This window comes from Microbacterium altimontanum (assembly GCF_058349865.2).
Map to the genome: position 1 here is coordinate 57,202 of NZ_JBYRJB020000006.1, position 56,358 is coordinate 113,559.

53 protein-coding genes, 1 tRNA gene and 1 other RNA gene (2 of these 55 cut by a window edge) are annotated in these 56,358 nt (G+C 70.9%); 25 read left to right on the forward strand and 30 right to left on the reverse strand.

Annotated elements, in window-relative coordinates; translation table 11 throughout:
* From AC3RX1_RS11820 to AC3RX1_RS11830, 3 genes are all read right to left on the reverse strand, one after another.
* A protein-coding gene (locus tag AC3RX1_RS11820; RefSeq protein ID WP_491501441.1) for an acetate/propionate family kinase crosses the window boundary here: on the reverse strand, window positions 1-116 show its 5' portion. The gene continues 1,117 nt to the left of window position 1, outside the view; only the first 116 of its 1,233 coding nucleotides appear in the window; the start codon lies at window positions 114-116; its stop codon lies off the left edge, out of view.
* On the reverse strand, window positions 113-2,266 hold the full coding sequence (gene pta / locus AC3RX1_RS11825) for a phosphate acetyltransferase (protein ID WP_491501442.1): 2,154 nt from the start codon (window positions 2,264-2,266) through the stop codon (window positions 113-115). The genes AC3RX1_RS11820 and pta overlap by 4 nt, the downstream gene beginning before the upstream one ends.
* A 310-nt stretch (window positions 2,267-2,576) precedes the next feature.
* Window positions 2,577-3,767, reverse strand: coding sequence for a RimK family alpha-L-glutamate ligase (locus AC3RX1_RS11830; protein WP_491501443.1), 1,191 nt, complete (start codon window positions 3,765-3,767; stop codon window positions 2,577-2,579).
* Window positions 3,768-3,793: 26 nt separating this feature from the next.
* Here AC3RX1_RS11830 and AC3RX1_RS11835 point away from each other — a divergent pair, with 26 nt between their 5' ends.
* Window positions 3,794-4,333, forward strand: a complete 540-nt coding sequence (locus tag AC3RX1_RS11835) for an ATP-dependent zinc protease family protein (protein WP_491501444.1) — start codon at window positions 3,794-3,796, stop codon at window positions 4,331-4,333.
* On the opposite strand, the gene ffs is transcribed toward AC3RX1_RS11835, so the two are convergent.
* Window positions 4,326-4,425: signal recognition particle sRNA small type (gene ffs, locus AC3RX1_RS11840), an RNA gene on the reverse strand. The two genes, AC3RX1_RS11835 and ffs, sit on opposite strands and share 8 nt — an antisense overlap.
* Window positions 4,426-4,591: 166 nt before the next feature.
* Here ffs and AC3RX1_RS11845 point away from each other — a divergent pair.
* The 4 genes from AC3RX1_RS11845 (at window position 4,592) to AC3RX1_RS11860 (ending at window position 9,193) form a co-directional block, all read left to right on the forward strand.
* Window positions 4,592-5,557 (forward strand): AAA family ATPase, encoded by a 966-nt coding sequence (locus tag AC3RX1_RS11845; protein WP_491501708.1) that lies wholly within the window; start codon window positions 4,592-4,594, stop codon window positions 5,555-5,557.
* A 6-nt stretch (window positions 5,558-5,563) separates the two neighbouring features.
* On the forward strand, window positions 5,564-6,820 hold the full coding sequence (locus tag AC3RX1_RS11850) for a DUF58 domain-containing protein (RefSeq protein WP_491501445.1): 1,257 nt from the start codon (window positions 5,564-5,566) through the stop codon (window positions 6,818-6,820).
* On the forward strand, window positions 6,807-9,080 hold the full coding sequence (locus AC3RX1_RS11855; RefSeq protein WP_491501446.1) for a transglutaminase TgpA family protein: 2,274 nt from the start codon (window positions 6,807-6,809) through the stop codon (window positions 9,078-9,080). Before AC3RX1_RS11850 ends, AC3RX1_RS11855 begins: the two co-directional genes overlap by 14 nt.
* A 28-nt stretch (window positions 9,081-9,108) precedes the next feature.
* Window positions 9,109-9,193, forward strand: a tRNA-Ser gene (locus AC3RX1_RS11860).
* Between the two features lie 88 nt (window positions 9,194-9,281).
* Here the strand turns inward: AC3RX1_RS11860 and AC3RX1_RS11865 are convergent.
* Entirely contained in the window at window positions 9,282-10,361 is a 1,080-nt protein-coding gene (locus tag AC3RX1_RS11865; RefSeq protein WP_491501447.1) for a DNA polymerase IV, read from the reverse strand.
* Between the two features lie 40 nt (window positions 10,362-10,401).
* Entirely contained in the window at window positions 10,402-10,581 is a 180-nt protein-coding gene (locus AC3RX1_RS11870; RefSeq protein ID WP_491501448.1) for a hypothetical protein, read from the reverse strand.
* Window positions 10,582-10,654: 73 nt separating this feature from the next.
* Here AC3RX1_RS11870 and AC3RX1_RS11875 point away from each other — a divergent pair, with 73 nt between their 5' ends.
* Window positions 10,655-11,020 carry a DUF4440 domain-containing protein gene (locus tag AC3RX1_RS11875; RefSeq protein ID WP_491501449.1) on the forward strand — a complete coding sequence of 122 codons (366 nt, stop codon included), beginning with the start codon at window positions 10,655-10,657 and terminating at the stop codon, window positions 11,018-11,020.
* Here AC3RX1_RS11875 and AC3RX1_RS11880 read toward each other — a convergent pair.
* From AC3RX1_RS11880 to AC3RX1_RS11910, 7 genes are all read right to left on the reverse strand, one after another.
* The gene (locus AC3RX1_RS11880; RefSeq protein WP_491501450.1) at window positions 11,017-11,727 is read right to left on the reverse strand and encodes an NUDIX hydrolase; all 711 of its coding nucleotides are present in this window, start codon (window positions 11,725-11,727) and stop codon (window positions 11,017-11,019) included. The genes AC3RX1_RS11875 and AC3RX1_RS11880 overlap by 4 nt on opposite strands.
* Before the next feature lie 97 nt (window positions 11,728-11,824).
* Window positions 11,825-12,469: an NAD(P)H-binding protein gene (locus AC3RX1_RS11885; protein ID WP_491501451.1), complete on the reverse strand. Its 645-nt coding sequence runs from the start codon at window positions 12,467-12,469 to the stop codon at window positions 11,825-11,827.
* Between the two features lie 40 nt (window positions 12,470-12,509).
* Window positions 12,510-13,568: a phosphogluconate dehydrogenase (NAD(+)-dependent, decarboxylating) gene (gene gnd / locus AC3RX1_RS11890; RefSeq protein WP_491501452.1), complete on the reverse strand. Its 1,059-nt coding sequence runs from the start codon at window positions 13,566-13,568 to the stop codon at window positions 12,510-12,512.
* A gap of 43 nt (window positions 13,569-13,611) precedes the next feature.
* Window positions 13,612-15,792 (reverse strand): heavy metal translocating P-type ATPase, encoded by a 2,181-nt coding sequence (locus tag AC3RX1_RS11895; protein WP_491501453.1) that lies wholly within the window; start codon window positions 15,790-15,792, stop codon window positions 13,612-13,614.
* Window positions 15,793-15,799: 7 nt separating this feature from the next.
* Window positions 15,800-16,882, reverse strand: coding sequence for a DNA glycosylase AlkZ-like family protein (locus AC3RX1_RS11900; protein ID WP_491501454.1), 1,083 nt, complete (start codon window positions 16,880-16,882; stop codon window positions 15,800-15,802).
* A 50-nt stretch (window positions 16,883-16,932) separates the two neighbouring features.
* Entirely contained in the window at window positions 16,933-17,451 is a 519-nt protein-coding gene (locus AC3RX1_RS11905; RefSeq protein ID WP_491501455.1) for a GNAT family N-acetyltransferase, read from the reverse strand.
* A 234-nt stretch (window positions 17,452-17,685) separates the two neighbouring features.
* Window positions 17,686-19,176: a glyceraldehyde-3-phosphate dehydrogenase gene (locus AC3RX1_RS11910; RefSeq protein ID WP_491501456.1), complete on the reverse strand. Its 1,491-nt coding sequence runs from the start codon at window positions 19,174-19,176 to the stop codon at window positions 17,686-17,688.
* A 202-nt stretch (window positions 19,177-19,378) separates the two neighbouring features.
* Between AC3RX1_RS11910 and AC3RX1_RS11915 the strand changes: the two genes are divergently transcribed.
* From AC3RX1_RS11915 to AC3RX1_RS11925, 3 genes are all read left to right on the forward strand, one after another.
* Window positions 19,379-20,410 carry an LLM class flavin-dependent oxidoreductase gene (locus tag AC3RX1_RS11915; RefSeq protein WP_491501457.1) on the forward strand — a complete coding sequence of 344 codons (1,032 nt, stop codon included), beginning with the start codon at window positions 19,379-19,381 and terminating at the stop codon, window positions 20,408-20,410.
* A gap of 70 nt (window positions 20,411-20,480) precedes the next feature.
* Entirely contained in the window at window positions 20,481-21,062 is a 582-nt protein-coding gene (locus AC3RX1_RS11920) for a P-loop NTPase family protein (protein ID WP_491501458.1), read from the forward strand.
* Between the two features lie 19 nt (window positions 21,063-21,081).
* Window positions 21,082-21,474, forward strand: a complete 393-nt coding sequence (locus AC3RX1_RS11925) for a DUF3054 domain-containing protein (RefSeq protein ID WP_491501459.1) — start codon at window positions 21,082-21,084, stop codon at window positions 21,472-21,474.
* Between the two features lie 9 nt (window positions 21,475-21,483).
* On the opposite strand, the gene AC3RX1_RS11930 is transcribed toward AC3RX1_RS11925, so the two are convergent.
* The gene (locus tag AC3RX1_RS11930) at window positions 21,484-22,272 is read right to left on the reverse strand and encodes a sulfite exporter TauE/SafE family protein (RefSeq protein ID WP_491501460.1); all 789 of its coding nucleotides are present in this window, start codon (window positions 22,270-22,272) and stop codon (window positions 21,484-21,486) included.
* Between the two features lie 2 nt (window positions 22,273-22,274).
* A complete protein-coding gene (gene pepN, locus AC3RX1_RS11935; RefSeq protein ID WP_491501461.1) occupies window positions 22,275-24,899 on the reverse strand; it encodes an aminopeptidase N in 2,625 nt (874 codons plus the stop codon).
* Between the two features lie 132 nt (window positions 24,900-25,031).
* On the opposite strand from pepN, the gene AC3RX1_RS11940 reads away from it, so the two are divergent.
* A complete protein-coding gene (locus AC3RX1_RS11940; protein ID WP_491501462.1) occupies window positions 25,032-26,678 on the forward strand; it encodes an HAD family acid phosphatase in 1,647 nt (548 codons plus the stop codon).
* Between the two features lie 335 nt (window positions 26,679-27,013).
* Here AC3RX1_RS11940 and AC3RX1_RS11945 read toward each other — a convergent pair whose 3' ends face one another.
* Both AC3RX1_RS11945 and AC3RX1_RS11950 read right to left on the reverse strand, forming a co-directional pair.
* Window positions 27,014-28,492: an amidase gene (locus AC3RX1_RS11945; RefSeq protein WP_491501463.1), complete on the reverse strand. Its 1,479-nt coding sequence runs from the start codon at window positions 28,490-28,492 to the stop codon at window positions 27,014-27,016.
* Between the two features lie 37 nt (window positions 28,493-28,529).
* The gene (locus AC3RX1_RS11950; protein ID WP_491501464.1) at window positions 28,530-29,543 is read right to left on the reverse strand and encodes an SDR family NAD(P)-dependent oxidoreductase; all 1,014 of its coding nucleotides are present in this window, start codon (window positions 29,541-29,543) and stop codon (window positions 28,530-28,532) included.
* 132 nt (window positions 29,544-29,675) lie between these two features.
* Between AC3RX1_RS11950 and AC3RX1_RS11955 the strand changes: the two genes are divergently transcribed.
* Genes AC3RX1_RS11955 through AC3RX1_RS11970 form a run of 4 tightly spaced genes read left to right on the forward strand, consistent with a single transcriptional unit; the run spans window position 29,676 to window position 31,831 of the window.
* Window positions 29,676-30,335: a TetR family transcriptional regulator gene (locus AC3RX1_RS11955; protein WP_491501465.1), complete on the forward strand. Its 660-nt coding sequence runs from the start codon at window positions 29,676-29,678 to the stop codon at window positions 30,333-30,335.
* Between the two features lie 38 nt (window positions 30,336-30,373).
* A complete protein-coding gene (locus AC3RX1_RS11960; protein WP_491501466.1) occupies window positions 30,374-30,979 on the forward strand; it encodes a helix-turn-helix transcriptional regulator in 606 nt (201 codons plus the stop codon).
* Window positions 30,952-31,260: a transposase gene (locus AC3RX1_RS11965; protein WP_491501467.1), complete on the forward strand. Its 309-nt coding sequence runs from the start codon at window positions 30,952-30,954 to the stop codon at window positions 31,258-31,260. The genes AC3RX1_RS11960 and AC3RX1_RS11965 overlap by 28 nt, the downstream gene beginning before the upstream one ends.
* 19 nt (window positions 31,261-31,279) lie before the next feature.
* A complete protein-coding gene (locus AC3RX1_RS11970) occupies window positions 31,280-31,831 on the forward strand; it encodes a GNAT family N-acetyltransferase (RefSeq protein WP_491501468.1) in 552 nt (183 codons plus the stop codon).
* Window positions 31,832-32,008: 177 nt separating this feature from the next.
* Here AC3RX1_RS11970 and AC3RX1_RS11975 read toward each other — a convergent pair whose 3' ends face one another.
* Entirely contained in the window at window positions 32,009-32,608 is a 600-nt protein-coding gene (locus tag AC3RX1_RS11975) for a GNAT family N-acetyltransferase (protein WP_491501469.1), read from the reverse strand.
* 136 nt (window positions 32,609-32,744) lie between these two features.
* On the opposite strand from AC3RX1_RS11975, the gene AC3RX1_RS11980 reads away from it, so the two are divergent.
* Window positions 32,745-34,235: an HNH endonuclease signature motif containing protein gene (locus AC3RX1_RS11980; RefSeq protein WP_491501470.1), complete on the forward strand. Its 1,491-nt coding sequence runs from the start codon at window positions 32,745-32,747 to the stop codon at window positions 34,233-34,235.
* 97 nt (window positions 34,236-34,332) lie between these two features.
* Here AC3RX1_RS11980 and moaA read toward each other — a convergent pair whose 3' ends face one another.
* Window positions 34,333-35,634: a GTP 3',8-cyclase MoaA gene (gene moaA, locus AC3RX1_RS11985; protein WP_491501471.1), complete on the reverse strand. Its 1,302-nt coding sequence runs from the start codon at window positions 35,632-35,634 to the stop codon at window positions 34,333-34,335.
* A gap of 40 nt (window positions 35,635-35,674) precedes the next feature.
* Window positions 35,675-36,889, reverse strand: a complete 1,215-nt coding sequence (locus AC3RX1_RS11990) for an MFS transporter (RefSeq protein WP_491501472.1) — start codon at window positions 36,887-36,889, stop codon at window positions 35,675-35,677.
* Window positions 36,890-37,070: 181 nt separating this feature from the next.
* Between AC3RX1_RS11990 and AC3RX1_RS11995 the strand changes: the two genes are divergently transcribed.
* The 4 genes from AC3RX1_RS11995 to narI are packed head-to-tail and all read left to right on the forward strand — an operon-like array spanning window position 37,071 to window position 43,909.
* Complete coding sequence (locus AC3RX1_RS11995; RefSeq protein WP_491501473.1) at window positions 37,071-40,808, forward strand: nitrate reductase subunit alpha; 3,738 nt, start codon at window positions 37,071-37,073, stop codon at window positions 40,806-40,808.
* A complete protein-coding gene (gene narH, locus AC3RX1_RS12000; RefSeq protein WP_491501474.1) occupies window positions 40,805-42,448 on the forward strand; it encodes a nitrate reductase subunit beta in 1,644 nt (547 codons plus the stop codon). Before AC3RX1_RS11995 ends, narH begins: the two co-directional genes overlap by 4 nt.
* A gap of 1 nt (window position 42,449) precedes the next feature.
* The gene (gene narJ, locus AC3RX1_RS12005) at window positions 42,450-43,151 is read left to right on the forward strand and encodes a nitrate reductase molybdenum cofactor assembly chaperone (RefSeq protein ID WP_491501475.1); all 702 of its coding nucleotides are present in this window, start codon (window positions 42,450-42,452) and stop codon (window positions 43,149-43,151) included.
* Window positions 43,148-43,909 carry a respiratory nitrate reductase subunit gamma gene (gene narI, locus AC3RX1_RS12010; protein ID WP_491501476.1) on the forward strand — a complete coding sequence of 254 codons (762 nt, stop codon included), beginning with the start codon at window positions 43,148-43,150 and terminating at the stop codon, window positions 43,907-43,909. The genes narJ and narI overlap by 4 nt, the downstream gene beginning before the upstream one ends.
* A gap of 144 nt (window positions 43,910-44,053) precedes the next feature.
* Here the strand turns inward: narI and AC3RX1_RS12015 are convergent, their stop codons facing one another.
* The 7 genes from AC3RX1_RS12015 to AC3RX1_RS12045 form a co-directional block, all read right to left on the reverse strand.
* Window positions 44,054-44,314: a hypothetical protein gene (locus tag AC3RX1_RS12015; RefSeq protein ID WP_491501477.1), complete on the reverse strand. Its 261-nt coding sequence runs from the start codon at window positions 44,312-44,314 to the stop codon at window positions 44,054-44,056.
* 146 nt (window positions 44,315-44,460) lie between these two features.
* Window positions 44,461-46,770 carry an FdhF/YdeP family oxidoreductase gene (locus AC3RX1_RS12020; RefSeq protein ID WP_491501478.1) on the reverse strand — a complete coding sequence of 770 codons (2,310 nt, stop codon included), beginning with the start codon at window positions 46,768-46,770 and terminating at the stop codon, window positions 44,461-44,463.
* 131 nt (window positions 46,771-46,901) lie between these two features.
* A complete protein-coding gene (gene fdhD, locus AC3RX1_RS12025) occupies window positions 46,902-47,852 on the reverse strand; it encodes a formate dehydrogenase accessory sulfurtransferase FdhD (protein ID WP_491501479.1) in 951 nt (316 codons plus the stop codon).
* 67 nt (window positions 47,853-47,919) lie between these two features.
* Complete coding sequence (locus AC3RX1_RS12030; RefSeq protein ID WP_491501480.1) at window positions 47,920-48,810, reverse strand: ABC transporter ATP-binding protein; 891 nt, start codon at window positions 48,808-48,810, stop codon at window positions 47,920-47,922.
* On the reverse strand, window positions 48,807-49,616 hold the full coding sequence (locus tag AC3RX1_RS12035; RefSeq protein ID WP_491501481.1) for an ABC transporter permease: 810 nt from the start codon (window positions 49,614-49,616) through the stop codon (window positions 48,807-48,809). Before AC3RX1_RS12035 ends, AC3RX1_RS12030 begins: the two co-directional genes overlap by 4 nt.
* Window positions 49,613-50,371, reverse strand: coding sequence for a molybdate ABC transporter substrate-binding protein (modA, locus tag AC3RX1_RS12040; protein ID WP_491501709.1), 759 nt, complete (start codon window positions 50,369-50,371; stop codon window positions 49,613-49,615). Before modA ends, AC3RX1_RS12035 begins: the two co-directional genes overlap by 4 nt.
* A gap of 61 nt (window positions 50,372-50,432) precedes the next feature.
* Window positions 50,433-50,828, reverse strand: coding sequence for a TOBE domain-containing protein (locus AC3RX1_RS12045; protein WP_491501482.1), 396 nt, complete (start codon window positions 50,826-50,828; stop codon window positions 50,433-50,435).
* Window positions 50,829-51,227: 399 nt separating this feature from the next.
* Between AC3RX1_RS12045 and AC3RX1_RS12050 the strand changes: the two genes are divergently transcribed.
* Genes AC3RX1_RS12050 through AC3RX1_RS12075 form a run of 6 tightly spaced genes read left to right on the forward strand, consistent with a single transcriptional unit; the run spans window position 51,228 to window position 55,293 of the window.
* Window positions 51,228-52,334, forward strand: coding sequence for a ThiF family adenylyltransferase (locus AC3RX1_RS12050; RefSeq protein ID WP_491501483.1), 1,107 nt, complete (start codon window positions 51,228-51,230; stop codon window positions 52,332-52,334).
* Window positions 52,331-53,527 (forward strand): molybdopterin molybdotransferase MoeA, encoded by a 1,197-nt coding sequence (locus AC3RX1_RS12055; RefSeq protein WP_491501484.1) that lies wholly within the window; start codon window positions 52,331-52,333, stop codon window positions 53,525-53,527. The genes AC3RX1_RS12050 and AC3RX1_RS12055 overlap by 4 nt, the downstream gene beginning before the upstream one ends.
* Window positions 53,524-54,027 carry a cyclic pyranopterin monophosphate synthase MoaC gene (gene moaC, locus AC3RX1_RS12060; protein ID WP_491501485.1) on the forward strand — a complete coding sequence of 168 codons (504 nt, stop codon included), beginning with the start codon at window positions 53,524-53,526 and terminating at the stop codon, window positions 54,025-54,027. The genes AC3RX1_RS12055 and moaC overlap by 4 nt, the downstream gene beginning before the upstream one ends.
* Complete coding sequence (mobA, locus tag AC3RX1_RS12065) at window positions 54,024-54,803, forward strand: molybdenum cofactor guanylyltransferase (RefSeq protein ID WP_491501486.1); 780 nt, start codon at window positions 54,024-54,026, stop codon at window positions 54,801-54,803. Before moaC ends, mobA begins: the two co-directional genes overlap by 4 nt.
* Window positions 54,800-55,060: a DUF6457 domain-containing protein gene (locus tag AC3RX1_RS12070; RefSeq protein WP_491501487.1), complete on the forward strand. Its 261-nt coding sequence runs from the start codon at window positions 54,800-54,802 to the stop codon at window positions 55,058-55,060. The genes mobA and AC3RX1_RS12070 overlap by 4 nt, the downstream gene beginning before the upstream one ends.
* Window positions 55,060-55,293: a MoaD/ThiS family protein gene (locus tag AC3RX1_RS12075; RefSeq protein ID WP_491501488.1), complete on the forward strand. Its 234-nt coding sequence runs from the start codon at window positions 55,060-55,062 to the stop codon at window positions 55,291-55,293. Before AC3RX1_RS12070 ends, AC3RX1_RS12075 begins: the two co-directional genes overlap by 1 nt.
* Before the next feature lie 99 nt (window positions 55,294-55,392).
* Here the strand turns inward: AC3RX1_RS12075 and AC3RX1_RS12080 are convergent, their stop codons facing one another.
* The 3 genes in view from AC3RX1_RS12080 to AC3RX1_RS12090 are tightly spaced (at most 30 nt apart) and all read right to left on the reverse strand, a layout consistent with a single transcriptional unit that may run on beyond the window.
* A complete protein-coding gene (locus AC3RX1_RS12080; protein ID WP_491501489.1) occupies window positions 55,393-55,818 on the reverse strand; it encodes a molybdenum cofactor biosynthesis protein MoaE in 426 nt (141 codons plus the stop codon).
* Window positions 55,815-56,294, reverse strand: coding sequence for a MogA/MoaB family molybdenum cofactor biosynthesis protein (locus AC3RX1_RS12085; protein ID WP_491501490.1), 480 nt, complete (start codon window positions 56,292-56,294; stop codon window positions 55,815-55,817). The genes AC3RX1_RS12080 and AC3RX1_RS12085 overlap by 4 nt, the downstream gene beginning before the upstream one ends.
* A 30-nt stretch (window positions 56,295-56,324) precedes the next feature.
* Window positions 56,325-56,358, reverse strand: the final stretch of a protein-coding gene (locus tag AC3RX1_RS12090; RefSeq protein WP_491501491.1) for an APC family permease. Its footprint extends 1,667 nt past the window's final position; 34 of the gene's 1,701 nt are visible here — the last part of the coding sequence; its start codon lies beyond the right edge, outside the window; its stop codon occupies window positions 56,325-56,327.

Sequence of the window (56,358 nt, forward strand, 5' to 3'; positions counted from 1 at the left end):
ATCGGCTGGCCGATGCGCTCCACGAGACCGCTCGCGAGCACCGTCTCGGCGTCCATGTCTAGCAGCTGGTACTTGAACGAGCTCGATCCGCTGTTGATGACGAGCACGACGCTCATGCCGGCGCCTGCCCCTGGGCCTGGATCGCGGTGATGGCGATGGTGTTCACGATGTCCTCCACGAGCGCGCCGCGCGACAGGTCGTTGATGGGCTTGTTCAGCCCCTGCAGCACCGGGCCGATCGCGACGGCACCGGCCGAGCGCTGCACGGCCTTGTAGGTGTTGTTGCCCGTGTTCAGGTCGGGGAAGATGAACACCGTCGCGCGACCGGCCACCTCCGATCCCGGCATCTTCGCCGCCGCGACGGCGGCATCGGCCGCGGCGTCGTACTGGAGCGGCCCCTCCACCAGGAGCTGCGGGGCGCGCTCGCGCACGAGCGCCGTCGCGGCACGCACCTTCTCGACGTCCTCGCCGGATCCGGACTCGCCGGTGGAGTACGACAGCATCGCGACGCGCGGCTCGATGCCGAACTGCTGAGCGGTCGCGGCCGACGAGATCGCGATGTCCGCGAGCTGCGCGCTCGTGGGATCGGGGATGACGGCGCAGTCGCCGTAGACGAGTACCCGGTCGGCGAGCGCCATGAGGAAGACGCTCGAGACGACCGAGACGCCGGGGGCGGTCTTGATGATCTCGAAGGCCGGCCGGATCGTGTGCGCCGTCGTGTGCGCGGCGCCCGACACCATTCCGTCGGCGAGCCCGAGGTGCACCATGAGCGTGCCGAAGTACGAGACATCCGTCACGGTGTCGGCGGCGCGCGCGTACGTCATGCCCTTGTGCGCCCGCAGCCGTTCGTATTCGCGGGCGAAGCGGTCGACGTGCTCGGGGTCGAACGGGCTCAGCAGCTGCGCGGGCGCGATGTCGATCCCGAGCTCGGTGGCCCGTCCGCGGATGTCGGCGGGGTCGCCGAGGATCGTGATGTCGGCGATGCCCCGGGCGAGGACCGTCGCCGCGGCGCGCAGCACGCGGTCGTCGGCGCCCTCGGGCAGCACGATGCGCCTGCGGTCGGCGCGCGCACGCTCGACGAGCTGGTAGCCGAACATCAGCGGGGTGACGACGCTCGAGCGGGCGAGGCCCAGGGCGCGCACGAGCTCGTCGACGTCGACGTGCTGCTCGAACATCGCGAGCGCGGTGTCGTACCGGCGCTGCGAGTCGGCGGCGAGGCGACCGCGTGCGTTCATGACACGCACCGCGGTGTCGTACGTCCCGAACTCGGTCGTGATGATCGGCAGCGACGAGCCGATGCCGTCGATGAGCCGGTCGATGGCGTCGGGCAGGGCGAACGGGCCGTTCAGGACGATGCCGGCGAGCGACGGGAACGTGCCCGACGTGTTCGCCAGGAGAGTGGCGAGCAGCACGTCGGTGCGGTCGGCGGCGACGACGATCACCGCGCCCTCCTTCAGGCGCGGCAGGACGTTGTCCATCGACATGCCGGCGATGACGACGTCGAGCACCTCGCGGGTGAGGAGCTCCTCGTCGCCCTTCAACAGGGTCGCATCGAGCGCCCGCGCCACGTCACGCATCGACGGCGCCACGAGGAAGCGGTCTTCGGGCAGAGCCCAGACCGGCACGCCCCCGGCACCCGCGGCTCCGTGATGGTGGACGGCGGATGCATCGGCCACGGCGCGGACGGCGGCGATCGTCTCGACCAGCAGCTCCGGGTCGCTGCGATTGGCCACGATCGCGAGCAGCTCCGCCCGCCCGTGCGCGAGCTCGGCGAGCGCGAGCGCGGTGATCTGGCCCATCTGCTCGGGGGTCCGCGCCTGCGTGGTGCCGAGGCTCTCACCCAGGCCCTGCTGCACGCGGCCGCCGAGCACGAGGAGGACGGGCGCGCCGAGGTTCGCCGCGATGCGGGCGTTGTATCCGAGCTCGGCGGGGCTGCCGACATCCGTGAAGTCGCTGCCGAGGACGACGACGGCGTCGCACCGCGCTTCGACGGCCTTGTATCGCTCGACGATGACCCCGAGTGCGGCTTCCGGATCGGCGCGCACGTCGTCGTAGGTCACGCCGATGCACATGTCGTAGTCGAGGTCGACGCCGTCGTGCTCGAGGAGCATCTCAAGCACGTAGTCGCGTTCATGGGTCGAGCGGGCGATCGAGCGGAAGACCCCGACGCGGGGCGTCGCGTGGCTGATCGCGTCGAGCACTCCTAGCGCGATCGTGGACTTGCCGGAATGGCCCTCCGCGGATGTGATGAAGATGCTCTGCGCCACGGCTCCAGCCTAGGCGCGGCGCCGTCGAGCCGTCAGGGCCCCGGCCGCGACTCTGCGTCAACGTCCGGACACGGCCTCCACGCCGACCGTCGGCCCGCTGCCAGAACAGACATGTTCTCCCACGCGCATTGAACTTCCGTCTCACACGCCCCTTGCCGCTGCGTGAACGGGAGGTTCAAGGTCGGCTGTGTGAGCGAGAGGTTCAATGCCGGCTGTGTGAGCGAGAGGTTCAATCCCGGCTGTGTGAACGGGAGGTTCAATGCCGTTTTCGGAAGTATGGCGATCCTGCGACCGTCACAGACGCGGAGACTCACGCTTCCGAGAGCGCCTCTTTCGGCAGCTTGCGCACGCGCTGCCGGCGACGACGGCGCTCGGGGATCATCGAGCGCATCTCCTCGAGCTTGCCGAAGCACAGCAGCCGGTCGCCGGCCTCGAGCGTGACGCTCTTGCGGGGATTCGGGATCACCGTCGTGCCGCGATGCAGGGTGAGCACCGAGATGTCGCGCTCCGACAGGCCCGACTCCCCCAGCGTCTTGCCGACCAGGCCGGCCGACGCGTAGACCACGAGCTCGGCGACGCCGTACCCCGTGGAGACGGTGAGGCGCTGGCGCACGTCGATCTCGGGGAACGCGACCTGGTTGGCGATGTAGTCGATGATCGCGCCGGCCACGTCGAGCTTCGTCGCCGCCTCGATGCCCTGCAGCCCCGGCGACGAGTTCACCTCCATGACGAGTGGCCCGTCCTCGCCCTCGAGCATGTCGACGCCCGCGACCCGCAGACCCATGATCTGCGCGCTGCGCACGGCAGCCGCTTCGAACGCCGGGTCGAGGTTCACCGCTTCGACGGTGCCGCCGCGGTGCACGTTCGAGCGGAACTCGTCGCCGTTCGCGACACGTCGCATCGCGGCGACGACCCGGTCGCCGACGACCAGGGCACGGATGTCGCGGCCGCGACTCTCGGCGATGAACTTCTGGATCAGCACATTCTGCTTCGTGGAGTGCAGCGTCTCGATGATCGCCTCGGCGACCTTCACCTGGGGTGCGAGGATGACGCCGATCCCCTGCGTGCCCTCGAGGAGCTTGATGACCACGGGAGCACCGCCGACGCGCTCGATCGCCGGGCGCACGTCGGCGCGGTTGCGCACGAACGCCGTGGCCGGCAGTGCGATGTTGTGGCGCGAGAGGATCTGGTTCGCGCGCAGCTTGTCACGGGCGTTCGAGATCCCGTTCGCGGTGTTCGGCGTGTACACGTCCATCTGCTCGAACTGACGCACCACGGCGGTGCCGAAGTACGTGATCGAGTTGCCGATCCGCGGAAGGATCGCGTCGTAGTCGCTGAGGGGGCGACCCCGGAACCAGAGGTCGGGTTCGTCGCTGGCCAGGTCGATGGCGAAGCGGAGCGTGTTGAGCACCTTGACCTGATGGCCGCGCTGCAGCGCGGCGGCGCGCAGCCGCTCGGTGGAGTACACGTGCGGCGCACGGGAGAGGATCGCGAGCTTCACAGCGGCAGCCCTGCCAAGATGAACGAATGACGCACAGCACCCATCCAAGCATCATCGCCGGCTGGCGAGAATGGGTGAGCCTGCCGGAGCTCGGCATCGACTGGATCAAGGCGAAGCTCGACACCGGCGCGCGTTCGTCATCCCTGCACGCGTTCGACATCGCGCTCGTGCCGGGCGACCCCGACCGGGTGCGCTTCAGCGTGCACCCGTGGCAGGACTCGGATGCCGACGCCGTCGTGTACGAGTGCGCGGTGCACGACCGCCGCAGCGTGCGCAGCTCGTCCGGCCACAGCGAGGAGCGGTACGTCGTGCTGCTGCAGATCACCCTCGTCGGACGGACGGTCACCGCGGAGGTGACGCTGTCGAACCGCGACGAGATGGGATTCCGGATGCTCGTCGGACGGGAGGCCCTGCGCCAGGGCTTCATCGTCGACGCGGCGCGCTCGTTCACCGGCGGCCGGGCCACGAAGGAGGTGCGGCGGCGCAACCGCGGCCACGGTGCCCCGCCGGAGGCTGCATCGCCTCGCGCAGCGGGCGCCGGAGCGCAGAACACGCGGGAAAAGTAAGACTCTCCGCGAACCCGGCAGAGCCTGGTTACCCTTGCTACGTTTCCGTCCTGGGGGAGTTGGCCTGGATGCCGCCTCGCGGAGAGCTTCCCCCAGTCTAGGGCATCGCCCGTGATGCCCGGCCCTCTCCCAGCGACGGGGCCCACAGCAGGGCGTTACGATCGGAGAATGCCGGGCGACGGCGCCCGCATCCGACCCGAAGGGCTGCCCATGGAGCAGACGACGACACCAGCGCCTGGGACGGACACCTCCGCCCCGATGAGCCCCTCCGCGTTCGCCGAGGTGACCACCGCGATCCTCACCGAGGTCTCCCGCGTCATCGACGGCAAGCCCGACGCCGTCCGCAGCGCGCTCGTGACGCTGCTGGCCGAAGGTCACCTGCTGATCGAGGACGTGCCCGGGGTCGGCAAGACGATGCTCGCCCGGGCCCTCGCTGCCACCGTCGACGCGACGGTGCGACGCATCCAGTTCACCCCCGATCTCCTCCCCGGCGACGTCACCGGCGTGAGCGTCTTCGACCCGGTGGCGCGGGAGTTCGAGTTCAAGCCCGGCGCCGTGTTCGCCAATATCGTGATCGCCGACGAGATCAACCGCTCCTCCCCCAAGACGCAGTCGGCGCTGCTCGAGGCGATGGAGGAGGGACAGGTGACCGTCGACGGGCGGACGCATCCGCTGCCCGACCCGTTCCTCGTCGTCGCGACGCAGAACCCCCTCGAGATGGAGGGCACGTATGCGCTGCCGGAGGCGCAGCGCGACAGGTTCATGATGCGCATCTCGATGGGCTACCCCGACCCGTCCGCGGAGGCGCAGATGCTGCGCGAGCGCGACACGTCGAACCCGCTCACCGCGATCCGTCCCGTCGCCGACGCGTCCCTCGTCCGCGAGCTGATCGGCTGGGCCCGTCGCGTGCACGTGTCGCCGCCGGTGGAGCAGTACGCCGTCGCGCTCTCGCAGGCCACGCGTGCGCACCCCGACCTGCGGCTGGGCGCGAGCCCGCGCGCGACGCTGCAGCTGGTGCGTGCGGCGAAGGTGCGGGCCGCGCTGGACGGACGTGCCTTCGTCATCCCCGACGATGTCTCGGGGCTTCTCATCGACGTGTTCGCGCACCGGCTGATCCCCACACGCGCGACGAGCGTGCGCGGGCGCGGTGCGCCGGATGCCGTCACTGCCATTCTGCAGCGGCTGATCGCGACGGTGCCGGTGCCCCTCTCCACAGGGTCGTGACGGCCGATGAGACAGGCATGGCCCCTCACCGCCCGCGGCACCGCCGCCGGCATCCTGGCTCTCGCCTGCTTCATCGCCGCGGCGCAGCTGGGGTCGGTGCAGCTGCTGGGGTTCGGGGTCTTCCTGCTGGCGCTCGTCGTGACGAGCCTCGTCGCCCTGCACATCACGCGGCGTGACGTCACCGTCGCTCGCACGACATCTCCCGCCGCCGTCCCCGTGGGGGCCCAGGCGCGGGTGACGGTGCATGTGAGCGTGCGCACGGCGCTGCCCACGACGCCCGGCACGTGGGAGGACCGCGTGCCGGAGGGTCTGGACGGTCGATCCGACGGGCGGTTCCCGGCCCTGGGATCGGGCCTGCGCGGCGGCGAGCGCGCCGTCGATCTCGTGTACGACCTCGACGCGGTGCGGCGCGGGGTGCACTGGATCGGCCCGCTCGAGCTGACGATCCGCGACCCGTTCGGGATCGCCCGCCGCTCGGCGGAGATCGGCGACAACACGCGGCTCCTGGTGACGCCGGAGTGCATCGACCTGCCGCCCCTGACCGCGTACGCCGGAGCCACCGGGGGGATGCTGCACGCCACGACGACGCGTCTCGGGCAGGGCGCCGACAACCTCGTCGCGCGCCCGTACGAGCCGGGCGACTCGATGCGCCGGATCCACTGGCGCGCGACCGCGCACCGCGACACGCTCATGGTGCGGCAGGAGGAGCAGGAGTCGACGCCGGAGGCGATCGTCGTGCTCGACCGAGCGAAGGCACGCTGGGCGACGGAGGCTGCGGGTGCGCCGGGGGCCGATCCCCTGTTCGAGGCGGCGGTCAACGCCTGCGTGTCGGCGGTGAACGCGCTCGTGCGCGACGGGTATTCCGTGCAGATCGTCGACGCCGAGGGCAACGAGCTGTCGGACGTGGTCCCCGGCGGCGACCACACGGCGGTCGCGGTTCTCATCGGACGGTTCGCGACCCTCACCGCCCATGGCAACGCCGATCTCGGAACGCTCGCGCGCATGTGGTCGGGTGCGGCGACCGGCCCGCTCGTCCTCATCACGGGAGCTCTCGGCCCCAGCGACGTCGAGGCGCTCGCGGCCCTGCCCGCGCACAGCGCTCACCCGGTTCTGCTCGCCGCGGCGCCCGCCGCCGACGCCCTGGAGCAGGCCGTCGCGACCGGGTGGTACGCCGCATCCGTCGCCCCGACCGACGACCTGCGCGACGCGTGGTCGCAGGTCTCACACGCCGATGTCGTGGGAGCGACCGATGTCCTCGGCTGAGCGGATGCAGCGCCGACGCGCCGGAGCCCAGCTCTCGCTCACCCTCGGCGCGTGGGCGGCGGTGCTGGCGGCGATGGTGCCGCTGCTGAACGTCATCGCGCCCGATCCGTGGATCGCCGGGGTGCTCGTCGTCACGGCAGGGGTGTTCGCCGCCGGGCTCGTGGGCCGGTGGTACCGGCTCCCGGCGATCACCGTCGCCCTCATCGAGGCGGCCATCTGGATCGGCGTGGTGACCGCCGTGTTCCTGCGCGAAGCCGCGATCGTGTTCGTCGTCCCCACCCTGCACGCGCTGCAGCTCGTGCCCGATCTCGTCGGCACGGCGCTGACCCAGGTGCGCGAGGGCATCGCGCCGCTGCATCCCACGCCGGGGCTCGCGTTCTGTCTCGTGGCGGCGGCGGGACTCGTGGCGATCATCGTCGATCATGTCGCCATCACGATGCGGATGCCGCTGGCCGCCGCTGTCGCGCTGGTCGCGATCTCGCTCATCCCGTCTCTGGCGGTGCCGGCGCCGTTCGATGTGATCGGCTTTGTGCTGCTGGCCGCGGCCATCCTGTTCCTCCTGAGGGCCGAGACGCGGACGCGCTACCGTCCACCGCAGGCGGTGCCGACCGCGCCGAGCAGCACCTCGGCGATCGCCGTGTCGATCGGCCTGGTCGCGATGCTCGTGGCCGTCGCGGCGACGCCCCTGCTGCCGGAGCCGGCGCCGCGATCCGTGTCGAGCATCGCCGGCACGAGCGTGAACGCGAGCCTGGACCTCGGCAGGGACCTGCGCCGGCCCGACCCGGTGACGGCGCTCACGCTGCGCACCACTGCGACGTCGGCGCCGTATCTACGTGTGGCGACGCTGTCGGTGCTCGAGGGCGCCGTGTGGAAGCCGGACGAGTTCGCGTCGATGCCGCTGCGCACCGAGAGCGGCTTCGGGTCGCTGCCGACCGATCCTGCGATCGCCGTGCAGAAGACGACCACGGCTGTGACGATCGACGCACTGCGCGCGCGGTATCTGCCCGTGCCGTATCCGGCGGTGAAGATCTCCGGTGTCGACGATGGCTGGTCGGTCATGTCGGCCAACCGCACGGTGGTCGGTGACGGTGCGTCGACGCATTCCGGCCAGGAGTACACGGTCGTCTCCGAGACGGCCGAGCCGACTCTCGAGCAGATCCGAGCCGCCGTCTCACGCGGAACCGATCCGCAGGACACCGAGATCGCGGGGCAGCCTCCCGGCGTGATCGTCGACGCAGCGCACGCGGTGACCGAAGGCACCGACACGGATTACGACGCCCTGATCGCGCTGCAGAACTGGTTCCGCGGTCCGGACTTCGAGTACTCGCTGACGGCTCCGGCCCAGTCGGGCTATGACGGGTCGGGGATGTCGTCGGTGGCGGATTTCCTCGTCGAGAAGAAGGGGTACTGCATCCACTCCGCGTCGGCGTTCGCGGTGATGGCGCGGGTGCTCGGGATGCCCTCCCGGATCGTCGTCGGCTATCTGCCGGGCACGACGAACACGGCCGACCTCACCGACGGCAAGCCGCTGGAGTACGCGGTGAGCAGCGCGCAGCTGCACGCCTGGCCGGAGGTGTACTTCGGCGGGATCGGGTGGGTGCCGTTCGAGCCGACGAAGAGCCTCGGCGATCCGACCTCGTTCATCCCGGAGGCCGGCTACGGATCCGACGGCAGGCCGACGCTGGCGCCGACGACGGGGCCGACGAGTGCGCCGAACCAGTCGAACCGGCCGGACCCCGAGGGCCTGCGCGCCGACGACGCGAATACCGGATCGGCGGCGGCGACGGGGGTGAACCTGCTGCCGTGGGGCGTGGGAGCGGCGGGAGTGATCGTGCTCCTGCTGCTGCCGGGGCTGATCGGAGAGCTGCGGCGGCGCCGGCGGGATGCCGCCGCGCGGTCGGGTGATCCGCTGGCGGCGTGGGCGTCGGTGCGTGAGACCGCGATCGATCTCGGTGTGTCGGTGCCGCTGACCGAGTCGCCGCGAGCGTTCGGCACGCGCCTGGTGCTGTCGCACGGGGCGCCGGATGCCGAGACGGCGGCGCTCGTGACGGCGGTGGAGGCGGCGGTGTTCGCTCCTCCGGGTTCCGCGGGCGGTCTCGATGGGCGTGGGCTGGCGGATGCGGCGGCTGCCGTGCGGACCGGGATGTATCTCGCCGTGCCGAACGGGCGGCGGGTGGGTGCGCTGCTGTTCCCGCGGTCGCTGCTGGTGCGGCCCGGAAGCGCGTACGCCGGGATGGGAGCATCGACGCCGACCCGGTAGGATGGTCTGCGGTCCTCCGGGACCGCCCGGAGGATTCGCCTAGTGGCCTATGGCGCACGCTTGGAAAGCGTGTTGGGTGCAAGCCCTCGGGGGTTCGAATCCCCCATCCTCCGCCGAACGAATCGAGCGCTGCCCCGTAGGGGTGGCGCTCGATTCGTTCCATCGGGAGAGCGGGTTCGAACCCTTCGGCGGGCGCCCGGCTCACCACCCGCTGCGGGTCGGGGTGTGGCCCTCGCGGGCGTCGTCCGGCATCGCCATCTCAGCGCGCACGCCGAGCAGCCGCAGCGGACGGCCGGGCTCGATCTTGGCGACGAGGTTCATGATCTCCGCGATGACGGTCTCACGGTCGGACGTCTCGGCGATCTTGTGCACGAGGGTCTTGGTCACGAACGGGGCGTAGCGGATCTTCAGACCGACCCCGACGACCGGACGCGCCTCCGATGCGACGTCCGCCAGTACCTGGGCTGCGAGGTCGCGGGCAGCCCGCTCGATCTCGACACGGTCGGCGAGGTCCTGCTGGAAGGTCGTCTCGCGCCCGTGCCCACGAGCGACCCACGGCGTGTCATCCACGACGGAGGAGCCGTCGCCGCGGCCGAGTTGGCGGTACCACCGCCCCATCTTGGGTCCGAACTCCGCGACGAGCTCCGCCTCGTCGGCGTTCGCGAGCTGCGCGACGGTCAGGATGTCGTGCGCGGCCAGCCGCTTCGAGATCTTCGATCCGACTCCCCACAGCGCGATCGTCGGCTTCTCCCCCATGACCTCCAGCCAGTTCGCCGCCGTGAGCCGGAACGTTCCCCGCGGCTTGCCGAAGTCCGTCGCGTTCTTCGCGCGCACGAGGGTGTCGCCGATTCCGACGCTGCAGTGCAGCCGCGTCCGCTCGAGCACCGCCGCCTGCACCTGCCGCGCGGAGGCCTCGGGGTCATCCGTGTGCACTCCGACGAACGCCTCATCCCAGCCGAGCACCTGCACCACCGCACCGGGCTGCGCGCGCAGTGTCGCCATCACCTCCTCCGACACCGCCGTGTACGTCGGAGCGTCGACGGGCAGGATGACGGCATCCGGTGCCTTGCGGGCAGCGATGCGCAACGGCATCCCGGAGCCGACACCGAACGCCCGCGCCTCGTATGAGGCGGTGGACACAACCGCGCGCTCCGTCGGATCGCCCCTGCCGCCCACGATCACGGGCTTGCCTGCGAGCTCCGGCCGGCGCAGCACCTCGACCGCGGCGATGAACTGGTCGAGGTCGACGTGCAGCACCCACGGCGACGCGGGATCGGTCATGGCTCCCAGTCTGGCGGGAGGCGACCGATGAGGGAACAGCCTATTGCCCCCGTTCGGACGGATGCGTCAGCCGCCACCATGCCGTCGGTTCGACGATGCCGCGACGACGCCGGCGTCGCTTCTCCGGGCCGACCGCCGAGCGGCCGGTGAACTCCTGCTCGTCGAGAAGGAGCTCTGCGAGGTCGGCGAACTCATCGGGCAGCGAGTGCTGCGACGTCATGCGGTCCCCCTCGTCCACCTCCCATGAGATGTCTATCATGACGCGTGCGGGTGCCGCCCCTACCCTGGTGGCCATGGATGCGGACGAGCTGCTGGAGCTGGAGCACGAGGGCTGGCGATCGCTGTGCCGGGGCACGGGAGCCGAATTCTACGGAGCGCTGATGACGGCGGAGGCACGCATGGTGCTCGCTCACGGCTTCGTCCTCGACCGCGACGCCGTGATCGCCTCGCTGAACGACGCTCCCGCATGGCGCGAGTACGAGATCACCGATGCCGCCCTCGTCGAGGTCGATGCGAACACCGCGATCCTCGTCTACACCGGACGCGCGTGGCGCGACGGGAGCGACTTCCAGGCGCTGATGTCGAGCGTGTACACGCGTCGTGACGGGCGCTGGCGTCTCGCGCTGTATCAGCAGACTCCCGTGCCGGCCGCGGTCTAAGACGGGTCGGAGAGCGGGAATTCGCGCTCGGCATCCCACGCCTCCGTCCAGCCGAGCTGGTCGAACAGCGCATCGAGCAGCATCGCGGTGAAGCCCCACACGAGGTGCGTCCCGCTCTCATGCCGCACCTGGAATGCCGGTCCGCGGAACACCTGGCCACCGCGGCGCAGCACCGTGACCCCGCGGTTCGCCGGATCGAGCAGGTCCGCCACCGGAGCGCGGAAGACGTCCGCCGACTCGGCCACATCGACCACGTGCACCGCCGACGGCGTGCGCCACCAGCCGAGCACGGGCGTGACGAGGTGCTGCGAGTACGCCAACGGCACGTCCGGCAGAGTGCCGAGCACGTCGACGCCGGACGGATCGAGCCCTGTCTCCTCCCAGGCCTCCCGCAGCGCGGCCTCGACGGGCCCGCCATCGCCCGGATCGAGGCGCCCTCCCGGAAAGGCCACCTGTCCCGGGTGGGAGCGCAGCGTGGACGCCCGCGCCAGCAGCAGCACGTCGAGATCGTGCGACACCGCCGCGGCCTGCGCGTCGTGGTCGCTCGGCAGGCGGTCGAGCACACCGAACAGGATCAACACCGCCGCCGGGCGCGATCGCGCCGCCGAGGGATACGCGCGGAGCCGATCGAACTCGCGGGCCTCGCCCGCTGCCGCCAGTTGTGCGAGCTGAGACCGGGCGCTGAGCGGCGTGGTTTCGGCAGGCACCGTGCCAGGCTACGCCGCCCCGCGACGTCGGCGGACAGGCGCCGCCGGAGAGTGGGGAGGATGCGTCGACCCGACGCCCGGAGCCGCGGTCAGGCGGTCAGCCGCGCACCGCGTCGGCGATAGGCGTCTGACCGGAGTTGAAGCTGATGGTGCGCCGGATCGTGCTGTCGTCCGCGATGACCGCTGCCACGACGGCCGCGACATCCGCTCGCGAGACCGAGCCCGATTCCTGTGCCCGAACGTCGATCAGACCCGTCGGCTCGTCCAGGGTCAGTGTGGACGGCGCGACGATCGTCCAGTCGAGGCCGCTCGCCCGCAGGTGCGCGTCGGCCGCTGCCTTCGCTTCGGCGTAGGGGAAGAACGAGCTGTCGGGCGGAACGCCGTGGTCGGTTCGCGCGCCGAAGTACGACACCATGACGTACCGCCGCACGTCAGCCGCGGCGGCCGCATCCATCGATCTGATGGCGGCATCGCGGTCGACGGCGGTCGTCCGCGAGGCATCGCCTCCCCCGGCCCCCGCGGACCACACCACGACGTCGTTGCCCGCCACGACGTTGGTGAGCTGCTCGGTGTCGAGCGCTTCGACATCGGCGACGAGCGGCTGCGCACCGGTGGCTTCGACGTCGGCTCCCTGAAGCCTGTCGCGGATCACTGCGGTGACCGTGTCGCCGCGGGCGACGAGCATCGGCTCGAGCAGTCGTGCGACCTTGCCGTGACCGCCGATGATGAGAATCCGGACCATCGTGACTCCCTCCGTCTGGACCCGAGCCTAACCGCGTCGCCTACTCCTGCGAGTCGGACTTGCGGCCGCCCGCTTCGAGCACATCGCCGGCGGGCAGCTCCTTGTGACCGCCGAACTGCAGGCGCATCGCCGACAGCAGCTGATTCGCGTACTGATCCTCGTCGCGCGACGCGAAGCGCTCGAAGAGGGATGCCGCGAGCACGGGAGCCGGGACGCCCACGTCGACCGCCGCCTTCACCGTCCAGCGCCCCTCGCCCGAGTCGGAGACGCGGCCGGCGAGGCCGGTCAGCTCGTGGTTGTCCTCGAGCGCCGCGGCCGTCAGATCCAGCAGCCACGACGAGATCACCGATCCGCGGCGCCACAGCTCGGCGACGCGCGGTGTGTCGATCGTGAACTTGTAGAACTCGGGGTCCTCCAGGGGCGCGATCTCGGCGGAGTGCTCCGCCTCGCGCGTTCCGGCATCCGCGTTCTTGAGGATGTTCAGCCCTTCGGCGAGAGCGGCCATGACGCCGTACTCGATGCCGTTGTGCACCATCTTCACGAAGTGGCCGGCGCCGGTGGGCCCGCAGTGCAGATATCCCTGCTCCTCGGAGGCGAACTCGCCCGAGCGACCCGGAGTGCGGGGGATGTCGCCCGGCCCGGGGGCGATCGTCTTGAAGATCGGATCGAGGCGCTCGACGGCCTCATCCGGCCCGCCGATCATGAGGCAGTAACCGCGCTCGAGGCCGAAGACGCCGCCCGACGTGCCGGCGTCGATGTAGTCGATGCCCCGCTTCTCGAAGGAGGCGGCGCGGCGGACGTCGTCGCGATAGTTGGAGTTGCCGCCGTCGATGATGGCGTCGCCGGGCTCGAACACGTCGGCGAGCTCGTCGACGACCTTGCCGGTGATGGATGCGGGGACCATGACCCACGCCGCCCGGGGGGTCTGCAGCTTCTCGGCGAGGTCGGCCAGGCTGTCGGCGCCGATCGCGCCCTCGCCGACGAGGCCCTTCACCGCCTCGGGGTTCGTGTCGAAGACGACGCATTCGTGGCCGTCGCGCATCAGGCGGCGCACGATGTTCGCGCCCATCCGTCCGAGACCGATCATTCCGAGCTGCATGGTGCTTCCTCCCTCTGCCGGGGCGCCCCGGCACGTCGGCAGTCTAGGCCCGTGCTGTGGAGGCGCCTATGGGCTTGCGCTCCAGCACCGCACGGGTACTGGCGCCGGGCCGCAGGTCGAGGCGGCGCAGCAGCTGGGCGTTCAGTGCGACCACGACCGTGGACGCCGACATCAGCAGCGCGCCGACGGCCATCGGCAAGACGAAGCCGATCGGAGCCAGCACGCCGGCGGCGAGCGGGACGGAGAGGAGGTTGTAGCCGGCCGCCCACCACAGGTTCTGCGTCATCTTCCGGTACGCGGCGCGGGAGAGCTCCATCACCGACAGCACGGAGCGCGGATCGGATCCGGCGAGGATGACTCCGGCCGTCGCGATCGCGACATCCGTTCCGGCGCCGATCGCGATGCCGACGTCGGCCTGCGCGAGCGCGGGTGCGTCGTTCACGCCGTCGCCGACCATCGCGACCCGGCGGCCCTCCGACTGCAGCTGCGCCACCTTGTCCGACTTGTCCTCAGGATGGACTCCCGCGAACACGCGGTCGATGCCCAGCTCGTCGGCGACCGACTGCGCCACCGCTTCGGCGTCGCCGGTGATCATGATGACCTGCACGCCGAGCGCGTGCAGCGCGTCGACCGCCTCGCGCGACTCCGGCCGCACCTCGTCGCTGATCTTCAGCCCGCCGATCACATCGCCGTCACGGACGACGTGGAGGATGATCGCCCCGTCGTCGCGCCAGCGGGCGGCTGCGGCGACCTCGGCCGCTCCGGCATCGCGCAGCATGCGGGGCCCGCCGACGCGGACCTCGTGTCCGCCGACGCGTGCCGTCACTCCCACGGCGGGCGACGAAGTGAAGCCGGATGCCGTCGCCACCGTGAGACCGCGCTCTCGTGCCGCGCGCACGATCGCCTTCGCCAGCGGGTGCTCGCTGTCGGCCTCGGCCGCCGCCGCGAGGGCGAGCACCTCGTCGGCCTCGAGATCTGCGGCGGGCTCCACCGCCGTCACGACGGGCTCGCCGCGGGTCAGGGTGCCGGTCTTGTCGAAAACGACCGCGTCCACGAGGCGCATCGTCTCGAGCGCGCGGCGATCCTTCACGAGCACTCCGCCTCGTGCGGCCCGTTCGGTCGCGATGGACACCACGAGCGGGATCGCGAGACCCAGGGCGTGGGGGCAGGCGATCACGAGCACCGTGATCGTGCGGATGACGGCCTCATCGGGGCTGCCCAGCAGCGTCCAGGCGAGCGCCGTCAGCACCGCGGCCCCGAGCGCGAACCAGAACAGGAGGGCGGCGGCCTTGTCGGCGAGAAGCTGCGCGCGCGACGAGGAGTTCTGCGCCTCGTCGACGAGGCGACGGATGCCGGCGAGCGCCGTGTCGTCTCCGGTCGCGGTGACCTCCACCCGCAGCCCGGAGTCGGTCGCGACCGTGCCGGCCGTCACGCTGTCGCCGACACCGCGCTCGACGGGGCGCGACTCCCCGGTGACCATCGATTCGTCGAGGCTCGCGGCGCCCTCGACGATGCGGCCGTCCGCGGGGACGCTGGCGCCGGGGCGGACGAGGACCACGTCGCCGACGCGCAGGTCGGCCGGCGACACGGTGACGACCTCGTCGCCCTCGACCCGCTCCGCTTCGTCGGGAAGCAGCGCCGCGAGGGAGTCGAGCGCAGACGTCGTCTGCGCGAGCGAGCGCATCTCGATCCAGTGCCCGAGCAGCATCACGACGATCAGCAGTGCGAGCTCCCACCAGAACTCGAGCTGGTGGTGCAGCACGTGCAGCGTCGCGCCCCACGACGCGAGGAACGCGACGGTGATCGCAAGGCCGATGAGGAGCATCATGCCCGGTGCCCGGCTCTTGAGCTCGTCGAGGGCGCCGGTGAGGAACGGCCAGCCGCCCCAGAAGTACATGATCGTGCCCACAGCCGGGGCGACCCAGAGCGCCCAGGCGGGAACGTCGTAGCCGAGCAGCATCCCGAATCCGGGAGACAGCGCGACGACCGGGACGGCGAGGAGGAGGTTCAGCCAGAAGAGCCGCCGGAACCGGGCGACGTGGCCGGCGTGACCGGCGTGGCTGGCGGCGTGGCCGATATGACCGGCCTGGCCCGCATGACCCGTGTGCTCGCCGCGGCCGGTGTGGCCGTCGAGGTGGCCCTCCTCGCGAGCATGCAGGGCCTTCGCCTGCTCGGCCTCCGCGAGGGGCGTGGAGTGTGCGTCGTGTGCGTCGTGGTTGCCCATACCGATTCTAACGCATACCCCCCAGGGGTATTCCCAGCCACTGGGCGAGCTCGTCGAGCTCGGCCCGCACCATGTCCATCTCCTCGGGTTCGAACGGCAGCAGCTCGTGGATCGCGTTCACGCGCAGCTCCCCCTCGTTCTTGTCGATCTGCGCGTCGAGCAGTCCGATGAACCGGTCGCCCATGAGGATCGGGTGCGCGAAATGCCCGTACACGCGCTGCTCCTTCGGCTTGAACTGCTCGAGGACGTACTCGAACTCGAACGCCTCGCGCAGGCGTGGCCGGTCGAACAGCATCGCGTCGTACGGGTTGAGGATGGCGACGCGGCCATCGACCTCGTCGTCGAGATGGGCGAGCGCGTCCGGATCGACCCGCCACTTCCACTTCGAGCCCTCGACGCGCGCGGGCTCCCCCGCCTCCCCCACCCGCGACCAGGGAGAGTTCTGCTTCGTGATGCCGGCCGCCTGCAGCCGGCGCGCGGCCAGCAGTCGCTCCGCCTCCTCGGCGGGATACTCGGGCAGGTCGCTCGGAAAGGCGCGCTCCGCGACATCCCACACCCGGCGCCTGCCCTCCCGTCCGACCACGGCGACCTCGCCGATGCGGGAGAGCACCTCGAGCATGCGGGGCACCTGGTTGGGCCCGTACCAGCCGTCGGCCGAGTCGTGCGCGACGGCGGCGGTGTCGGGGATCTGGTCGGCGAGCATCGGCCCCTCGGCTCGCAGGCGGGCCACGACATCCCGCCGGAAGCCGTCGTTCGCCTCGAGCCACTGCCGGGTGCTCGCGTGCTGCGGGCCGCGCCGCATCGCCGGCAGCATGAGCGGCAGCATGCTCATCGGCCGGTAGGTGCCGTCGAACTCGAACACGAGCCGGTCTTCCTCGACGGCCTTGCGCAGCTGCCCGGGCTCGTACGACCAGCCGATGCGCGACCACAGGGTCGTGTGCTGGCACGGCGAGATCACGGCCGTCGGGTCGATCTTGATCACGCCGAGCTGCTCGGCGACCTCCACGACATCACCCGGTCGGTCGGCGTCGAGCAGCTGCGCGCGCACGATGATGCGGCGGGCCTGGTCTCGGGTCAGCTCGTGAACCACGAGGTCGAGGGTAGTGGGCGGCTGCGACAGCGGAAAGACGGATGCGTCGGCTACCGCGCCTGCGCGGCGACGGCATGCAGCGCGGTGCCGTCGAGCCGCTGCGTCGTCCACTCCTCCATCGGCTCGGCGCCGAGCGAGCGGTAGAACGCGATCGACGGCGCGTTCCAGTCGAGCACCGTCCATTCCAGCCGGGTGTAGCCGCGGTCGACGCACACTCCTGCCAGTGTCGAGAGGAGGGCCTTGCCGTAGCCGCGGCCGCGTTCGCTCTCGTACACGAAGAGGTCCTCGAGCCAGATGCCGTGGCGCCCCGTCCACGTCGAATACGTGAGGAACCACAGGGCGATGCCGACGATCCGTCCGGCGCGCTCGACGACGTGGGCGAACGCGCGGGGCTCCGCGCCGAACAGCGTCTCGGCGAGCATGGGGACCGTGTTGGCCACGGCATCCGGCTCGCGTTCGTACTCGGCGAGAGCCCTGATGCAGGCGAGGATGCCGGGCTCGTCGCCCGGCCGCGCCTCGCGCAGGACGGCGTCGTCGACGAGGGTGCGGGATGCGGCAGAGTCGATCACCCGTCCAGCGTAAGGGCAGCCGCGACACGCATGACGTCCGGCAACAGCCGCCCCACGCGCTGTCACGAAATCAGGCGATGATGCGGATTCAGGCCGATGCCGACGTCAATCGCCTGAACTCGTCGCGTTGCCTGAACTCGCGACCCGACGTCAGCCCCGAACGTCACGCAGCCGGACGTCGCGTCGCAGGAGCGTCGTCGCAGCACACGACGCCGGCCGACGAGCCGCGCGCCGTCATGCGAGCGCCGGAGCGAGCTCCTTGACAGAGTCGAGCGTCACGTCGACGCGCGGCGGCAGCACGGCCGGGTGCGTGCCCGCCATCTCCTCGATGACGCGCACGACCTGGCAGCTGTACCCGAACTCGTTGTCGTACCAGACGTAGACGACGACGTCCTGGCCGTCGGCGATCGTCGCGAGGCCGTCGACGATTCCGGCGCGGTGCGAGCCCACGAAGTCGGTCGAGACGACCTCGGGCGACTCGATGTAGTCGACCTGCTGGCGCAGCTTCGAGTGCAGCGACACCGCCCGCAGGTAGGAGTTCAGCTCGTCGCGCTCGGCGGGCCGCTCGAGCGACAGGTTCAGGATCGCGAGCGACACGTCGGGGGTCGGCACGCGGATCGCGCTGCCGGTGAGCTTCCCGGCGAGCGCCGGCAGCGCCTTGGCGACGGCCTTCGCGGCGCCGGTCTCGGTGATCACCATGTTCAGGGCCGCCGACCGGCCACGGCGGCTGCCCTTGTGGAAGTTGTCGATGAGGTTCTGGTCGTTCGTGTAGGAGTGCACGGTCTCGACGTGTCCGCGGCGGATGCCGTAGGCCTCGTCGATCGCGGCGAGCACCGGGGTGATCGCGTTCGTCGTGCACGACGCCGCCGACAGGATGCCGTCGTCGGCGGTGATGTCGCCGTGGTTGATGCCGTGCACGATGTTCTTGATGTCGCCCTTGCCTGGCGCCGTCAGGAGCACGCGGGAGACGCCGGGCGCCTGAAGGTGCTGCTCCAGGCCGGCGCGGTCGCGCCACCGACCGGTGTTGTCGACGACGATCGCGTCGCGGATGCCGTACGCGGTGTAGTCGACGGTCGCGGGGTCGTTCGAGTAGATCACCTGGATGAGGGTGCCGTTCGCGAGGATCGTGTTGTTCTCCACGTCCACCTCGAGGGTGCCGGCGAACGGTCCGTGCACGGAGTCGCGCCGCAACAGGCTCGCGCGCTTCATCAGGTCGTCGTCACTGCCCTTGCGCACGACGATGGCGCGCAGCCGCAGCCCCGACTCGTTGCCGGCGTGGGCGATCAGGAGGCGGGCCAGGAGCCGGCCGATGCGGCCGAAACCGTAGAGGACGACATCCTTCGGCGTGCCGGCGTCGGACCCCTCGTGCAGGATGTCGGCGAGCTCGACGCGCAGGAACTCCTCGAGGCCGCGACCCTCTCCCCGGGCGAGGAACGCCTCGTGCAGCCGGGCGATGTCGAGCGACGCGCGGCCGGGCGCGATGGCAGTGAGGGCCTGGAGCACCGCGGTGGAGTCGTCGAGGCTCATCTGGAGCGCCCCGGCCTGACGGGCGAAGCGGTGTGCCTTGATGAGGTCGACGGAGCTGAGCCCGATGAGGCGCCGCCCGTGGATCGAGGTCACCACCCCGTGGTTGCGATACAGACCGCCGACGAGGGGGATGAGGCGCTCCGCCTGCTCCTCACGGGCGATCCAGGTGCGGCGATGGGTGTCGACCGGGCTGTTCACTGCGCTCCTTCTGCGCCGTTCGGATCGTGACCAGACGGCGCTGTCGTGGGATGGCACGCCGACGCGTGCGAAGAAGAGGGATCCGTGCCATTCTACCGGCGCCATCGGGGCGAATCCGCCGCCGCCGAAGCGACGAGACGCGGCCGGGCGCCACGCATCCATTCACCGGAATAGGCCCGCTGCGAGTACCGTTGCACCCACCATGCAGCGCTTCGGAACGCTCTCGTTCGGTCACTACGGTCCGCTCGACGGCGGGCGCCAGCTCACGGCCGCCGACAACCTCCATCAGGCCATCGACCTCGCCCAGGGAATGGACGAGCTCGGCGTGAACGGCACGTACTTCCGCGTGCACCACTTCGCACGGCAGCACTCGTCGCCCATGCCGCTGCTGGCCGCGATCGCGGCGAAGACGGCGCGCATCGAGATGGGCACCGGCGTCATCGACATGCGGTACGAGAACCCGCTGTATCTCGCCGAGGAGGCGGCGGCCGTCGACCTCATCAGCGACGGCCGGCTCGCCCTGGGCGTGAGCCGGGGGTCACCGGAGTCGGTGGTGCGCGGATACGAGGCGTTCGGGTACACCGGCTCAGAGGACCCGCGCGGGGCGGACATCGCACGAGAGCACTTCGACACCTTCGTGCGCGCGATCGAGGGCGAGGGGATGGCCGACCGCGACCCGTCCAGCCCGTTCGGCGGCGGCACAGGACGGCAGCGCATCGAGCCGCACTCCCCCGGGCTGCGCTCGCGCATCTGGTGGGGTGCCGGCAGCCACGACTCGGCAGCGTGGGCGGGCCGGATCGGCGTGAACCTCATGTCGTCGACGCTGCTCACGGAAGACCTCGGGATGCCGTTCGACGAGCTGCAGGCGTCGCAGCTGCAGACATTCCGTGACGCGTGGCGTGAGGCAGGCCACGCGGGCGAGCCGCGGACGTCGGTGAGCCGCTCGGTCTTCCCGATCACGACCGCGCAGGACCGGATGTTCTTCGGGCACAGCCAGGAGCACGAGGGCGTCGGATACATCGACGGGATGCGTTCCACATTCGGCCGCACATACGCGGCGGAGCCCGATGTGCTCATCGAGCAGCTGCAGCAGGATGCGGCGGTGCAGTCGGCCGACACGCTCATGCTGACGATCCCCAGCCAGCTCGGCGTGGAGTTCAACCTGCACGTCGTCGAGTCGTTCGCGAAGCACGTCGCGCCCGCGCTCGGATGGGAACCCACGACGGCGCAGTGAGCCGCGGCGACGGTTCGTAGGCCGGCGCCCGGCGCGGGAGTCACACCGGCGGAACGGTATCGTGACGTGAGTGCTGACCGCCAGAGACGCCCTTCCGGCGCGCCCGAAGCGCATCGTCATCGCGGGGGTGTCGGGTGTGGGAAAGACAACGCTCGCTGAGCGGATGTCGCAGATCCTGCGGATCCCTCACACCGAGATCGACGCACTCTTCCACGGGCCGGGCTGGGAGCCGCGCGAGGCCTTCCTCGACGACGTGCGCACCCTGATCTCACAGGACGCCTGGGTCACCGAGTGGCAGTACTCGACGGCGCGACCCCTGCTCGCCGCCCGGGCCGACCTCCTGGTCTGGCTGGACCTGCCGTTCATGACCGTCACGCTGCCGCGCGTCATCCGGCGGACCGTGCGCCGGCGTCTCCGGCGTGAAGAACTGTGGAACGGGAACATCGAAGGGCCCTTCCGCACGTTCTTCACCGACCGCGAGCACATCGTGCGGTGGGCGTGGTCGACCCGGAACAAGTACCGCGAGAGCGTGCCGACGGCGGCCGCCGAGTTCCCCGCGATGACCGTCGTGCGCCTCGGTTCCCGGCGCGAGGTGGAGCGCTGGCTGACGCAGCAGCTCGTGCCGGTGGCCGCCGGGACCTGCGAGACTTGACGAGACCCGAAGGGACGTCATGCCGCGCAGCTCCACCCGCTCCTCCAGCAGGACCATCGCCGGATCGTTCGCGCTCGACGTCGTGCTGGTCGTGGTGTTCGCCGTGATCGGCCGGGCCAGTCATCACGAGTCGGTCGACGCGGGCGGCGTCGCCACGACGGCGTGGCCGTTCCTCACCGGGCTCGTGGTGGGATGGGCCGCGAGCCTCGCGTGGCGCGCGCCCGCGCGCCCGGTGCGCGCCGGCATCCCGATCTGGGTCGTCACCGTGGCAGCCGGGATGCTGCTGCGCGTCCTCTCGGGCCAGGGAATCGCCCTCGCGTTCGTCATCGTCGCGACCATCGTGCTCGCGCTGTTCCTCGTCGGGTGGCGCGTGATCGCTGCGATCGTACAGCGGGGCCGAAGGGGCGCCTGACCCCGGCCGTCAGCCCTGCAGCGCCAGATACGGCGCGAGCGCGAGCAGCACCGCCACGAGCGCGATCTTCAGCCGACGCGTCGGGATCGCGTGAGCGATCTTCCAGCCGATGACGACGCCGATCGCCTCCGGAACCCCGACGATGAGCGCGAGCGGCCAGTCGATCGCCCCCTGGGCGGCGTAGCCGATCGCGCCCACCGTCGCGATGACCACGCTCTGCGCCTGCGCCGCCGCGAGCGCGGGAAGAAGCGGCACCCCGATCGCGAGCAGGACGGGGACCGACAGCATCGGCCCGCCGACACCGAACATCCCGCTGACGACGGCGATCGCAAGTCCCAGCAGGATGAGCACAGGCGCCGGATGTCGCGGGTGCGCCGTCTCGGACGCACCGCGCGATCGCCGCTCGCGGTAGAGGACGAGGAGCGCGACGACCGCGACGAACACCCCCAGCAGCACGCCGAACGCCCGCACCGAGAAGAGCGAGTTCACCAGCACGCCGATCGGCGTGCCGACCAGCGCCGTCGCCGCCAGCACGATCGCGGTGCGTCTGGTCACCGGCTCGCGCAGCTGACCGGAGTGCAGGTATACCGCGGTGCCGAGCAGCCCCGTTGCGATATGGGTCACGATCGCGGTGCCGGCGACCGCCGCCGGAGTCAGGTCGGTCAGCGCGAACAGCCCGATCGTGACGAGCACTCCTCCCGGCCCGAGCGCCGTGATGCCGATGCCGCCGACGAGCCCGACGGCGGCCAGCGCCATCAGGACGGGAAGCCCGCCATGGTCGAGAGCACAGTCGAGCACGCTCAGGCCGACGCAGCCTGCGCGCGCAGGCGCCGCCGCAGGTCGTCGAGCCGCTCGATTACGATGCGGCGCAGCGCGTGCGGCGCATCCGTCCGCACCTGCAGCCACTCCTCGGCGGCGGCGACTGACGGATGCGTGAGCTCGTCGCCGTCCGTGAGGTCGGCGTCGGCTGGGAAGAGCCCGGCGACGACCCGCGTGGACTGCCCCTGACTCTGCGCCGCCCAGACGCCTTCGATCCGCTCCCAGTACTCCGCATCGTGACCGGAACCGACTCCGGTCGGGTCGACGGCGAGTCCGTCGATCGTGGCCTGGAGATGATCGTTCGACAGCACCGTTCCGTCGGACCGGCGACCCGTGTACGCCGCTTCGCGCGCCGCATCCTTCACAGGGGCATCGGGCCGAGCCGCGAGCGCTCGGGTGAGGCCCGTCGCGGAGACGGCTGTCGGAGCGGCCGCCTGCGCGGCGCGCAGCTCGTCCTCGCCGACGCGACCGTGCGCGCTCAGCGCGACATACGCGTCCCAGGTGAGGTCTTCGCCGAGCGCGAAGTCGGCGTCATCGAGCCAGGAGCGCACGACGTCGAGGAGCGGCTCGACGGGCTCGCGCAGCTCGTTCAGCGCGGCGAACAGCGTGCGCAGCAGCACCGTGCGGCGGTCCGACGGCGCCGGGTCGTCGACGACGGCGTCGACGAGGAACGTCGCCCACCGCGACAGCACCCGCTGCCTCTGCGCGAGAGTCGTGTAGGCGGCGAGCCCGGTCGTCGCCTGCAGCAGCACCTGCGCGAGCACGCCGGAATCCCCGATGAGATGCTGGTTCGCGACCACGCCGTCGGCGAAGCGCTCCACGGGCAGGTCCCCGTCGCGCACCATGTTCCACGCTCCGGCGAACGCCGTCGCGCGGGCGAGCTCGTCGTCGAGTCCCGCGTCGAGGACGACGGCGAGCGAACGCGCATCCGGCACGATCTTCGCGTAGGTGAGATCGCCGTCGTTCGGCAGCAGCACGCGGTCTGCGGGAGCGCCGACGAGCTCGGGCAGCGCGGTTCGCGCCCCCTCGACGCGAACGGCGTATGCGGTCTCGTACGCGGCCGGGCCGTCGGCCACGGGCGCGTACACCCCGATGCGTACGACGTGCGGGCGCAGCACCTCTTCGCCGGTGCGCGGGTCCACCCCGTCCTGGTGCAGCACGGCAGCCGCGACGGCGCCATCCTCGACGGTCGTCTCGATGCGCAGCCGGTTGACGCCCGCCGTCGTGAGCCACGCCTGCGCCCATCCGGTCATGTCGCGTCCGGATGCCTCGTGCAGCGCGTCGAGGAAGTCGTCGAGCGTCGTGTTGCCCCACGCGTGCTTCGCGAAGTAGGCGCGGGCGGCGGCGAGGAACGTGTCCTGCCCCACGAACGCCGACAGCTGCTTGAGCACCGAGGCACCCTTCGCGTAGGTGATCCCGTCGAAGTTCTGGTCCGCGGCCTCGAGGTCGACGATGTCGGCGACGATCGGATGCGTCGTGGGGTACTGGTCCTGCCGGTACGCCCAGGCCTTCCGCCGCGAGGCGAACGTCGTCCAGGCGGTCGTGAAGTCGGTCGCCTCGTCGACGGCCAGCGTGCCGACGTAGTCGGCGAACGACTCCTTCAGCCAGAGGTCGTCCCACCACACCATCGTCACGAGGTCGCCGAACCACATGTGGCACATCTCGTGCAGGATCGTGTTCGCCCGCTGCTCGTGCTGCGCCTCGGTCGCCGGCGACGTGAACACGTATCGCTCGGTGAACGTGACGAGCCCGGGGTTCTCCATGGCGCCGAGGTTGTACTCGGGCACGAAGACCTGATCGTATTTGCCCCAGGGATAGGCGACATCGAAGCTGCGGTGGAACCAGTCGAGACCGCGCTTGGTGATCGCGAACACCTCCTCGGCGTCCATGCTGTCGGCGAGCGAGGCCCGGCATGCGATGCCGAGGGGAACGGTCACCTCCGCGCCGGATGCCGTGCGCCCGGTGTACTCGTCGTGCCACTGCGCGTACGGGCCGGCGAGGAACGTCGTGATGTAGGTCGACATCGGCTCGGTCGTGGCGAACGTGCGCCGGCTCATCCCGGCGCCCGCCGGCTCCTCCCCGCTCAGCGCCCCGTTCGCGGCGACGTGCCAGGATGCGTCGGCGGTGATCGTCACATGGAAGCGCGCCTTGAGATCGGGCTGGTCGAAGCACGGGTAGATCCGGCGGCAGTCGACGGGCTCGTTCTGGGAGTAGAGGTACGTCGCCCCGTCGGCCGGGTCGACGAAGCGGTGCACCCCCTCGCCCGAGCGGGAGTAGATGGACTCCGATGCGATCACGACCTCGTTCGTCGCGGCGAGAGGGGACAGCGTGATCCGAGCGCCGTCGACGACGGCTGCGACATCCTGCTCCGCCCCGTTCAGCGTCACCGACGACACACGCGCCCCGAGGTAGTCGAGGAACACGGATGCGCCGGCCTCGGCGTCGAAGACGATCCGCGTGCGCACCGGGTAGGTGTCGACGGTGGGATCTGCCGCGCCCGAGAAGTCGACGTCGACGACGTAGTCGTGCGTGCGCACCGTGCGGGCGCGGGCCGCTGCTTCGTCGCGGGTGAGGTTCTCGTTGGCGGGGCGGGGCAGATCGGTCATGCCTCCAGTCAATCATCGCCGACGATGAGAACCGGATGACGGATGGCCGATGGCTCTTCCGCCGGTGCGCGAGCGAGGTCTAGTGTGACGCACGGCCGATTTCGCCATTCTTCGATCGAAAGCGAGTCACCGATGATCCGCACACGCCGTCTGGCTGCCGCATCCGTCACGATCGCCCTCACCCTCGTCGCCTCGGTGGCCGGGGCCGTCTCGGCGCAGGCGTACTCTCCCGGCTACGATCCGGGCCACGGGTCGTCGCACAGCGCGACGCTGACGCCGCGCACGCACTTCAGGATGAAGCCCGACGGGTCGAGCGGCCGCACGCAGAGCGGCGAAGGCATCCCGAACATCGACATCGTGAAGAAGACCATCGCCACGTACTACGGCGACCCGGGGACCGGCATCGCCGACAAGACGAGCTCGCCGTACATCAGCGAGATGACGAAGCTCACGAAGCGCATGACCGCGCAGCTCCCGCACTACCTCGCGCAGTCGAAGCGCAGCGGGAAGACGCCGGCGATCGTCGTGGACACCGACGACACGATCCTGTGGACGTACGACATGGAGGTCGGCGACATGCACTTCGTGTTCACGCCGGCCGAACAGGACGTGTGGGTCCAGGCGCAGCGGTTCCCGGCGACGCCCGGCATGGTCGACTTCGTGAAGACCGCGCAGAAGCTCGGCTTCGCGGTCATCGGGATTACCGGTCGCGGCGCCTCGCAGAAGGCCGCGTCGATCGGGAACGTCACGAAGGTCGGCTACGCCGGCTTCACGTCGGAGAACTACTACACGAAGTGGCCGGCCGGCGCCCAGCCGTCGTACATCACGTGCGCGACGTCGGCGTGTACGACGGTCGAGTACAAGGCGCAGACCCGCAAGCATCTCGAGAAGGATCTCGGCTACGACATCGCCCTGAACGTGGGCGACCAGTGGTCCGACCTGCAGGGCGGGTTCGCCGACCACATCCAGAAGCTGCCGAACCCGACCTACTACCTGCCGTCGCCCGATCTGCCGGGTGTGCACGAGCCGCGCCTGAGCCCGCGCACGCACTTCACGATGAAGGCGGACGGCTCGAGCGGACGGACGCAGGGCGGCGAAGGCATCCCGAACATCGACAGTGTCAAGAAGACGATCGCCGTCTACTACGGCGACTCGGGTGACGGCATCGCGAACAAGACGAGCTCGCCCTACATCAGCGAGATGCGCACGCTGCTGCGCCACCGGCTGCCGGCGATCGCCGCGCAGTGCCGCAACGCGGCTCGGCATCATCAGAACCCGGCCGTCGTGCTCGACGCCGACGACACCACGCTGTGGACGTACGACATGGAGGTGAACGACATGCACTTCGTGTTCGACCCGGCCGAGCAGGACGTGTGGGTGCAGGCCGAGCGCTTCCCGGCGACGCCCGGCATGGTGAGCGCGACCGACGTGCTGCGGCGCGCGGGGTGCACGTTGATCGGGCTCACGGGCCGCAACGACAACCAGAAGGCGGCGACGATCGGCAACCTCGAGCGCGTCGGCTACACGGGACTTTCGGCGCAGAACTACTACACGAAGTGGACCGGGACCGGCGCGTCGCAGCAGCCGTCGTACATCACGTGCGCCACGGCGAAGTGCACGACGATCGAGTACAAGTCGCAGACGCGGGCGCACATCGAATCACGCGCCGGCGGCGGCTACCGCATCATCGCGAACTTCGGCGACCAGTACAGCGACCTCATCGGCGGGCACGCCGATCGGGCGGTGAAGCTGCCGAACCCGACGTACTACCTGCCGTAGCGCCGGACGGCGGATGCCGCGGCCGCGTCGCGGCATCCGGCCCCGGCCCGCGTCGCGGCCGGCGGCATCCGGCCCGCGTCGCGGCATCCGGTCCGCGTCGCGGCATCCGTCCCGTGTCGCGGCATCCGGCCCGCGTCGCGGCATCCGGCCCGCGTCGCGGCATCCGGCCCGCCTCGCGGCATCCGGCGGCATCCCGCCCGCGATGACGCGTGGCGGGCGGTTCGTCACGGCCGCTTCGCGTCGCAGAAGCAGGCTGATCTGCACCCGAACGGTCGCGTCAGCCGGAATTCCGCCGATCCAGCGTGCTTCTGCCACCGCCGGGGCGAAGTCGCGCGCTACACGGGCGCGGCGAGCGTTCCGAGGGCTGCCTCGACATCGGCCGCCGCGGCCAGGGCGGCCGCTTCGCCGTGCATGGGCCCGATGAGCTGGACGCCCGTGGGCAGCCCGTCACCGCCGAGGCCGGCGGGTACCGCAACGGCCGGCAGGCCGAGGAAGTTCACGGCGACCGTCAGCCGCAGAGCCCGCCACGCCGCGTCCGCCTGCTCCGGCCCGCCGAGGTCGAAGTCGGGGCCGGGCAGCGGGTCGGTGAACACGGGCCCGAGCACGACGGGGGTCACGGCCTGCATGCGCCGCCACGCCGCCTCGATGACCGCGCGGCGCGCCCACGCCTGGGCGTACTCGGCCGCGGTGTCGTACGGACGCGCCGCGGCGGTGCTGTCGCGCAGGAACCGTGTCGCCGATCTGCCGAGCGGCACCGGAAGACTGTCGGGATCGAGGGTCCACGCCATGTCGGTGCAGGCGAGTCGCCGCCAGAGCGTCGCCGCTTCCTCGAGCAGCGGTGGGTCGGCGTCGAGGATCTCCCAGCCGGCATCCCGCAGCGCGGCGGCGGCGCGGTCGACGGCGGCTGCGACATCCGGCGACGTCCCCCAGCCGAGCGGATCGCGCGTCACCACCGCCCGCCGCGGCCCGTCGTACGGACGCAACGGAGGCAGGTCGAGCGACACAGGATCGCCGATGTCGTACCCCGCGATGAGCTGCAGCGCCCCCTCGACATCGGCGACGCTGCGGCCGAGGACGCCGTTCACCGCGAACCGCTGCAGCGTCAGCGCCACGGGCGCATCCGTCACTGCCGCACGGGGCACCCGCCCCGTCGACGGGCGCAGCCCGCAGATGCCGAGGGCCGTGGCGGGGAGGCGCACCGAGCCGCCGAAGTCGTTGTCCAGTCCGAGCTCGCTCATCCCCGTCGCGACGGCGACGGCGTCGCCACCGCTGGATCCGAACGTCGTGCGGCCGGTGTCCCACGGGTTCACGGTGCGACCGAACAGGTCGTTGTCGGTGTCCCACCGCATTCCGAAGTCGGGCATGTTGCCACGGCCGATCGGGACGGCTCCGGCCGCGCGCAGTCGCTGCACCACGGTGGCGTCGCGCGCCGGCACGGCGTCGACGGCGCCGCGCCATCCCTCCGTGGTCGCCGACCAGGTGAGGTCGATGTTCTCCTTCACCGAGATCGGCACGCCGGCCAGCGGTCCGACTTCACGGCCGGCGGCGAGATCGTCGTCCACCGCCGCGGCGAGCGCCCGCGCCCGGTCGTGGAACACGACGGTCAGCGCGTTCAGCCGCGGATTCAGGTCGCTGATTCTCGCGAGGTGCGCCTGGATGACCTCGGACGCGCTCGTGCGCCCCTCACGGATCGCGGCCGCCAGCGCGAACGCACCCGTCGCGGCGCGCGACCCGGATGCGTCGGCGATCGCGCCGGGTCCGGATGCGTCGGCCGTCGCGCCGGAGGCGTCGGGAGGCGTCGATGCGGTGCTCATCGCCTCCATCCCAGCACAGCCGCGGGCGGGGTATCGGCTACTGCACCGACCAGCCGCCGTCGGAGGCGAGGATCGCGCCGTTGATGTTGACCCCGTCATCCGACAGCAGGAACGTGATCGACGCCGCGAGCTGCTCGGCAGTGGCGACCGTCGGTATCTGCGACTGGAACGGCTGCAGCCGCGCGCTGCCCGCTTCGGACACATGCGGGGGGAACGGGATGCCGGTGGCGACGCCGCCGGGAGCGACCGCGTTCACCCGGATCCCCTGCGGCCCGTACATGAACGCCGCCGACTTGGTCATGCCGACAACGGCATGCTTCGACACCGTGTAGGCGTTGCCCGACGCGTTCCCGCGCAGGCCCGCCTCCGAGGCCACGTTCACGATCGCGCCGCGGCCGGCGGCCATCATGGCCGGAAGCACTGCCCGGGTGAGCTTGAACGCCCCGGTGAGATTGACGCCGAGCACGCGGTCCCACGTCGCATCGCTCGTCTCGTGCAGCGGCGAGAAGTCGTCGTTGATGCCGGCGACGTTCGCCAGGGCGTCGATGCGCTCTCCCGCGGCGGCGACGATCTCGTCGACCGATTCCTGCTGGGTGATGTCGCCGCTGACGGTGACGATCTCGGCATCCGGGAGCGATGCGGCGAACTCCGTGAGCCGGTCGGCCGAGACATCCACCGCCACGACCCGGCCGCCTTCGCGGGCGATGCGGGATGCGGTGGCCCGGCCGATGCCGGACGCGGCGCCCGTGACGACCACCGTCTGCCCCGCGAAGCGGCCGGGCGTGACCCGCTCGGCCCACCCCGTGGGCGCCGTCTCGTCGGGCATCCGGCCGCCGTTCGCCTGCAGCACGAGGTCGTCGACCACCGACTGGGGCAGCTGCCCCTGGCTCATCGCGACGAGCTGCTGCAGCGGGAGGCCTCGGATGGGGGCGAGGGTCTCCTCGCTCGCGCCCGAGGCGGCGAGCAGCCCCTTCACGAGCGGCCCGCCGACGGGGCTGTCGAGCCATTGTCCGATCGTGGTCTGGGCGGTCAGCGCGGTGCTCTCCGACATCACGGTCCTCTCCGTTCGGTGGCGAGAACCGTCTCCGAGTTGCGTCGGAGCTTCAATTCCCGCACGGGAAATATTATGCTCGTGACGCCCCGTCGTCAACGGGTCGGCAGCCACGCTTCGCATGAGGAACCCATGAGCCCTTCACCCTCGCCCCGGGGCCGTGGCACTCGTGCGGGACTCGACCGGGGGCAGATCGTGGCAGCGGCACGGCGCATGGACCCGCAGACCCTCACGATGCAGGCGCTGGCCGACGAGCTGGGCGTCGACCGCAAGGCGCTGAACCATCACGTGACCGATCGCGAGAGCCTGCGCCGGCTTCTGGCGGCCGACGCGTTCGCCGGCCACCTCGCGCGGGTCGAGATCCCCGTCGACGCCGATTGGCGTGATGCGTGCCGGTCGCTGGCGGAGGGGATGCGGCGGGCGATCGTGCTCTCAGGCGCGTGGGTCGAGTTCCTGAGCTTCTCGTCACAGAGCGAGCTCGCGACGGTGGGCCCGGCGGAGATCGCGGCCGAGCGGATGCTGGCGGCGGGATTCGACCCGGTCACGGTGAGCCGCGGCATGCACATGCTGCTCACGATGTGCCTCGGGTTCGCGCGGGATGCGGAGATGGCGGCGCGGGAGGGCGGGCATCCGCAGATCGCCGAGCTGCGGCGCGCGCTGGCGGACACCGCGACGGGGTACGACGCGCTGCGCGACCTGGTCGACGCGCGTGTGGACAACTACGGCGACGCGCAGTTCGATTTCGATGTGACCGCATTCGTCACGGCGATGGAGGCGCTGCTGCCGCGGTGATCGTCCCGCGCGCGGCGCCGGACGGCGATAATGGGGACATGCCGGTCGGTTACAGCGCGATCTCGAGCTATTCGCGGGTCCAGATCCTCCACCTCCTGCAGGAGCGGCCCGCTCGGTCGATCGCCGAACTCACCGAGGCGACCGGACTGCATGCGAACACCGTGCGCGAGCATCTGCAGCGTCTGATCGAGGCGGGGTACGTCGTCCCCGAGACGGAGCACCGCGCCACGCGCGGCCGCCCGCGCGTGCTGTACAGCGCGGTGACGGGGTCGGATGCGCCGTCGAGCCCGGTCGCCCGCCGCAAGGTGCGTGAAGCGGCGGAGCGCGGCGATCTGATGCGACGGGTGATGCCGTGGACCACTGACTCCGTCCTTCCCGATGATGCGCAGCACCAGATCGACGCGCTCGTCGAGGATCTGCAGGACGCCGGCTTCGACCCGGTCGTCGATCAGGCGGCCCTCACCGTCAACCTCTCGCCGTGCGCGAACGCCCAGTCGCAGGCCGAGCATCGAGATGTGCTGTGCGCCGTGCACGTCGGGCTGATGCAGGGAGTGCTCACCGAGGCGGGCGGGCCGCTCGAGGTGGAGGGGCTGCTGCCGGCGTGCGATCCCACCCAGTGCCATGTGCAGCTCACGTTGTCCTGACGCTCCCGCCGCGTCGATCCTCCGCTAACACCCGGGGCAGAGTCCGGATGAGCCGCACCGGCAACCGACAGCTCAACGCAGCACTTCACCGCATCGCGGTCACCCAGATCCGCCTCGACGGGCTCGGACGCGTCTACTACCGCAAACGCCTCGGCCAGGGCGACTCCACCGTGGAAGCCCTCCGCTGCCTGAAACGCCGACTCTGCCGCGTCGTGTTCCACGCCCTCCACTCCGATCAACAACCCGCTCACCTCCCCGCCAGCCTCCCCCTCGCCGCCTGACTTGACATAGGAGAAACGCATGACGCTCATGGTGCGCCGCGCGACGGCGGATGACGCACGTGCGATCGCCACGATCCGCATCCTGTCGTGGCGAGACGCCTACGACGGCCTGATCGATCAGGCGCTCATCGATCGACTGGACGTGGATCACGAGAGCGAGGTGCGAGCACGGCGCTGGGACGAGGTCCATGCCGATCCGCGCATGGGCGACTTCATCGCCGAGGCCGACGGCGATCCGGTGGGATGGGCCGCGATCGGCCCGTGCCGCGACACCGGCGCGGAGTCGCGCGGAGAGCTTTATGCGCTGTACGCCCTGCCCGAGCGCTGGTCGACCGGGGTCGGGCACGCCCTCATGGTGGCGGCCGAAGACGGCCTGCGGGCCTCAGGCTTCGACGTCGCCTCGCTGTGGGTGCTCGACGGGAACGAGCGGGCCGCGCTGTTCTACGAGCGGCACGGATGGCGCGAGGACGGCGCCATCAAGGACGACGATCGCATCGTGGCGGGCAGCGACGCGGCGCCGCTGCGGGAGCGTCGGCGCATGCGCGACCTCTCCGAGTCGGTCGAGCCGTAGCGGCCCTCACGGATGGCCGCCTCCCTTCCGTCGCGTACACGAACTCATGCTGCGCGGTTTGGCCGGGAGGAGAAGACCCCGGTATTTCGCGCAACTCGGGTCGCGCACCGAGCGCCAGCATGAGTTAGTGCCGATCGGCTGCGGAGCCGACGCCCTCCGGCCGGCCGCGCGGCCGCATCAGAGCCGCATCCCGAATGCCCGGCTGCCCTCGTCGGCGCCGAGCGGGGTGAATCCGACGCGCGGATAGAAGCCGACCGCTCCCGCGTTCTCGGCGCCGGCGACGAGATGGACGCCCTCGATGCCGAGCTCGCGCAGGCGGGCGGCGAGCGCGTCGACGAGGCGTCTGCCCCATCCCTGCCCCTGCAGTTCCGGCAGCAGGTCGATGTGCAGGTGTGCCGGGTATCCCATCGCCTGCAGCGGATTCGCGGCGTCGCCGCGGCGATACGCGTAGCGCAGGAGGTCGCCGGTGCGCGATTCGTCGTCGATCGGTCGCGGCCAGCGTTCGGCGTACCGCGGCCACCATTCGGCGCGGAACCACTGCTCGAACTCGTCGGTGTCGGGCGTCGAGACGATGTAGCCGGCGACGCGCCCGTCATCGGTCTCGACGACGAATGCAGTGTCGGGATGGCGGTGCGCGTAGGGCCATGCGAAGACCGCTGCCCAGATGTCGTCGTCGGTGACGATCCCGGTCGCGTCGCCGCCGTTGTCGGCGGTGCGGAGGCAGATCTCGCCGAGAGCGGGCTCGTCGCCGGACTGGAAAGGACGGATGCGACTCACGCGCCCATCCTATGAAGACTCGCCCTGGAGCTCCGGTCTTCCGTCTCGTGGATTCGTTATCCGGTCGTGATCTGCAGACGGTCGAGTGGGCCCGGATCAGGGCGGGCGATGTCGGAGGCCCGCGAGAACATGGACTATGGCAATCTTCACCGACGTCGAGGCGCACATCGAAGTGCTGCGCCGCGCGATCGGTGATGTGGATGCGTCGGCACTGCCGGCGACGATCTCCGCTCTCGACGACGAACGCGTGCTCACGCTGATGACAGAGGCGTCGGCGGCGATCCGCGGGCTCGAGTCGCTGCGCGTCGCCGCGTCGGGAGTGGCCGCCGCTCGATCCACGCGGGATGCCGGACACTCCGGGCTCGCGCAGACCCGCGGGCATGGCTCGCCGGTGTCGCTGGTGCAGGAGATCACCGGGACGAGCAGGGCCGAGGCGATCAAGCAGGTCCGCGCCGGCGAAGCGCTGCTGGCCGCGACGCCGACTGAAGACGTCGGCTCAGTCGAGGCGCCCGCACCCGGGGTCTGGCATGCCCCGCTGGGTGATGCGCTGCTGAACGGCCGCATCTCCACGGCCCAGCACGATGCGATCATGCGCAACCTCGGGGAGCCGCCTGCTGTCGACGCCCACGACGCCGACCCGACGCTGGTCGCCGCGGCCAATGAGGAAGCGCGGTCGGCATGGGACACGGCGTGCCGCCAGCTGATCGACGAGGCGGGATGCCGGAACGTCGAAGACCTCGGCGCGCAGGCGAGGGCGATCCGTGACCTGCTTGATCCCGAGGGCGCGCAGCGACGGTTCGAGCACCGGTACGAGCGCCGTTCGTTCCGTACCTGGCGGGATGCCGACGGCATCCGGCACGGCTCCTTCGTCTTCGACGACGAGGGTGCGGCATGGATCGACACCATCGTCGATGCGGCCTTGGCGCCGCGTCGCGGCGTGCGGTTCATCGACGACGCCGACAGGGAGCGCGCCGAGGAGGTCTCTGCCGATCCGCGAACGGATGACCAGTACGCGTACGACCTCATGATCGACCTGCTCTGCTCCGGCGCACTGGCCGATGCGGAGGCCGTGTTGGGCACGCGCCAAGCAGGCGTCCGGATCATCGTCACCCAGGACGCGCTCGACAGGGCGGAACGCGATGAGCCGGCCGTGGCGTCTCTGCAGGACCAACCGGTCGCGCTTCCGGTGTGGGCCGCAACGCAGCGCGCTTGCGATTCCGGCGTCAGCGAGTGCCTCCTCGACACCGACGGCAATCCGCTGGATCTGGGTCGAGAAGCCCGGCTGTTCTCCGCGAAGCAGAAGCTCACTCTGGCGATCCGAGACGGCGGATGCCGATGGCCCGGCTGCGATCGGCCTGCGCACTACTGCGAAGCACACCACATCGACGGATGGGCGACCGGCGGCAGAACCGACGTCGACCGCGGCATCCTGTTGTGCCGGTTCCACCACATGCAGCTTCACCACGGCGGATGGGGCATCACCCGACGTGGCAAGGACGACTTCATTCTCCGCCCGCCAGGAGACGGCGCCCCGATCGTCCTGACGGTTCGGCTCGCGCGTCAGTATCTGTTCCGATCGGCTGCGCCTCCGCCTCGGCTGAGACCCGGCGAAGCCCCGGCGGCTTAGAGGAGTTGCGGTTCGGCGCCGGCTCGCCCGTGGCGTTCTCGGGAGTTCAGGCTCAGAGGAAGTTCGCGCTCACAGGAAGCACGTCGCGTCTCCCGGCTCAGCCGCCGATGTACGACATCTCGATGCGCTCGGCCCCGCGTCGCCTCGACGCGTCCGTTCCCAAGGCCGTGGCCGACGCACGGATCTCGGAGTACCGATCGTCGCGCACTCCCCAGATCCGGGCGAGCGCGTCCCGCAGCCCGGCATCATCGATCCCGCCGCGACCAGCTGCATCATGGGCACCGCCGTCAGCGACCGCATCCTCGCCACCGGCCGCGCGATCGACGCCGCCGGCCACAGACGCACGCGCGCCACCGCTGCTTCCCCCGTCATCGGCGCCGGCCGCAGATGCATCCGCCCCATCGCCGGCTCCACCACCCGCACCGCGGGCCGCGACCGCACGCGCACGATGGGCACCGCCGCTCTCGACTGAGATCGCGCCAGCGTCAGCGTCACTGCCCCCGCGGGCGGAAGACCGCAGCAGGGCCCGCAGGTCGGTGCCCCGCGTCGCGAACAGGCAGGTGAAGAGCTTCCCGTCCGCCGAGATGCGCGCACGCGTGCACGCGCCGCAGAACGGCGCGCTCACGCTCGAGATCGCCCCGATCTCGCCGCCGCCGTCGAGGTAGCGCCACCGCGTCGCCGTCTCACCCGGATACGCCGGCGGCACCGGCTCGAGCGGATGGATCGCACCGATGCGCTCGATGACCTCCGCCGACGGCACGACCTCGGTCAGGTTCCAGCCGTTCGTCGTCCCGACATCCATGAACTCGATGAAGCGCACCGTCACCCCGGTGCCACGGAAATGCTCGGCGATCGCGACGACGTCCGCGTCGTTCACCCCACGCTTGACGACGGTGTTGACCTTCACCGGCAGACCCGCCTCGCGCGCGACACGGATGCCGTCGAGCACGCGCGCGACCGGAAAGTCGATGTCGTTCATCGCCCGGAACACGTCATCGTCGAGCGAATCAAGCGACACGGTGACGCGGTCGAGACCAGCCTCACGCAGCACCTCGGCCTTGTGCGCGAGAGCCGAGCCGTTGGTGGTCAGCGCGATGTCGGGCTTGGCTCCCTCGCCGGTCCGCAGCCGTGCGAGCATCCGCACGAGCTCCTCGAGGTCACGGCGCAGCAGCGGCTCGCCGCCGGTGAGACGCAGCTTGTGCACCCCGAGCTCCACAGCGGCTGACGCCACCCGCGTGATCTCCTCGAACGTCAGCAGCTGCTCACGCGGAAGGAATGCGTAGTCCCGCCCGAAGATCTCCTTGGGCATGCAGTACACGCACCGGAAGTTGCACCGGTCCGTCACCGAGATGCGCAGGTCGCGCAACGCGCGACCGCGCGCATCCGTCACCTCAGTCATGTCTCAACCGTAGTCACGGTCACGCGGCGTCGGGGCCGCCTCACTTCGAGACGCGGGTGTCGCGCAGCATCCCGCCGACGACGAGCGCCCCGGCCCCGACCAGCACCAGCAGCCAGAGGCCCAGCCAGTACGAGTTCGTCTCGGCGTGATACGTCGCCCCCATCACGAGCGGCGGGAAGTATCCGCCGAGGCCCCCGGCCGCGGCGACGACACCGGTCACCGCGCCCACTTTGTCGGGCGGGGTCGACGGCCCCACCCAGGCGAACACCGCGCCCATGCCGAGGCCCATCGCCGACGCCATCAGGAGGAACACCACCCCGGTCAGCACTCCCTCCGGAGGCTGCTGCCCGACGATGTACGCCGCGGCGACGATTCCCGCCAGCGAGATCAGCGAGATCACCTTCGGGCCGAACTTGTCGGCGAGCACACCGCCGATCGGCCGCGCGATCACCGCGGCGACCGCGAACACCGCGGTGCGGGTGCCCGCGCCCACCGGGTCGACCTCGTTCGGATAGATCGTCATGAGGTACTTCGGCAGGTACGTCGAGAATGCCACGAACCCGCCGAACACGATCGCGTAGAGGAACGCCATCTCCCACGTCACGGCGAGCTTCAGCGCCCCGGTGACCTTCGGGATCAGCGGCTGCCGGCTCGGCTTCCACGCCGGCGAATCGCGCATCACGAACCACACCACGACGGCCATCGCGATCATGAGCCCGACGACCAGCAGATGCGTCGGCCAGTACCCGATGCCCCGCAGCAGCCGCGGAGTGAAGAACGCCGCGACCGCCGTGCCGATCATCCCCATGCCGAACACGCCGTTCGCGAAACCGCGCCGCGCCGGCGCGAACCAGGCACTCGCGAACGGGATGCCGGCGGCGAAGATCGTGCCCGGGACCCCGAGCAGGAACGCCGCGACCAGCAGCAGCGGATAGCTGCGGATCGACCCGGCGAGCGCCACCAGCAGCACGGCCGGCACTCCCGCGAGCAGCACGATCGCGAAGACCTTGCGGCCGCCGAACCGGTCGGTGAGCGCGCCCACCACGATCCGTCCCAGTGCCCCCACCAGCACCGGCATCGCGAGCAGCAGCGACACCTTCCCCTGATCGAGGTCCATCTGCTCCGTGTAGAGGTTCTGCAGCGGAGCGATCACCATCCACGCCCAGAATCCGACGGTCGACGCGAGCGTCGCAAGGATCACCTGCGCGAGACCACCGCGCAATCGAGGAGGGGCGGACGTCGATGCCTGGGACACGATGGCTCCTTACGGTTTTGCCGACACACTAGCCAGGAAAAGGGCCGGTCACGACGATGCGCGCCGTGTTAAATGCCCTCGTCAGCGAGCCGGCGGCGGCTGATTAAACACGGCGCAAGCCCTAGCGGCGAATCACGACCCCCCACATACTGGGGGTACTCGTCACGCTGGAGGACCGGGAATGACACCACGCATCGACACCGAACCCGCGACCGATGGCCCCCTGGCCGATGCCCTCATGACACTCAGCCGGTATGTGCGGCCGGGCGAGATCTCGAGCGATCAGCGCACCCTGTTCCTCAAGGGCGGACGGGACGGCGACGTCTTCTATCGCGACCGCTGGTCGCACGACAAGGTCGTCCGCTCCACGCACGGCGTGAACTGCACCGGCTCGTGCTCGTGGAAGGTGTACGTCAAGGACGGCATCATCACCTGGGAGACCCAGCAGACCGACTACCCGTCGGTGGGGCCCGACTCCCCCGAGTACGAGCCGCGCGGCTGCCCGCGCGGTGCCGCGTTCAGCTGGTACACCTACTCGCCGACACGTGTGCGGTATCCGTACATCCGCGACACGCTGCTCGCCCTGTACCGCGAGGCGAAGCTGACGCATCCCGACCCCGTCGACGCCTGGGCGTCGATCGTCGAGGACCCCGACGCATCCGCCCGCTACAAGAGGTCGCGCGGAAAGGGCGGCCTCGTCCGCGCCGCGTGGGACGAAGCGGTCGAGATCGCCGCGGCGGCGCACGTGCACACCGTGAAGAAGTACGGCCCCGACCGGGTGGCCGGGTTCTCGCCCATCCCCGCGATGTCGATGATCTCGCACGGCGCCGGCTCGCGCTTCATGAACCTGCTCGGCGGCACGATGCTGTCGTTCTACGACTGGTACGCCGACCTCCCGGTGGCGAGCCCGCAGGTGTTCGGCGATCAGACGGATGTGCCGGAGTCGGCCGACTGGTGGAACGCAGGCTACCTCATCATGTGGGGTTCGAACGTGCCGGTCACCCGCACCCCCGACGCGCACTTCATGGCCGAGGCGCGCTATCGCGGCCAGAAGGTCGTCGTGGTCTCGCCCGACTACACCGACAACACGAAGTTCGCCGACGAGTGGGCGTCGCCCCATCCCGGCACCGACGCCGCGCTCGGCATCGCGATGGGCCACGTCATCCTCACCGAGCACTACGTCGCCCAGCGCACGCCGCGCTTCGAGGACTACATGCGCCGGTTCACGGATGCGCCGTACCTCATCACGCTCGAGCGCAACGGCGATCAGCTCGTGCCGGGCAAGTTCCTCACCGCCGCCGACCTCGACGGCGAGCAGGTCGCGCGCGGCGACTTCAAGCCCGTCGTGCTCGACCAGAGCGGCTCGGTCTTCGTGCCCAACGGCTCGCTCGGCCACCGGTTCACGCCCGAAGACGAGGGCAAGTGGAACCTCGACCTCGGCGACGTCACGCCTCCCCTGTCGATCGCCGACCTGGCCGACTGGAACGGCGAGGCGGCAGAGGTCGCCTTCCCGCGCTTCGACGTCACGCCCGAGCCCGGTCAGGAGCACGCCGGCGGATCGGCCGTCATCTCCCGCGGCGTGCCGGTGCGCACCGTCGCCGGTCGCGCCGTGACGACGGTGTTCGATCTCATGCTCGCCCGCTACGGCGTCGGCCGCGACGGACTGCCGGGGCAGTGGCCGACCGGCTACGACGACGCCACCTCGCCGGGGACGCCCGCGTGGCAGGAGGAGATCACGTCGGTGCCGGCCGCGCAGGCCATCCGCATCGGACGCGAGTTCGCCGACAACGCGGAGCGCAGCGGCGGCCGCTCGATGATCATCATGGGCGCCGGGACGAACCACTGGTTCCACTCCGACACGATCTACCGCACATTCCTCGCGCTCACGATGATGACCGGGTGCCAGGGAGTGAACGGCGGCGGGTGGGCGCACTACGTCGGCCAGGAGAAGGTGCGGCCGCTCACCGGGTACAACCAGTACGCCGGCGCCGCCGACTGGGTGCGGCCGCCGCGGCAGGCGATCGGCACGGCGTTCTGGTACCTCGCCACGGACCAGTGGCGCTACGATGGACTCCCCGCGAATCAGCTCGCGTCGCCGCTCAGCCGCGGCACGTTCGACGGCCGCACGACCGCCGACTGCCTCGTCGAGTCGGTCAAGCGCGGCTGGATGCCGAGCTATCCGACGTTCTCGCGCAACCCGCTCGACCTGTGCGACGAAGCGGAGGCCGCAGACAAGGAGCCGGCGGACTACATCGTCGACTCGCTGAACGACGGGTCTCTGCACTACGCGTGCGAGGATCCGGATGCGCCGGAGAACTTCCCCCGCGTCATCGACATGTGGCGGGCGAACGTGCTCGGCTCGTCGGGCAAGGGGAACGAGTACTTCCTCAAGCACCTGCTCGGCACCGATTCGGCAGTCCGTGTCGACGAGACGCCGGAGGGATCGCGTCCGCGGGACATCCGCTGGCGCGACGACGCCCCGCTCGGCAAGCTCGACCTGCTCATGACGAGCGACTTCCGGATGACGTCGACGACGCTGTTCAGCGACATCGTGCTGCCGACCGCCACCTGGTACGAGAAGTACGATCTGTCGTCCACCGACATGCATCCGTTCGTGCACTCGTTCACCCCGGCGATCGATCCGCCGTGGCAGACCCGCACCGACTTCGACACGTTCAAGGTGCTGGCCGAGCGCTTCAGCGAGATGGCCCGCACCCACCTCGGGGTGCGCCGCGACGTCGTCGCCGCTCCGCTGCAGCACGACACCCCCGACGCGATGGCGACGCCGCACGGCCGCGTCGAGGACCTTCCGCTGAAGCCCGGCGTGACGATGGCCAAGCTCATCGTCGTCGAGCGCGACTACCCGGCCCTGGCCGAGAAGTGGAAGTCGCTCGGGCCGCTCACCGAGAAGCTCGGCATGGTCACGAAGGGCATCACGTACCGCCCCGAGCGCGACGTCGAGATGCTGAAGCGCCTCAACGGCACCGTCGAGGCGGGGCCCATGGCGGGACGCGTCCGCCTCGACACCGACAAGCGCGCGTGCGAGATGGTGCTCGCGCTCTCGGGCACCACGAACGGGCGCCTGGCGGTGCAGGGCTTCGAGCAGCTGGAGCAGAAGACCGGACAGCAGCTCGCGTTCCTCGCCGAGGAGCACGAGGGCACCCACATCACGTTCACCGACGTACAGGTGCAGCCGCGCAGCGTCATCACGTCTCCGGAGTGGTCGGGATCGGAGCACGGCGGTCGCCGCTACACCGCGTTCGCCGTGAACGTCGAGCAGCTGAAGCCGTGGCACACGCTCACCGGGCGGCAGCACTTCTTCCTCGACCACGACTGGATGGAGGACCTCGGCGAGAACCTCCCCGTCTACCGTCCCCCGCTCGACCTGCACCGGCTGTTCGGCGACGCGAAGGTCGGCGCCGTCGACCGGGTCGCCGGTCCCGGCGCCGCCGGGCAGACCGAGGTCTCTGTGCGGTACCTGACGCCGCACTCGAAGTGGTCGATCCACTCGGAGTACCAGGACAACCTCTTCATGCTGTCGCTCTCGCGCGGCGGCCCCACGATCTGGATGAGCCGAGAGGATGCGGCGAAGATCGGCGTGCGCGACAACGAGTGGATCGAGGCGTACAACCGCAACGGCGTCGTCGTCGCCCGGGCGATCGTGTCGCACCGCATGCCGGAGGGCACGGTGTTCATGTACCACGCGAAGGACCGCACGGTGGACGTGCCGCTGAGTGAGACGAGCGGCAAGCGCGGCGGCATCCACAATTCGCTGACACGCATCCTGCTCAAGCCCAGCCACCTCATCGGCGGGTACGCGCAGCTCGCGTGGGCGTTCAACTACCTCGGCCCGACCGGGAACCAGCGCGACGAGGTCACGACCATCCGCCGCCGCAGCCAGGAGGTGCAGTACCGATGAAGGTCATGGCGCAGATGTCCATGGTGATGAACCTCGACAAGTGCATCGGATGCCACACCTGCTCGGTGACCTGCAAGCAGGCGTGGACGAACCGCACCGGAGTCGAGTACGTGTGGTTCAACAACGTGGAGACCCGGCCCGGTCTCGGCTATCCCCGCACGTACGAGGACCAGGACAAGTGGAAGGGCGGCTGGGTGCGCACCAAGCGCGGCCGCCTGCGGCTGCGCAGCGGCGGGCGTCTCGCGAAGCTCGCACGCATCTTCTCGAACCCGAACCTCCCGGAGGTCGAGGACTACTACGAGCCCTGGACCTACGACTACGACATGCTCCTCAACTCGCCCGCCGGCGAGCACACCCCGGTGGCGAAGCCGAAGAGCCTGCTCACCGGCAAGGACATGAAGATCTCGTGGTCGGCGAACTGGGACGACGATCTCGGCGGATCCGTCGAGACGATGAAGGACGACCCGATCCTCCGCAAGATGAGCGAGCAGGTGCACGCCGACTTCGAGCAGGCGTTCATGTTCTACCTGCCGCGCATCTGCGAGCACTGCCTCAACCCGTCGTGCGTCGCGTCGTGCCCGTCGGGCGCGATGTACAAGAGAACCGAGGACGGCATCGTGCTCGTCGATCAGGACAAGTGCCGCGGCTGGCGGATGTGCGTCTCGGGCTGCCCGTACAAGAAGGTCTACTTCAACCACAAGACCGGCAAGGCCGAGAAGTGCACGCTGTGCTACCCGCGCATCGAGGTGGGCCTTCCCACCGTGTGCTCCGAGACGTGCGTCGGCCGGCTGCGCTACCTCGGCCTCATCCTGTACGACGTCGACCGCGTCGCCGAGGCCGCGAGCGTCGAGAACGAGCACGACCTGCTCGATGCGCAGCGCGACATCATCCTCGACCCGAACGACCCCGCCGTGATCGAGGCGGCGCGGCGCGACGGCATCCCCGAGGACTGGATCGAGGCGGCCCAGAACAGCCCGATCCACAAGCTCATCAAGGAGTACAGGGTCGCGCTGCCGCTGCATCCCGAGTACCGCACGATGCCGATGGTCTGGTACATCCCGCCGCTGTCACCGGTGGTCGACGTGGTCACCGAGTCGGGCAACGACGGAGAGGATGCGCGCACGCTGTTCGCGGCGATCGACAAGCTGCGCATCCCGATCTCCTACCTCGCCGAGCTGTTCACCGCGGGCGACATCAAGCCCGTCGACGAGTCGCTGCGCAAGCTCGCCGCGATGCGGTCGTACATGCGCGGGATCAACCTCGACGACGAGCGCGACGAGTCGATCGCCGCGTCGGTCGGGATGACCGGCGCCGAGATCGAGCGGATGTACCGGCTCCTCGCGATCGCGAAGTACAACGACCGCTACGTCATCCCGCCCGCACACGCCGAGCAGGCGCGCGACCTCGAGGAGCTCGCGTGCTCGCTCGACTACGACGGCGGACCGGGAATGGGCGGCGCAGGCCCCTTCGGCCTGTCGAGCGGCCACCCGGCTCCGGTCGCCGTGGAGAACTTCCACGCGCTGGCGAACCGGCAGACGGCCGACCGCCCGTCGACGCCCGGCCGGCTGAACCTGCTCAACTGGGACGGCAACGGCGAGCCCGGTGGCATGTTCCCGCCGCGCGAGGGGGCGGAGGAGTGACGTGGCCCTCGTGACCCGGCCCCGCGTCACGCCGCGCCGCGCACTGCCGCCCGAGCTGCCGGCCCTGAGTCTGAGCCGCTCCGACCGGCAGCGGGTGCACATGGCGGCATCCGTCCTGCTCGACTACCCCGACGCGGAGTGGTTCGCGAAGCTCCCGGCGGTCCGTGCGCTCGTGGCGCCGCTGCCCGGCGACGTGCGCGCGCCGCTGGAGCGGTTCCTCGATGCGGCGAGCGCCGCCGGCGGCCAGGAGTGGGAGCGCCGTTACGTCACGACGTTCGACCTGAAGCGCAAGTGCAGCCTGTATCTCACCTACTACGCCACGGGAGACACGCGGAAGCGGGGGACGGCGCTCGTGACGATCCAGGATGCGTATCGCGCGGCCGGGTGGGAGTTCGACGCCTCCGATGAGCTGCCCGACTACCTTCCGGCGGTGCTGGAGTTCTCGGCGCTGTGCGACGACGAGATCGCCGCGGCGCTGCTGTCGAGCCACCGGGAGGGCATCGAGGTGCTGCGTGCGGCGCTCGAGGGGATGAGCAGCGCGTGGGCGGATGTCGTGCGCGCCGTCACACTGTCGCTGCCGCCCATCGACGAGGAGACGCGCGAACGCTACCTCGACCTGATCAGCGCGGGGCCGCCGACCGAGACGGTGGGGCTGAGCTTCCTCGGCAACCTGCCGCCGTTTTCCGTGAGGGAGGACGCATGAATCCGCTGTCGATGCTGCTCTGGGTGGCACTGCCGTACGCCGGCATCGCCGTGTTCGTCGTCGGCCACATCTGGCGGTACCGCTACGACAAGTTCGGCTGGACGACACGGTCGAGCCAGACCTACGAGAACACGCTGCTGCGCTGGGGTTCGCCGATGTTCCACTTCGGGATCCTCTTCGTCGTCGCCGGGCACGCCGTGGGCCTGCTGATCCCGCGCGAGTGGCTCTACGCGATCGGCATCGACGAGCACATGTACCACGTCGGCGCGACGGTGCTCGGGACGGCGGCCGCCGTGCTGACGCTCGTCGGCCTCGCGATCCTCATCTACCGTCGCCGCACGGTCGGCCCGGTGTTCCTCGCCACGACGACGATGGACAAGGTCATGTACGTGTTCCTCGGCGCGACGCTCGTGTTCGGCACGCTCGCGACGTTCATGTACCAGCTGTTCGGCCCGGGGTACGAGTACCGCACCACGATCAGCCCGTGGGTGCGCAGCATCCTGCTGTTCCAGCCGCAGCCCGAGCTCATGGCCCAGGCGCCGCTCATGTTCCAGCTGCACGCGCTGACCGCGACGGTGCTGTTCATCCTGTGGCCGTTCACGCGTCTCGTGCACGTGTTCTCGGCGCCGGTGCAGTACCTGTTCCGGCCGTATGTCGTCTACCGCTCGCGCGACGAGCACCGCAGCGGCACCCGGGCCACGCGCCGCGGATGGGACCCGGTGGCGGCTCCCGACCCCGAGCGGCTGCGCCGCCCGTAGCGTCCAGCGCTGGCGTAGACCAGGCCGCGCGGTGCGCGGCGCGGCGTGGGCGAATTCAGGCGGCGACACCGGATCAGGCAGGTCCGGGCTGAGACCGCCTGAGCCCATGTCATCGCCTGAATCCGTCGCGCCAGGCGGGGCGCGTCAGGCGCGCCGGCGTGACGGACGGCCGCCGTGGGATCTGCCGTCGCCGAGCGCCGCACGGGCGGCGGCAAGGGTCGGAAACGCGCCGATCCGGCGGCTGTGCCGGTTGTGAGCGACGTGACGCTGGCGGTCGACGGCGATGTAGCCGGCGAACTCGCCGTCGCGCGTCGCGACGAACACGTCGTCGGCGGCCTGTCGCCAGGTGAGGGCGACGTCGGTGTCGGCGCGCTCGGGGCGCGCGGGAGTGCTGATGGTGGTCATGGTGATGCTCTGTCGTTCGTGGGGCGGCGCTGACGCTCACCCGGATGGGGCCGGGCTGACGAGAGCGCGTCGGTGCGCCTCATCCTTCTGCCGTGCCGGCCTGTCCGCTCTGCGCCGATCAGACGGCGAAGCTCATGCGGAACGACTCAGTCTAGCACTTCCTGCACCGGCTCCAGGCGGACGACGACGGACTTCGATGCCGGGGTGTTGCTGCCCAGCGCGGTGAACCCGAGCGGCACGAGCGGGTTGCCTTCCGGGAAGTACGTGGCCGCGCAGCCCCGCGAGGTCGGGAACGCCACGACCTTGAACCCGTGCACGGCGCGGTCGACCCCGTCGGAGAACTCGCTGTGCACGTCGACCACGGCGCCGTCGGCTATCCCGAGCTCGGCCAGGTCGTCGGGATGCACGAAGACCACCCGGCGGCTCTTCTTGATGCCGCGGTAGCGGTCGTTCAGGCTGTAGATCGTCGTGTTGAACTGGTCGTGCGCGCGCATCGACTGCAGCAGGAGCCGCCCCGGCGGGCAGTCGATGTACAGCAGATCGTTGACGGTGATCATCGCCTTGCCCGTAGCGGTCGGGAAGGTGCGCGAATCGCGCGGCCCGTGCGGCAGGATGAACCCGTCGTCCTGGTGGAGCCGGCGGTTGAAGTCCTCGAAGCCCGGGACGACGTGCTCGATGTGGTCGCGCACGACGTCGTAGTCCTTCTCGAACGACGCCCAGTCGATCGGCCCCTCGTCCCCGAACACGGCACGGGCGATGCCGACGACGACCGCCATCTCGCTGCGCAGCTGATGGGAGATCGGCTTCACCTTGCCGCGCGTGGCGTGGATCGCGCAGACGGAGTCCTCGACCGACAGCGTCTGCGGCCCCGACTCCTGCATGTCGATCTCGGTGCGACCGAGCACGGGCAGGATGATCGCCTCATCCCCCACGGTGAGGTGGTTGCGGTTGAGCTTCGTGGAGATCTGCACGTTCAGCCCGACGTGGCGGAAGCCCTCCTCGGCGGCGTGGGTGTCCGAGACCGCCGCGACGAGGTTCCCGCCCATCGCGATCCAGACCTTGGTCTTGCCTGCTCGCATCGCCTCGACGGCCTTGACCACGTCGTAGCCGTGCTCGCGCGGCGGGTCGAACCCGAACTCGCGCTGCAGCGCATCCAGGAACTCCTCCGGCATCTGCTCCCAGATGCCCATCGTGCGGTCGCCCTGCACGTTGCTGTGGCCGCGGATGGGCGAGGCGCCCGCGCCGGGCTTGCCCATGTTGCCACGCAGCAGCAGGAGGTTGATGACCTCCTTGATGATGGCCACCGCATCCTTGTGCTGCGTCAGGCCCATCGCCCACGTGATGATGACCCTGTCGGCACGCAGGTACCGCTCGGCGAGCTCGTCGATCTCGGCGGTGGTGAGCCCGGTCGCACGCAGCACCATCTCCGGGTCGAGGTGCTCGACGTCGGCGCGGAACTCCTCGAGCCCTGCGCAGTGCTCGAGGAGGAAGGCGTGGTCGAGCACGGTGCCCGGGCGGGCGGCCTCGGCCTGGAAGACGCGCTGCGAGACGGCCTTCATGAGCCAGCCGTCGCCGCCGGCGCGGATCTGCAGGTACTGGTCGGCGATGCCCGTGCCGTGCCCGATGATGCCCTTGACCTTCTGCGGGTTCTTGTACCGCACCAGCCCTGCCTCCCGCAGCGGGTTGATCGCCACGATCTCGGCACCGGCCTCCTTCGCCTCCTCCAGCGCCGTGAGCATGCGCGGGTGGTTCGTGCCGGGGTTCTGCCCCATGACGATGATGAGGTCGGCCTTCGCGAAGTCCTTGTAGGCGACGGTGTTCTTCCCGATGCCGATCGTCTCGCCCATCGCGAGCCCCGTCGACTCATGGCACATGTTCGAGCAGTCGGGGAGGTTGTTCGTGCCGAGGGCACGCGCCAGCAGCTGATAGGCGAACGCCGTCTCGTTCGCGGTGCGGCCGCTCGTGTAGAACGTCGCCTCATCGGGCGAGTCCATGGCCCCCAGGCGGTCGCCGATGAGCGCGAACGCGTCATCCCACGAGATCGGCCGGTAGTGGTCGTCGTCCGCCGGCTTGTACAGCGGCTCCACGAGCCGCCCCTGCATCCCCAGCCAGTACTCCGACTTGTCCCGGAGGCTCGAGATCGAGTTCTCCGCCCAGAACGACCTCGGGATGGTCAGCGGCGTCGCCTCCCACGTGACCGCCTTCGCGCCGTTCTCGCAGAACTCGAATGTCTTGCGGTGCTCCGGGTCGGCCCACGCGCAGCTCATGCAGTCGAACCCGTCCTTCTGGTTCATGTCGGTGAGCAGCGTGAGGGCGCGCCGCGCGCCCATGTCGGTGATCGCGGGGACCATCGCGTGGGCGATCCCCGGGACTCCGGCAGCCCAGTGTCGGGGCTCGTCGACCTCCATCGCGGCGGCGTCTGCCGTGATGTCCTCTGCCGGGGCCTTCGCGGTCATCGCGAACCACGCTCCTTCGCACGTTCCGCCGGTCGGGCACTCGTCGTGGAGCGACCGGTCTTGTTCTCTCTGCCAGACATATCAGCGTTCCCCGCCACCCGCAAAATGCGCCCGTGCGCCGATCGCGCTGCTCACACTGCCACCGGGGCTGCGGCGGATGCGCGATCCGCCGCCCGGACCCGCTCGGGCCGCGAGTACACGTTCATCGAGTCGCCGCGCACGAAGCCGACGAGGGTGAGCCCCGAGCGCTCGGCGAGCTCCACAGCGAGGGAGGAGGGCGCCGACACCGCCGAGAGCACGGGGATGCCGGCCATCACGGCCTTCTGCACGAGCTCGAAGCTCGCTCGCCCCGAGACCTGCAGCACCGTCCCGGCGAGCGGGAGCCGGTCGTGCAGCACGGCCCAGCCGATGACCTTGTCCACGGCATTGTGGCGCCCGACGTCCTCACGCACGACCAGCAGCTCGCCGGTCCGCGCGTCGCACAGCGCCGCAGCGTGCAGGCCGCCGGTCTTCTCGAACACCGCCTGCTGGGCGCGCAGCGCCGCCGGCAGTTCGGCCAGCACCGCGGCGTCCACGCCCACCCGATCGTCGGCGACGTCGAAGGCCGATGTCGTCGCCACCTGGTCGATCGAGGCGGCCCCGCACACGCCGCAGGCGCTCGTCGTGTACGAGCGCCGTGCCCGGCCGGGATCGGGAAGACGGGTGCCCGGCGTCAATGTGACATCGAGCACGTTGTACGTGTTTCCGCCGTCGGTCGCCGACGGCCCCAGCCCGGGCATTCCGAGAAGCCCGCTCGATCCGGTCTCGCGCACTCCGCCTCCGGTGCCCGGGCCGCCGCAGTGGATCGCCGAGGCGAACTGTCCGCCGCCCGTGATGACGCCCTCCGACACGAGGAAGCCGGCGGCGAGTTCGACGTCGTGACCCGGCGTGCGCATCGTCACCGTCAGCGGCGCGCCGCCGACGCGGATCTCGAGCGGCTCTTCCGTCGCCAGCGTATCGAGGCGCGATACGACGGCGCGGTCCGGGTCTGAGCCGCCCATCGTGATGCGGACGACCTTCTTGCGGGCGGTGATCCTGCCCATTCCCACCTCCCGGGTGCGGCGTTGCGACTTCCACGCTACCCGCCCTGGGCGGCAGAGGATCCGATCGTCACACCGACGGCGGATGCACCGTCACGGTCGCCCCCGGCACGAGACCGGCGGCGGTCGGCAGCTCCATCACGATCTCGGCGCCGTCGGTCGTGCGTGCCCGGGCGCGGACGCCGGCGATGCCGGTCTCCACTGCCTCCACGCGAGCCCGCCACTCCGGCTGCGGCATCCCGATTCCCGCCCGCGCGACGCCGGCGACGAACGCCGTCGCGGGCGCCGCCAGCACGTCGCGCACCGGGCCGGATTGCGTGATCCGGCCCGCCTCGAGCACGACCAGCTCGGTGGCGAGGGAGGCCGCGTCGACGGCGTCGTGCGTCGCGATGAGCGTCGTCGTCCCCGCCGCCGCCAGCTGCTCGCGCAGGAGCGCGCGGATGCCGTCGGCCGTGCCGGGGTCCAGCGACGTGAGCGGCTCGTCGAGCAGGAGCAGCCCCGGCGCCACGGCGAGCGCGCGAGCGAGAGCGACGCGCTGCTGCTGTCCGCCCGAGAGCCGCGCCGGACGGCGGTCGCCGAAACCGGCGAGCCCCACCCGCTCCAGCCAGCCGTCGGCCTCGTCTCCGGCGGTACGGCGGGCGGTCCCGTGCGCGCGCAGGCCGAACGCGACGTTGTCACGCGCCGACAGATGCGGGAACAGCCGCGCGCGCTGTCCGAGCAGGATGACCCCGCGCCGATCCGTCCGCCCGTGGCGCCCGGCCGCGGCATCCGTCCCGTCCAGCAGCACGCGGCCGGATGCGATCGGCACCGTGCCGGCGAGCGCCCCGAACAGCGTCGACTTGCCGGCGCCCGACGGCCCCATCACCGCGACGACATCCCCGGGCTGCGCCCGCACCGTCGCGTCGAGCGTCCACCCGCCGCGGTCCACCCGCACGCGCGCGTCGAGGGCCGCGCCGGTCATCGCACTCCCTCCACGGCGTTGGGGCCGGCGCCGGCCGGACGCCAGGCGCGGGCGAGCAGCAGCACGACGATCGCGGTGACCAGCAGCAGCACCGAGAGCGCGATGGCAGCGCCCTGGCTGACGCCCGCGCCGTTGAACGCGGTGTAGATCGCGAGCGGCATGGTCTGGGTGACTCCGGGGGCGTTCCCCGCGAACAGCGCCGTGGCGCCGAACTCCCCCACCGCGCGCGCGAAGCACAGGATGACGCCCGAGAGGAGCCCGGGAGCGGCGAGCGGCAGGGTCACGCGCCACAGGATGGTCCAGCGGCCCGCGCCGAGGGCGGCTGCGGTCTGCTCGTACTCGAGTCCCGAGGTGCGCAGCGCGCCTTCCAGCGCGAGCACGAGGAAGGGCAGCGCGACGAAGGTCTGGGCGAGCACGACGGCCGTGGTCGTGAACGGGATCTGCACTCCTGTGCCGCCGAACCAGCCGGAGCGGCCGAACAGGAACAGCAGGGCGATGCCGCCGACCATGGGCGGCATGACGAGCGGCACGGTGACGAGGGCGCGCAGCACCGCGGCCGTGCGCGAGCGGGCGCGGGCGATGAGCAGCGCGAGCGGCACGCCGAGGGCGAGGCACAGCGCCGTGGCGATGAGCCCCGTGACGACCGACAGGCGCAGGGCGTCCAGGGCGGCCGGCGATGTGACGTCGACCCAGAGCGTCGCCCACTGCACACGGCCGATGAGGGCGACGAGGGGCAGCACGAGGAACGCCAGCCCGATCGCCGCGGGGACGACGAGCATCGGCGGCGCGTAGCCTCGGCGGGTCATGGCTGTGCGAAGCCGTATGCGGCGAGGATCCGCTGTCCCGCCGATCCGGTGATGAAGTCGACGAAGGCGTGGGCCGCTGCGGGGTTCGGCGCGTGCGTCAGCGCCGCGATCGGGTAGGAGTTGACGACCTCGTCGGCACCGACCGGCACGATCGTCTCGACCTGGTCGGTGGTCTCAGCATCCGTCTTGTAGACCAGCCCGGCGTCGGCTTCGTCGCTGCGCACCTTCGTGAGCACGGCGGTCACGTTCTGCTCCAGGCTCGCGGGCGTGACGGCGACGCCCTGGTCGGTCAGAAGGGTCCGGGATGCGGCGCCGCACGGCACCTCGGGCGCGCAGAGCACGACGTCGAGGTTCTCGTCGGCGAGGTCCTGTAGCGTCTTCACGTGGCCCGGGTTGCCCTTCGGCACCACGATCACCAGGGTGTTGCGGGCGAACACGACGGGGCCTTCGGCCAATCCCGCATCCGTCACCTTCGCCATGTTGCTCTCGTCGGCCGAGGCGAACACGTCGGCCTTCGCGCCGCCGTCGATCTGCGTGGCGAGCGTGCTCGATCCGTCGTAGTCCGCGGTGACGTGCACGCCGGGATGCGTCGCACTGAATTCGCCGATCACGTCGTCGAACGCGCCCTTCAGCGATGCGGCCGCGAAGACGGTGATGTCGCCGCCGATGCCGTCCGCGGTGCCCGACGGTGCGGGAGCCGCGGCGCAGCCCACGAGTGCGAGGGCAACGGATGCGGCGGCCGCCGCCAGCACCATCGAGCGGCGCAGCGTCGTCCCGGCGTCGCGCACCGAGGCGCTGCGTTTCGCCTTGCGCTGCTCACCCACGCGGAGTCTCGACGATCACGGTGGTGGCCTTCACGACGGCCACCGCGAGCGAGCCGACCTCGAGCCCCAGATCGCGCACCGCCTCGGCCGACATGAGCGAGACGACACGATGCGGACCGGCCTGGATGTCGACCTGCGCCATGACCCCGTCCGCCTGCACGCGAGTGACCAGTCCGGTGAACCGGTTGCGGGCGCTGGAGAGCACATCCGTGGGGTCTGCGGCGGCGTTCGCGAGCTCGACGGCGCGGTGCGCCAGAGCGTCGCCGGGGATCTCCGCCGGACTCGCGTCGGTGACCGGCAGCACTCCCTGCTCGACCCATCGACGCACGGTGTCGTCGCTCACTCCGAGCAGTCGCGCCGCCTGGGCGATCTTGTACCCCGCAACCACAGGCTCACCGTATCACCGCATCTGCGGTCCTATCGACCATTTCCTTCCGCACTCGCGCCTCTCGCTGCACCCCATCCGTCCCCCCGTCCCGCGACTTTGCCCCACCCTTCGTCGACTTGGCCCTCCGTTCCCCGACTTGCCCCGCGGTTCGCCGACTTGCCCCCTTGGTTCGTCGAGTTGCCACTCCGTTCCCCGAGTTGCCCCTTGGTTCGTCGACTTGCCCCTCCGTTCGCCGCCTTGCCCCTCCGTTCGCCCACTTGCCCCTCCGTTCCCGAGTCGCCGACCGTGACGGGCGGCATGCACCCGAGGAATGAGCGATCGGCGCGCAGCCGCGCACCGGGACAATTTCTCCCGGCCGGCGACGGCCCGGGCCGCGGCGGCGCTGGCTACGCTGAAAGCATGCTGCCCCCGCTGGTCGAGCCGATCGCCGCCCTGAGCGACGCCGAACAGGTTCGCACCGCCCGCCACCAGCGCCTCGCCGGCCTCGGACCCGACGGCCAGCGGCGCATCGCCGCCGCTCGCGTCGGCGTGATCGGCGCCGGCGGACTCGGCTCACCCGTCGTCCTCGCTCTCGCCGCAGCCGGTGTCGCGGAGCTCGTCGTGTTCGACGACGACGAGGTCGACGCATCCAACCTGCAGCGCCAGGTCATGCACCGCCGCCAGGACGTCGGCCGCCCGAAGACCGACAGCGCCGAGCGCGTCGCGTCAGACCTCTCCGAAACCCGCGTGCGCGCCGTGCGGACGCGGCTCACGCACGCCAACGCCGCCGACCTCCTCCACGGCGTCGACCTCGTCCTCGACGGAACCGATTCCTTCGACAGCCGCGAGATCGTCGCCGCGGCGTGCGAACGTCTGCGGCTGCCTCTCGTGTGGGGCACCGTGCAGGAGTACGCGGGTCTCGTGACGGTGTTCTGGTCTGCCCCGCCGGCACCCGCGGAACCCGTGGGTTTGCACGACCTCTACCCCGCCGGAAGCGAAGCGCCGGCGTGCTCGGCCGTCGGCGTGCTCGGCCCGCTGTGCCTCCAGGTCGGGGCGCTCATGGCCACCGAGGCGCTGAAACTCATCACGGGAATCGGCCGGCCGCTGCTCGGTCGCGTGGCACTGATCGACGCTCTCGCCGGAGCGCAGCGCGAAGTGCCCCTGCGGGCGACACGGGCGACGGATGCCGTGAACCCGCGCACGTCGGGAGGAGACGCGTACGCGGATGCGGACGTGCCCATCCGGGACGTCGACGACCCCGGCGCGGCCGTCGTGATCGATGTGCGCGAGGCGTACGAAGTGGCGGCCGGCATGCTGCCCGGCGCGCGGCACCTTCCGCTCGCCGATCTGCTGGGAGACACGATCGCCGTCGCCGCCGAACTCGCCGACCGGCCCGCGGTGATCGTCTGCCAGGCGGGCGTCCGTGCGCGCACCGCCGCGCATGCGCTGCGGACCGCGGGCGCCGACGTGGCCGTGCTGCGCGGCGGCATGGACGGCTGGAACTCTCGCCACGCGGAGCACGCATGATCACCGTCGAGGAGCACCGCGCCCGCATCCTCGCCGCCGTCGCGCCGCTGGAGACCCTCACCGTGTCGGTCGACGCGGCGCTGGGCCGCACGCTCCGCGAACCCGTCCTGTCGGCTGTGGACCTGCCGTTGTTCGACAACTCGGCCATGGACGGATTCGCCGTCCGCTTCGCCGACGTGACGGCAGCCGATCAGTCCTCGCCCCTGACGCTGCGGGTCGTGGCCGACCTCCCGGCCGGAACCTCCGACAACCCTCCGCTGGCGGCAGGTCAGGCCGCCCGCATCATGACGGGAGCGCCGGTGCCGACGGACGCCGACGCGATCGTGCCGTTCGAAGACACCGCCGGAGGCCTCGCCGACTCCCTCGACCTCATCACGGTTCTCGCCGCACCCCGCCGCGCCGGGGCGCACATCCGCCGCCGCGGCGAGGAGCACCGGGCGGGCGACGAGATCCTGCCGGCCGGCGTGCGTCTCGGCGCCCGCCAGCTCGCGGCGGCCGCGGCTGCGGGTGTGGCGGATGTCGTCGCCTCGCGCGCTCCGCGCGTCGCCGTGGTGTCGACCGGCGACGAGCTGCGCCGGCCCGGTGAAACGCTCGCGCATGGTGAGATTCCCGAGTCGAACGGCACGCTGCTCGAGGCGCTGTGCCGCGAGGCCGACGCGGAGGTCGTGCTGCGCACGGTGGTGCGCGACGACGGCGAGGGGCTGCGGCGCGCGTTGGAGGATGCGTCGGCTCTCGGCGCCGATGTCGTCATCACCTCGGGCGGTGTCAGCGCCGGCGCCTACGAAGTGGTGAAGAACGTCGTGCCGATGGACTTCGAGAAGGTCGCGATGCAGCCCGGGAAGCCGCAGGGATTCGGCGCCGGGACCCCGCTGCTGTTCGGCCTGCCCGGCAACCCCGTGAGTGTGGCGGTGTCGTTCGAGGTGTTCGTTCGCCCGGCGCTGCTCGCGCTCCAGGGACGCACGGTGCTCGATCGGCTGAGCGTGCGACTTCCCGTTCTCGAGGGATGGCGCACGCCCCCCGCGCGACGCCAGTACCTGCCGGTCGTCATCGCGCCGGACGGCGTGCGGCCCGCGTCGTCGGGCGGCTCGCACCTCGCAGCAAGCCTCGGACGCGCCCACGGCTACGCCGTCGTGCCGGCCGAGGTCGACGCGGTGGCCGTGGGCGACATCGTCGATGTCATGCTGGTGTCATGAGCTTCACGCACCTCGATTCCGCCGGCAACGCCCGTATGGTCGATGTCACCGAGAAGCAGCCCACGGTGCGCTCGGCGACGGCACGCGGATTCGTGCGCTGCGCACCGGAGGTCGTCGCCGCCCTGCGCGACGGCACCGTGCCGAAGGGCGATGTCCTCGCCGTCGCCCGCATCGCCGGTATCGCCGCGGCGAAGCGCACGCCCGAGCTCCTCCCCCTTGCGCATGTCATCGGCGTGCACGGCGCCGTCGTCGATCTCGCCGTCGTGGACGACGGAGTCGAGGTCGAGGCGACCGTCCGCACCGCCGACCGCACCGGGGTCGAGATGGAGGCCCTCACCGCCGTGTCGGTCGCGGCTCTCGCGATCGTCGACATGGTGAAGGGGATGGACAAGGCCACATCGTTCACCGACGTGCGCATCGTCGCCAAGACCGGCGGCAAGTCAGGCGCCTGGCGGCGGCCCGACGAACCCGAGCGGCCATACGAACCCGAGCGGCCATGACGGACCGCACCCGGAGCGCCGCCGCGTCGACGTGGTCGATGATGGATCCCGCGCGCAGCGCCGCCGCCTCGCTGACGGATCCCGCCCGCGGCGCCGCCGGATCGAATCCCACGTCCCTGGACCGGTCGACGTCGTCGGTGACGGACCCCTCGACGCCGACACTCGGCGCGATCCTCCTCGCCGGTGGGCGCGCGTCGCGTATGGGCGGTATCGACAAACCGGGTCTCGAGATCGGCGGCATGAGCATGCGTGACCGTGCGATCCGCGCCGCGACCCTCGCGGGCGCCGACCCGGTCGTCGTCGTCGGCCCGCAGGTGCCCACCACCGTCGGCGTCCGCGACGACTCGGCGACTCTGCGGTGGGTGCGTGAGGACCCGCCGTTCACGGGCCCCGTCGCCGCCCTCGCCGCGGCCCTCGATGGCGCCACCGGTCTCGCGGCGGCGCACGAGCCGGAGTGGACCCTCGTCCTCGCATGCGACCTCCCTCGCGTGAACACCGCCGTCCGACGGCTCGTGGGCGACATCATGCTCCTGCCCGCCGACACCGACGGCGCGTGCCTCGCCGACGACTCCGGCCGCCCGCAATGGCTCACCGGCGTCTACCGCACCGCGGCGCTGCGGGGTGCGGCCGCAGCAGCAGCGGATGCGGGCCGCGGGATGTCGATGCGTGCGCTGCTCGCCGACCTTGCGATCGCCGCCGTGCGCGACGGCGAGGACGCCGCCCGCGACATCGACACATGGGACGATCTGGAACACTTCACGAAGGAGGAATCATGAGCGAGCATCTGCCGCCCGAGGCCCTCGACCGCTGGGCCGACGCACTGCGTGAACGGTTCGGACTCGCCCCCGAGGACGTGCCGATCGCGCTCATCCTCGATCTGGCGAAGGATGTCGCCACCGGCGTGGCACGCCCCGCGGCGCCGTTCAGTGCGTTCGTCGCCGGACTCGTCGCCGGCCGCGCCGGCGGCTCTCCCGAGAAGGTGCGCGAGACGGTGGCGGCCGTGTCCGAGCTCGCGAAGACCTGGGAGGCGTGATGGCGCGCGTGCGGTTCTTCGCCGCGGCCGAAGAGGCCGTGGGCGTTCCCGAGCGCGAGGTCGACGCATCCGATCTCGGCGCCCTGCGGAAGGCTCTCGTCGCCGATCATCCCGCACTGGCGCGCATCCTGCCGCGCTGCTCGGTGCTCGTCGACGGAGCGCGCACCGACGACGACGAGCTGCTGCCGGCCCCTGCCGTGGTCGACGTGCTGCCGCCGTTCGCCGGCGGCTGAGCGGCGCTGCCCGCCGCTCGGCATCGCCCTCCGCGCACGATCGCCCGCCGCGCGGCGCCCGCCGCGCACACTCCCCGCAGCGAAACCAGACCGGCGACGCTACCCGCCGAGGCCCTTCCAGGCCGTGGTGCCATCGACCTCGATCTGGCGCTTCCACACCGGCAGGCTGTGCTTGATCGACTCGATGAGGGCACGGCACACGTCGAACGCCTCCCCGCGGTGCGCCGACGACACCGCGATCACGACGGCGGCGTCGCCCACCGCGAGGCGGCCGATCCGGTGACTCACTGCCACGATCGCGTCCATGTCGCCGACGGCCTCCTCGGCGAGGCGGTGAAGGGTCTGCTCGACATCGGGATGCGCGGTATACTCCAGTGCGACGACCCCGGTCGCGGCATCCGGATCGTGGTCGCGCACGCGCCCGACGAAGGAGATCTCCGCCCCCATCCGCGGATCGTCGACGGCGGCGCGGTGCGCCGCCTCGTCGAGCGGGTCCGCGGTGACCCGCGCGATGCGGACGGTCATCGGTGGTCGTCTCCGCGCAGCTGTCCCAGCACGTGCGGCGCGACCGAGAGGATCACCGGCATCCCGGCCTCGACCGCCGCGGGCGATCCGGGCAGGTTGACGACGAGCGCGGCCTCGGCGACACCCGCACGCCCGCGCGACAGCATCCCGGCGGGCTTGTCGGCGGTCGCCCGGCGCCGCAGCTCCTCAGCGATGCCGGGGATGCGCCGGGTGATCACCCGCTCGGTGGCTTCGGGCGTCTCGTCCCGCGGGCCGACTCCCGTGCCTCCCGTCGTGACGATGACGCGGACGCCCCGGTTCATCGCCTGACGCAGCGCGCGCTCAACACTGTCGGCGCCGTCGGGCACGACGACCGGCTCGTCGCAGGCGAAGCCCGCCTCGCGCAGCGCCGCGACAGCGATGGGGCCGCTCAGGTCTTCCCGCTCGCCGCGGCTCGCGCGATCGGACACGGTGATCACAGCTGCCGAGTACTGCATGGCCCCAGCCTAGCCAAGGGCCGTCCTGCCTCAGGCGACGGCACCGCCGGTGATCGTCTCGTCT

Coding starts and splice junctions, on each gene's coding strand:
- AC3RX1_RS11835 (WP_491501444.1), top strand. CDS start 3,794: ATGACGCACAGCACCCATCCAAGCATCATCGCCGGCTGGCGAGAATGG.
- AC3RX1_RS11845 (WP_491501708.1), top strand. CDS start 4,592: ATGAGCCCCTCCGCGTTCGCCGAGGTGACCACCGCGATCCTCACCGAG.
- AC3RX1_RS11850 (WP_491501445.1), top strand. CDS start 5,564: ATGAGACAGGCATGGCCCCTCACCGCCCGCGGCACCGCCGCCGGCATC.
- AC3RX1_RS11855 (WP_491501446.1), top strand. CDS start 6,807: ATGTCCTCGGCTGAGCGGATGCAGCGCCGACGCGCCGGAGCCCAGCTC.
- AC3RX1_RS11865 (WP_491501447.1), bottom strand. CDS start 10,361: ATGACCGATCCCGCGTCGCCGTGGGTGCTGCACGTCGACCTCGACCAG.
- AC3RX1_RS11870 (WP_491501448.1), bottom strand. CDS start 10,581: ATGACGTCGCAGCACTCGCTGCCCGATGAGTTCGCCGACCTCGCAGAG.
- AC3RX1_RS11875 (WP_491501449.1), top strand. CDS start 10,655: ATGGATGCGGACGAGCTGCTGGAGCTGGAGCACGAGGGCTGGCGATCG.
- AC3RX1_RS11885 (WP_491501451.1), bottom strand. CDS start 12,469: ATGGTCCGGATTCTCATCATCGGCGGTCACGGCAAGGTCGCACGACTG.
- gnd (WP_491501452.1), bottom strand. CDS start 13,568: ATGCAGCTCGGAATGATCGGTCTCGGACGGATGGGCGCGAACATCGTG.
- AC3RX1_RS11895 (WP_491501453.1), bottom strand. CDS start 15,792: ATGGGCAACCACGACGCACACGACGCACACTCCACGCCCCTCGCGGAG.
- AC3RX1_RS11915 (WP_491501457.1), top strand. CDS start 19,379: ATGCAGCGCTTCGGAACGCTCTCGTTCGGTCACTACGGTCCGCTCGAC.
- AC3RX1_RS11925 (WP_491501459.1), top strand. CDS start 21,082: ATGCCGCGCAGCTCCACCCGCTCCTCCAGCAGGACCATCGCCGGATCG.
- pepN (WP_491501461.1), bottom strand. CDS start 24,899: ATGACCGATCTGCCCCGCCCCGCCAACGAGAACCTCACCCGCGACGAA.
- AC3RX1_RS11940 (WP_491501462.1), top strand. CDS start 25,032: ATGATCCGCACACGCCGTCTGGCTGCCGCATCCGTCACGATCGCCCTC.
- AC3RX1_RS11945 (WP_491501463.1), bottom strand. CDS start 28,492: ATGAGCACCGCATCGACGCCTCCCGACGCCTCCGGCGCGACGGCCGAC.
- AC3RX1_RS11950 (WP_491501464.1), bottom strand. CDS start 29,543: ATGTCGGAGAGCACCGCGCTGACCGCCCAGACCACGATCGGACAATGG.
- AC3RX1_RS11955 (WP_491501465.1), top strand. CDS start 29,676: ATGAGCCCTTCACCCTCGCCCCGGGGCCGTGGCACTCGTGCGGGACTC.
- AC3RX1_RS11960 (WP_491501466.1), top strand. CDS start 30,374: ATGCCGGTCGGTTACAGCGCGATCTCGAGCTATTCGCGGGTCCAGATC.
- AC3RX1_RS11970 (WP_491501468.1), top strand. CDS start 31,280: ATGACGCTCATGGTGCGCCGCGCGACGGCGGATGACGCACGTGCGATC.
- AC3RX1_RS11980 (WP_491501470.1), top strand. CDS start 32,745: ATGGCAATCTTCACCGACGTCGAGGCGCACATCGAAGTGCTGCGCCGC.
- moaA (WP_491501471.1), bottom strand. CDS start 35,634: ATGACTGAGGTGACGGATGCGCGCGGTCGCGCGTTGCGCGACCTGCGC.
- AC3RX1_RS11995 (WP_491501473.1), top strand. CDS start 37,071: ATGACACCACGCATCGACACCGAACCCGCGACCGATGGCCCCCTGGCC.
- narH (WP_491501474.1), top strand. CDS start 40,805: ATGAAGGTCATGGCGCAGATGTCCATGGTGATGAACCTCGACAAGTGC.
- narI (WP_491501476.1), top strand. CDS start 43,148: ATGAATCCGCTGTCGATGCTGCTCTGGGTGGCACTGCCGTACGCCGGC.
- AC3RX1_RS12015 (WP_491501477.1), bottom strand. CDS start 44,314: ATGACCACCATCAGCACTCCCGCGCGCCCCGAGCGCGCCGACACCGAC.
- AC3RX1_RS12020 (WP_491501478.1), bottom strand. CDS start 46,770: ATGACCGCGAAGGCCCCGGCAGAGGACATCACGGCAGACGCCGCCGCG.
- fdhD (WP_491501479.1), bottom strand. CDS start 47,852: ATGGGCAGGATCACCGCCCGCAAGAAGGTCGTCCGCATCACGATGGGC.
- AC3RX1_RS12030 (WP_491501480.1), bottom strand. CDS start 48,810: ATGACCGGCGCGGCCCTCGACGCGCGCGTGCGGGTGGACCGCGGCGGG.
- AC3RX1_RS12035 (WP_491501481.1), bottom strand. CDS start 49,616: ATGACCCGCCGAGGCTACGCGCCGCCGATGCTCGTCGTCCCCGCGGCG.
- modA (WP_491501709.1), bottom strand. CDS start 50,371: ATGGTGCTGGCGGCGGCCGCCGCATCCGTTGCCCTCGCACTCGTGGGC.
- AC3RX1_RS12050 (WP_491501483.1), top strand. CDS start 51,228: ATGCTGCCCCCGCTGGTCGAGCCGATCGCCGCCCTGAGCGACGCCGAA.
- AC3RX1_RS12055 (WP_491501484.1), top strand. CDS start 52,331: ATGATCACCGTCGAGGAGCACCGCGCCCGCATCCTCGCCGCCGTCGCG.
- moaC (WP_491501485.1), top strand. CDS start 53,524: ATGAGCTTCACGCACCTCGATTCCGCCGGCAACGCCCGTATGGTCGAT.
- mobA (WP_491501486.1), top strand. CDS start 54,024: ATGACGGACCGCACCCGGAGCGCCGCCGCGTCGACGTGGTCGATGATG.
- AC3RX1_RS12070 (WP_491501487.1), top strand. CDS start 54,800: ATGAGCGAGCATCTGCCGCCCGAGGCCCTCGACCGCTGGGCCGACGCA.
- AC3RX1_RS12075 (WP_491501488.1), top strand. CDS start 55,060: ATGGCGCGCGTGCGGTTCTTCGCCGCGGCCGAAGAGGCCGTGGGCGTT.
- AC3RX1_RS12080 (WP_491501489.1), bottom strand. CDS start 55,818: ATGACCGTCCGCATCGCGCGGGTCACCGCGGACCCGCTCGACGAGGCG.
- AC3RX1_RS12085 (WP_491501490.1), bottom strand. CDS start 56,294: ATGCAGTACTCGGCAGCTGTGATCACCGTGTCCGATCGCGCGAGCCGC.